This window comes from Chroogloeocystis siderophila 5.2 s.c.1 (assembly GCF_001904655.1).
GTDB lineage: Bacteria > Cyanobacteriota > Cyanobacteriia > Cyanobacteriales > Chroococcidiopsidaceae > Chroogloeocystis > Chroogloeocystis siderophila.
The window spans coordinates 288,357-346,027 of record NZ_MRCC01000001.1 but is presented as its reverse complement, the minus strand read 5'-3'; the positions used below and the strand labels follow the sequence as shown (position 1 = coordinate 346,027).

Genomic DNA, 57,671 nt, shown 5'->3' with positions numbered 1-57,671 from the left:
GCCGTCAACCGCGGAAGTAGACAAGATAACAAAGAAAGAGATTTACGAACGCACGTTTAGAACGCCAAATTATTTTGTGTACGATCCTTTTAATCCGAGTTCGCTACAAGGATGGCAATTAGATGGTAGCCATCGCTATCAGCCGTTAGAAGCAAATGAACGCGGATGGCTGTGGTGTGCAACTTTGGGTTTTTGGTTAGGTATTTGGGAGGGAACTATACAGAGAGAAACTGCACCTTGGTTGCGTTTTTTTGATAGTTCTGGCGATTTAGTTTTGTTACCCGAAGAAGCAGCACAGGTAAAAGTACAACAAGCTACTCAACAAGCCGAACAAGAACGTCAAAAAGCGGAACGCTTGGCAGCACAACTAAGAGCATTAGGAGTAGAACCTGAAGTGTGAGATCATGTCTAGTTAAAAGCTTATTATTAAGGTAACAGAGGCGATCGCTCCTAATTGACTTACCATGATGACTAGCGTGAGAACTCCCAACGTCAGCATTAATCCCGCTGGCATAAACTTGCGTGTTTTTACGAATCTAATTGTAAATACAACTACTAAGATAGCTGTAATAGCCAGTGCTAAAATAAAGCCCCAAGATTGTCCTTGTAAATAAAATACTCCCCCAGCAATGAGCAGTAAACCGCTAATGATTCCCGAAATTAAAGATGCCGTACTCCGAGCTTGCGTGTAACCGATAATACCGCCAATGATGGCAATGATTCCATAGGCGATCGCTGCAATAATAGCTATATTCATTGCTTATTCTAAATTTATCGTTAACTATCGGCAGACAATTTACCATGACTGAGGTAGATTGCTGAATTTATTTATGGATACGCACGTCAGTAACTCAATTCAAACCCTAAGATGTCAAGCAGCATCGTTGCTACTATACCAATCTGTGCTGCTTAACGAAGTTGGTCAAGCTTTTTTACACTTATTACAGACACTCAGTAACGGTGTAAATAAAATTAATTGTCTTCAAGCGTATGGCAATTACTTCAAAGCTTTAGCTGCAAGTAACCAAAGTTGGCAAGACTACCTCATAGAGCAAATTCTACGCGATGATAATCCCTTCTCACAACAAGTTCAGCAAACAGAAACCTTACCACCAGCCCTCTTAGCCGCAGCTAAGCAAGATTTACAAGTGTTGCAGAGTCTTTACCAATGCAGTAGCGATACTTTGAGTCAGTGGGTGCAAGTTGTTACAGGATTACAAACACCACTTGCAGTATGGGATAATCAAAGGCAAGAAACTTATGAAATTCCTTTCCACCAAACAGCAAATTGGGAAACTCTTGTATCAGACTTAGGTGTTTATTACTCTAGATTTGGTACAGGTTTATTTGCAAATCGTGCTTTACGTTGGCAAGCTGGAGAATTTGTTGGTATTTCACATCCAGATTCGATTCAACTTGCTCAACTTGTAGGTTATGAACTGCAAAAAGAAACTTTGCTCAAAAATACCGAGTTTCTCTTATCTGGATATTCTGCATTGCACGTACTACTTTATGGTAGTCGCGGGTCGGGAAAATCTTCGTTAGTTAAAGCATTGTTAAATCACTATCAAAATCGCAATTTGCGTTTGATTGAAGTTGCTAAGTCGGATTTAAAAGATTTACCGGAAATTGTTGAAAAATTGCGGAATCTACCGCAGAAGTTTATTATTTTTGTTGACGATCTTTCGTTTGAGGAAGATGATGACGCGTTTAAAGCTTTAAAAGTTGTTTTGGAAGGTAATTTAACTGCGCGATCGCAAAATGTTGTAGTTTATGCTACCTCGAATCGCCGTCATTTGATTCGAGAATTTTTTGATGATCGACCACGGGCTAGAGATCGTGAAGAGGTTCATGTGTGGGATACCATGCAAGAAAAGTTGTCGTTTAGCGATCGCTTCGGTTTGACTTTGACTTTTGAACCCGCAGATCAGAAAACATACTTGAGTATTATTCGTCATCTCGCGGCGCAAGCAGGAATTTCCTTATGTCAAGAAGATTTAGAATATCGTGCATTGCAATGGGCAACACGGCATAATGGACGATCAGGACGTACCGCACGACAGTTTATTGATTTTCTTAAAGCCGAATTAGCGGTGTTTGGTTCTTCTCAAGCCTAATCTATCTGTTAATCTGGATGCAGTTTCATAACCATTAAGATAAGCGATCGCGCTATGGTTAGTAATCGAATCATTTTAGGTGCAGTTGCCTTTGGTGTCAGCTTCGGAATCAGCTTCCTCTCCAATAGAAACGCAAATCGGGCGTTACTTACTAGTTTAATCACTCTTCCTGCTACTTATGCAGCAGCAATTGTTGTAGACAAACGTCAAAACAATCGTGAATTACTTGTTTTATCATCTCAACGCCAGAAAATTTATGACCTAGAAGCCCAAGAAATTAACTTGAATCGAATTCTCTCAAATGCAAACTTAAAAAAACAAGAATTAGAAAATAGCATTCATTATCTACAAACCGAGTGTAATCAACTACGCAGTCAAGTTGAAGCAAGGCATCACTACAAAGATGATTTACAACAAGAATTAAAGATTTTAAAAGAACAAAAAGAAGATTTAGAGAAAGAACTAAATACTCTACACGCTAATCTCTGCGAACTTGAACAACAAAAAGCAACTGTATTCACTGAAAAGAAAGCATTAGAGCAAAATTCGGATGCCTTACGTCTAGAGTTAGCACAACTACATAGAGATTTTACTGTAACAACACAACAAAAAGAAGCTCTAGAGCAGGAAATAGCTAATTTACATCAACAACAATCAGCTGTATCATCTCAATTAAAGAGTTTACACATCCAAGTTAACAGCTTAGAAACTCAACATAATCAAGAAAATCAAGCGATTCAGGAATTAAGGCTAGAACAAGATAAACTTCAAAAGCAGCTAATACAGCAGCAATCAGAAAAAGTAGCACTGGAAGTTGATCTGCAAAGTTTTAAAGAACAAAAACGGCAAGTAGAACTTAAAACATATATTTTGCAAAATCAAATAGAAAAATTAGAACAATACAAAAATGATATCCAGAATAAACTTACCTCTCTAAAAGGAGAAAAAGAACAACAACAAGCTGATTTACTCGCTTTACAAGAAGAACGAAATCAACTACAAAGCCAAATTCAAGAGTTTCACCAGCAGATAGAAGCTTTAATCGCAGAACCAATAAGCGATGACGATAAGCAGGAAGATGCAGAATTATTTCCTTTTTCAGAATTAATCGATAGCCTAGAAACACCAGAAGTAGAAGTGACGGCTTCCCATGAACTTCCAGAAGAATGGATGGAATTTATGGAACAGCTTCCTGGCTATCAAGTTCAAATTTTAAAAGCAATTTTAGAGCAAAATCATCCGAGCAAAGTTATTAAAGAAATTGCCGAATCTAAAGTAACAATGCCGGCAATTTTGATTGATAATATTAACGAGTGCGCTATTGACACAATTGGCGATCGCATTATCGATTTTGACTCTGGGCAATTAGAAATTGTTGAAGATTACCGTGAAAATGTGAAACAAGTCATTCAAATTTATAAAGGTATAATGAGTAGTTAACTACTTGACAGATTTAAATTCAATGTCCACAAAAATCAGTAAACGAATTGCGAGTGCTATTATTAATTCTTTGAGTGCTGGCGTCGTACCGAGAATCGGAATTGACAATGTAGCGGTTGGTAGAGAGAAAGAAATCAAAAGTCTTTTGCAGAATCTTGAGGATGTTGCACAAAAAGGTGCAGCATTTCGCTTTATTGTCGGAAACTACGGTTCAGGTAAAAGTTTTATGTTGCAATTGCTGCGCAACCAAGCAATGGAACAAGGATTTGTCGTAGCTGATGCTGACTTATCTGCTGAAAAACGACTAGCAGGAACAAATCAAGAAGGATTAGCAACCTACCGCGAATTGATGCGAAATATGGCAATCAAAAATCGTCCCGAAGGTGGTGCGTTAGTTTCCATATTAGAGGGTTGGATTAATAAAATTCAACAAGAAGTTGCAAAAGAAACCGGAACCCGCCCAAATGACGATCGCTTTGACGATTATGTAGAAACCCGCATTCAAGAAGTTGTTGCAAGTATAGAAGGATTAGTTCACGGATTCGATTTTGGTAACGTCATCAGCGCGTATTGGCGTGGATACCGATTAGGAAATGACGAGAAGAAAAGTGCAGCCTTACGGTGGCTGCGCGGTGAGTTTAATAGCAAAACGGAAGCAAAATCAGCATTAGCTGAAGTTCGCGTGATTATTGACGATGATACTTGGTACGACTATATTAAACTCATCGCTAAATTTACTGCGGATATTGGTTATCAAGGGCTTTTAGTTTTTCTCGACGAAGCTGTACATTTATATCAGATTGCCAATGCGATCGCCCGCGAGAAGAATTACGATAAACTGCTAGCAATCTTTAATGATACAATGCAGGGTAGAGTCGAAAACTTAGGAATTTTTGTAAGTGGTACTCCAAAGTTTTTAGAAGATCCCAATCGCGGGCTTTTTAAAAACCCAGCTTGGCAAAGACGCACTAAAGAAAGCCGTTTTGTTAAACAAGCTGGTATGCAAGATGTTTTCAGCCCAGTGATTCGATTGACTCCTTTAAATTCAGCAGAAATTTATGCTCTTTTACAACGAATAGCTGATGTTCATGCTGTTAATTTTGGTTATGAAGTTAAGTTGCAAAAGCAAGATTTTCAAAACTTTGTGCAAGCAGTAGAAAATCGCTTGGGTGCAGAAGCGTTATTAACACCAGGGGAAATTGTGCGCGACTTTATCGGTGTTCTCAATGTTATACACCAAAATCCAGCGATCGCCTTTTCTCAACTCATTCGCGGCGCAGATTTACGCTTAACTTCTAACAAAGATGATGCTGCGGAATTTAGTTTATGAGTAAAGACACATTTCATAAACTCGCGCCCTTTATCCAGCAATACATATACGAGCATAACTGGAACGAATTACGTTTAGTACAAGTCGCCGCCTGCGAAGTTATCTTTGATACTGATGCTCATCTATTAATTACCGCTGGTACGGCTGCGGGGAAAACCGAAGCAGCATTTTTACCTGTATTAACTCTACTGCACGAACAGCCACCGTCAACGATTGGGGCATTATACATAGGTCCTATTAAAGCATTAATTAATGATCAATTTCAACGGTTAAATGATTTAGTTAAAGAAGCTGATATTCCGATTTGGCATTGGCATGGTGACGTTTCGCAAAGTCGCAAAAATAAGCTATTGAAAAACCCAAAAGGAATTCTCCAAATTACCCCAGAATCTCTAGAAGGATTGTTACTGAGAAAACATCATGATTTAACTCGTCTTTTTGGTGACTTACGATTTGTCATTATTGATGAAATTCATGCTTTTATGGGTTCTGAACGCGGCTATCAAATTCTTTGTCAGTTAGCACGTTTAGAAAATGTTACTCATAATTATCCTCGGAGAATTGGTTTATCAGCAACGCTAGGCGATTACTCTTTGGCAGAAAAATGGCTCGCTTCTGGTACAAATCGAACCGTCATCACTCCTCAGATAGAATCAGAAAAGCGCCAAATTAAATTAGCTGTAGAACATTTTTATATCAACACCCAAGATAGTAGTAACTACCACAAATATATTTTCAATTTAAGTCACTGTAAATGTTTAATATTTGCAAACAATCGTTCGCAAACCGAATCAGTCATTGCTTCTTTACGCCAACTTGCACAAGCGGAAGGATTACCAGATATTTATCACGTACATCACGGGAGTATATCGGCTTCTTTAAGAGAAGCAGCTGAAAAGGCAATGCGCCATACACCTTTAGCAGTGACAGCCGCAACATTAACGTTGGAATTAGGGATAGATATTGGACAATTAGAACGAGTTATTCAGCTAGAAGCACCATTGAGTGTAGCAAGTTTTTTGCAACGTCTAGGGCGTACTGGAAGACGCGGCGAACCTGCGGATATGCGTTTTGTTTGTGCAGAAAATGAGTTATCGCTTGCAGCATCGTTACCTGCACAAATTCCTTGGCAACTTTTACAGTGTATTGCAATTATTCAACTTTATCTCGAAGAACGTTGGATTGAACCGATACAACCACTAGAATATCCGCTCAGCTTGCTGTATCACCAAACAATGAGCATTTTAGCAGCAATGGGAGAATCGTCTCCTGCGGTTTTAGCCCAGCAAGTTCTTAGTTTACCACCGTTTAGTGCTATCTCAAAAGACGACTACAGAATCCTACTACGCTATTTAATTGATATCGATCATATTCAGCATGAGTCGGGAAAATTGATTATTGGTTTAGCTGGCGAAAAAGTTATCTCAAAATTTCAGTTTTATGCCGTTTTTCCCGACAATGAAGAATACACTGTAAAAAACGATTCTACAGAAATTGGCAGCATTCTAACTCCACCACCTGTAGGAGATCAATTCAGTTTAGCTGGAAGAACGTGGGAAGTTTTAGACGTAGATTTTAAAAGAAAAACGATTGTTGTCAAACAAGTTGCTGGAAGCGCTAGCATCGCTTGGCGCGGTGGAAGCGGTAATATTCATACCAAAGTTATGCAACGAATGCGCAAAGTATTACTTGAAGATATAGAGTATAGTTATCTACAACAAAATGCACGCGATCGCCTGAAAAAAGCACGACAACTCGCTAGACGAATTAACTTAGATAATATTGTCCTAGAAAATGATGCTTGTTATCTTTTTCCTTGGATGGGTACAGTTGCGTATAGAACGTTAGAAAGAGTTTTAAACTACTGCTTGAGAGAAGATTTGGAAATTAAAAGCATTACAGGAACGAATCCCTACTATCTCAAACTTAAAGGTACAGAGATAACACAGCTTTATGATGTTATGACTTCGTTAGGCGATCGCAGCATCACTACCCAAGATTTAGTAGCAGCGGCTGAAGCCCCCAGAATTCAAAAATACGATGAATTCATTCCCCCAGGATTGTTACGTAAAGCTTTCACAACTGATTATCTCGATCTTGACGAACTTAAGCAATGTATAGCTATTTGGTAAGCTGCTTATTGAACACTGCGGTTATGAGGTGCGAGTGCAATTGTTCATCTTCCTCAGATTATTCTTTTTCCTAAAATGGCGTTTACTTATCATCGCACTGTTCGCTTTCAAGATACCGATGCAGCTGGTGTTGTTTACTTTGCTAACGTCTTGGCGATGTGTCATGAAGCTTACGAAGCATCGCTAGCAACATCAGGGTTCAATCTGAAGGCTTTTTTTAGCAATCCTGCGGTGGCGTTTCCGATTGTGCGTGCGAGTGTCGATTTTTTTCGCCCGCTATTTTGTGGCGATTTGTTATCGATTCGCTTGATTCCGCAAAAATTACAAGAGGATAGTTTCACAATTGCTTATGAGGTGATGGCGACGGAAAAGGTTGTCGCAAAAGCAATGACTCAACACGTTTGTATTGATGCGGAAAGTCGAAAAAGGCAAAGTTTATCGGTGGAAATGGAACAATGGTTGCAGCAGTGGGGGGACAGATAGCAGGGAAGATATATCTATTTTTGGAGTAAGGTTAAGGCGAGTTGTTGTAAAGATTGACGATTGATTTTACCTTGGGAGTTGCGGGGTAAGGTGGTGAGGGAAATCCAATGTTTGGGAATTTTGAATTTGCTGAGTTTGGCTTTGAGGGTTGTTTGTAAGGTTGTTGCGGATGTATTTGATTTGGGAACGTAAATCGCTGTTACAGCTTGTCCCCAATGAGGATCGGGAATGCCAATGACGCATATATCCGTTACCATTTGGGTATCGCGGATTGCTGTTTCAACTTCGACGGGATAAACGTTTTCGCCACCTGTAATGATTTTGTCGCTACTACGCCCAATGATGTTTAAATATCCTTGATTATCGAAATAACCTAGATCGTCTAGGGTAAGTTCTGGTTGGGTAAAGATATGCGGATAGTAGCCTAGCGCTAAAGATTCGGCTTGAATTTTAATGTTACCCTGTTGATTGCAAATGGTCACTTGCGCGTGAGGTAAAACTTTCCCACAGTTGGTTTTCCCTTGCAGAAATTCCTCAGGTTTAAGCGTTGCAATCTGCGCAGCGGTTTCTGTCATTCCGTAAGTTAGTGCTAAACGGATGTTTTGGGTTCGGGCTTGTGTTAACAATTCACTCCAAGCTGGCGCACCACCTAATAATACCGTTTGAAATTCTGCTAAGCGATCACTAAGTGACGATTGCAAAATTCGTTGTAGTTGTGTGGGTACTAAGGAAATAAAAAAACGTTGTAGGTTCGGATAAATTGCTTGTTCCATTTGCTGGAAGTTTTGAATAACGAGATCGCCCCCACTGATAAAAGAACGCATAAACTGCATGAAGCCGCTGACGTGATACAGTGGCAGTATGCAGTACGAATGAACTTGCTCAAGTTGAAAATATTTTCTAAAACCTGTTACTGATGCTGCAAGTGTTTCCCAATTGTGGATCGCAAATTTGATTTTGCCTGACGAACCACCAGTAGGAATCATGATCGAGTTGGGAATGGGTAATGGGTCATTGGTATTGGTGGTAACTGTGGCAGGCATTTCTAAATGACTTGCTAAGATAATGTCGGGTTGAACTAAATCAAAGACTTGTTGCCACTCATAGTTTCCCCAATCAGGATTACATAGAAAAATAGGATAGCCCGCAGTATAAGCAGCGATAAAACTCGCTAAAAATCTTACAGGTTCGCGTTCAGCAAGAAGAACTTTAGAATTTTGTTGAAGAAATTGAATTTGTGAAGAGATCTCCTCAATTAATTGCGGTAGGCGATCGCTGTTTTCACAAAGCAAATGATTTTTGGTGTAGTTCTTAAAATCTGCTAGTGAGTACTCCATAACCTTTCTAGCCATTGGCTATCTTCTGGTGCCAACAAATGATCGACTCCAAACCCTACCGTCCGATTTGGCGAAGATAATTCCCTTGCAAGTTTCAAAGCTGCTGACTTACCAATTTCTGTTTCAAACACAGAGGAAAAAACCGCGTCAATTTGATATTCACGACAAAACTGACGCAGACGTGAAGGAAACCCCGCGATCGCAGGCTTGATAATGAAAATCCCCCGCCAACCTTTGTGGTAGCATTCTTGTAATTGCTTCAATGTCGCGACAGACTCATCTAAGGCGATCGCGCAGCTATAACAGCGACTCAACTCTAACATCGCTGCAAATTCTTCTACTGCTAATGGTTGTTCGAGATACTCAACTTCTACCGTTCCTGCGGGATTTTCTGCAAAGCGATCGCACGTCTGCAACCACAACTGCGCCTGATCGTAACTTAATCCTCCATTTGCATCTAAGCGTAGTTTCGCCGACACGGGTAATTGCATCAGTTTTGCAAAGATTTTTAATTCCTCTGCGATCGCACCAACGCCAATTTTCCATTTAAAGGTACGATAACCTTTTTCCCACAATTTCTCCCAAGCGCCTAAAGCTGCTTCTCCAGCAGGTAACAACCCACTATAAGTTAGACTAGGTTTTCCATCTCCCACCTCTTCCAACACTGACTCAAACCCGAATTGACACGCGGGTAAAGTATCGGGAATCGAATCAATCATCTCCTGAGTTACTTTTGGCGGTAGCTGACAGCAAAAAGCCCAAGCTTGTTCGATTGTTTCCGAACCAAACCAACTTATAGGGGCAATTTCACCATAGTCTACCTTACCCGTCGCATCTGTAAAACGCAGAATAATTCCCTCACGCACTTTCCAGATACCGTGACTTGTGTGAAGTGGTGATTGAAATTGTCGTTGGTAGCGACGAAACTCAAGCTGGTAGGTTGCTATTTCCACATCAAATGTTAGAAATCATACTTTTTAAGGCTAAGTAATGGGAAATGGGGAATAGTTAATAAGTTGACCCAATTACCAATGACCAACCATTACTTAACTTGCTGCTAGCATAAACCCTAAACCAAGTAGCAAACCGCTCCAAAAATGCATTTCTACGGCTAAGAATTTGCAATTGCTCACTTTTTCGGGTTGATTGTGATATTGCCAAACGTGACGAAATAGCTTGAATGCAAACGGTAAGCTGAGCAAGCTGAGTAACGTCCAAACGGGAAATATGCCGAGAATGACGAATAAACCGACTATGACATAAATACTACCACCAACCCAAGGCAAAAGTTTTGCAGAGTGCTGCGTTCCCATACGCACAACTGGCGATCGCTTTCCTGCGGCTAAATCGTCTTTAACTTGATGAAAATGCGAACAAAATAAAATCAAACTCGTGACAATGCCCACAATGACACTAGCCGCTAAACTCATAAGTGACCATGATTGCGTTTGGCTATAATATGCTGCTGCGACTGCCAATGGACCAAAACAAACAAAACAAATAATCTCACCTAAACCTTGATACCCTAGGCGAAAAGGAGGTCCTTGGTACATATAACCCAACACACAGCACAGTAAAATTATACCAACGACCGTTAAATCTTGTTGCCACCAAGCAATTGCTAATATTCCGAGTAATCCTAACGCTAGAAATAAGTTCCCTAGCCAAAATATAAACGATTTATTACCTGTTAAATTAACGAGAGAATGAGCTTTATTTTTATCGATTCCAGTTTCTGAATCAAACACATCATTACTCAAATTTTCCCAAGCAAGAATGAATATTGCCGCAGCGATAAAAGTTGAGAATACTGCTGAGTGAAAATATTTAGTTTCAGCAAATGCGACCGCACTTCCTACCCATATTGGCATAATTGCCACGCTGTACATTGGTGGCTTAATTGCTGCCATCCATAACTTGGTATTTGGATATTCTATCAGTTTTGTAGTCATTATGTTAGTTTGATTAAACTGCTAAATCGCACAAAAGCTGTTATGTTAGTAAACTTTCTTTGTAATAGATAAAAGTCTCACCTTGTTAATAGAAAATTATAAAATTCTCTTTAAACATTGTCGATTATTCTGTAACATAAAATGAGATATCAAACTGTGGAAGCGATGATAAACCTTGCTAGAGAAGCAGTACACGGTAAAAGCCCTCCTTCGCCTGTCTAGTTTTTAGGTTAGACAACAAAGTGGTTAATCACAGCATGAGTTATGTTACTAGCAATACACCACGGTTAATCACAACTTAGGAAGAAAACTTTAAAAAAATTTACTTTTTCGCCATCCATGCCAGTTTTACCGTGTCACCCGCATACTTTTGTTTACCATAATGAGCTATACCAATTTCTTTCCTATTGCCAACAAAATGTAGCAAATGAATCGCAGATTGTGAGTGTTTCGCTCGAAATTGATAGCGTCGATCCATTAATCGTACTTCAGCAAATAGCCAAACCAAATCAACAGAGTTTTTACTTTGAGAACAAAAGCAAAAATCAAGCGATCGCAGCAATTGACGTAGTTACAAAGTTACAAACTTGCGGCGCAAATCGCTTCGCCCAAGCCCAACAATTTATCAATTCGTGTCTCGCGCAGACTATCACCATTGGCACAAGCAAAGATGCTATAAGTCCACACTTTTTCTGTAGCTTCAGCTTTTTTGATGAGATAACACAAAGCAATTATCCATTTTCAGCAGTTACAGTTTTTCTACCTCGCTGGCAAATTTCTTGCAACGGCGATCACTGCATATTAGTTGCTAATTTTTTGATAGATGCTAAGACAAACTTAGATAGATTATACCAAGATTTGTGTCAAATAGTGAGAACGATAAATTTCTTAAAATACACATCAACTGCAATCAATAACACTAACTCAATCATCTGCAATGAAGAAAAAAATATTAAGAATTTTAAAAAGACGATCACATCTTGCCTAGAGTTAATCGAATCCAATTATTTTCAGAAAATCGTCTTAGCGCATCCTCTAGATGTAACTTATGAAGAACCTATAGACTTATTGCGATCGCTTGACAATTTACGCAACATTCATCCAGGATGCTACATTTTTGCCATCAGTAACGGGAAAGGACAAAACTTTATTGGTGCCAGCCCAGAACGTTTAATCAGTATCCATAACCAACAGTTAAGCACCGATGCCCTAGCAGGATCGGCACCACGCGGTAAAACTCTAGCAGAGGATACTATGCTAGCCAATAGTTTGCTCACGAGCGAAAAAGAACAACACGAACATCGCGTCGTTAGTGATTTTATTACCCAGTGCTTGTATCAATTGGGAATTACACCACAAATTTTACCTCCACGACTGCGGCAACTTTCCAATATTCAGCACTTGTGGACGCCAATTCAAGCTCAACTACCGACTCACGTTCACCCGCTAGAAATCGTTGCGGCGTTACATCCTACTCCAGCGGTAGCAGGCGTCTCACGCGATAAGGCTTGCACGAAAATTCGAGATTATGAAACTTTTGAACGCGGTTTATACGCTGCACCTATAGGGTGGCTAGATGCGCAAGGAAACAGCGAGTTTATCGTCGGCATTCGTTCAGCAATGATTGATCGCGATCGCGCTAGACTTTATGCAGGTGCAGGTATCGTTGCCGGTTCTAATCCTGATCGCGAAGTGGCAGAGATTCAACTCAAACTCCAAGCATTGCTAAAAGCTTTAGTCTAAATCTTTGTGTGCAAACGATTTGGCATTGTCACCGCTGTAAGTTGCGACGATATGACCATGACCTACGAGCTTATACTTGTAAGTTACCAAACCTTCTAACCCCACAGGTCCGCGTGGTGGAAGTTTTTGCGTACTAATTCCAACTTCAGCACCAAAACCGTAACGGAAGCCATCCGCAAAGCGCGTAGAACAATTATGAAAGACACCAGCCGCGTTGACTTGCGAGAGGAAAGTCTCTGCTGCATCGGTATTCTCGGTAACGATCGCATCTGTATGTCCCGAACCATACTCATTAATATGCGCGATCGCGTCCGTTAAAGAATCAACAACTTTAATTGATAAAATTAAGTCGCTGTATTCCGTTGACCAATCACTTTCGGTTGCAGGCGTAATATTGTCTAGAATTTCACAAGTTCTAGCATCGCCGCGTAACTCAACATTATGCTGTTGCAAAGCTGGGGCGACAAGCGTTAAAAATGCGGGTGCGATCGCTTCATGGATTAACAGCGTTTCAATTGCATTACACGCCGCTGGATACTGCGTTTTCGAGTCTACAGTAATTGCCACTGCTTGACTTAAATCTGCTGCACGGTCAACATAAAGATGACAAATACCATCCGCATGACCTAATACTGGAATGCGCGTATTCTCCTGAACAAAGCGCACAAACGAATTAGAACCTCTAGGAATAATCAAATCAACGAATTGGTCGAGTTGCAATAATTCTAAAGTTGCTTCGCGGGTAGTCAATAACTGCACAGCATCAGGACTAATCGCGGTTTGAGATAATCCAAGATGAATCGCTTTAACAATCGCCTCACACGAGCGAATTGCTTCTTTCCCACCTTTAAGAATCACGCCATTACCTGATTTTATCGCCAACGCTGAAATTTGAATCGCTGCATCAGGACGAGCTTCAAAAATCACCCCCAACACACCCAAAGGACAAGTCACGCGCTTGAGAATCAAACCATCATCAAGCTGACGGTGAATTTGCACTTCCCCTACGGGATCGGCGAGTCTTCCAACATCCCGAACCCCCGCGATCGCACTTTGCAACTTTGCGCGGTCTAACTTCAGTCGATGATATAAAGGTTTAGGAATTCCATCTTGTGCCGCCGCAGCACAATCCGCCGCATTCGCCGCCAAAATTTCATCCGCAGCAGCTTCTAACGCTTGCGCGATCGCCTCAATCGCCTGATTCTTCGCTTCAGTAGATAAAACTGCTAATGTTTGCGCGCAGTCACGAGTTTTGCGGGCGAGCGCAGTTAACGAAAGGTTAATCTGAGTAGTCATAACATTACACTAATGACTGCTCTACGATCCTATCAATCACCGCTCCCATTTGGAATTTTAGATTCACCTCTCCACGCTAACGCTTGGCAATCGCGGTTCATTCAATGTCTTAATTTACACAATCTTCATCAAACTTCTCCGAATTGACAAGAAGTAACGTTGAAGTTCTGGGTATATATAAAGACAAGTACATACAGAGGCGAACTTATGTCTCTTCAATTTGAATTATTACAAACAGCTATAGAAGCCTATCAACAACAACGTTACCACGAAGCAGTAGAAATACTAGAAAACTATTGCAGTAGTATCGACCATAACAGTAAATACTATCTACAAGTACAATTTTGGTTAATCAAAGCGTATCAAAAAAATCAACGCTCGCGTGCGATCGCGCTGGCGAGACAACTTGCGACTCACCCTCATCCAGAAGCCCAAAAGTGGGCAAAACTTGCGCTTGAATCTTTAAATAAACAATCACAATCTCGTACATCACACACCAAACCAAAACGAGCCGCACAAGCAGGTATTAAACTTGCTATGGCAGGAGTTGCAAGTAATCTGGCGCTAGCATCCGGCGTAACGATAACTTTGCTTTTGGGAATGGTATTCGTCTTGTTTTTAGCACTGACATTCATCCTCAGTAGCGATAATCCTACCAGCGGATTGATGGTTGCGATCGCCGGCACACTTCTATTCAACACCGCAGCCTTTTTCCTCTCACCATTGCTCATGGACTTGATGCAGAATTGGCTGTATCGTACCCGCTGGGTATCTCTTGCAGAAATACAGCGCCATAGCCCAGAAACAGCAAGAATTATTCAACGCATCTGTGGACAACAAAAGCTACAGCAGCCCCGATTGGGAATTATCGACGATCAAAATCCTACCGCCTTCACCTACGGCTCGCTACCGAATACAGCGCGTTTGGTCGTCAGCCAAGGACTTTTCACCTACTTAGAAGATGAAGAAATTGCCACAGTCTACGCGCATGAACTCGGTCACATCGTCCACTGGGACTTTGCTGTGATGACGCTGGCGTCAACTCCAGTCCAAATCACTTACTTAATTTACACCTTTGCTCGTAAATTAGGAAGAAGCGGCGGTGAAAAAATAAAAAATGCCGCAGGTACAGCCGCAGCAGTCGCCTATGTGTTTTATCTAGTCGGCACTTATCTACTTCTTTACCTCTCACGCACGCGCGAATACTATGCGGATCATTTCGCGGCTGAAAGCACAGGGAATCCTAATGCACTATCTCGCGCTTTAGTCAAGATCGCCTACGGTATTTTAGAAGAAAGTAAACACGCTACTGAACCAAGTCGCTTAATTGAAGGTACTCGTGCTTTAGGTATCTACGACGCCAAAGCTGCGACAGCAACCGGAACCGCGTATCGAATTGCGCAACCACAACAATTAGGGCGTGTTTTCTTGTGGGATATGTTTAACCCTTGGGGCTGGTTTATGGAATTGAATTCCACCCACCCCTTGACTGGAAAACGCGTCCGCGCTTTAAGTACTTATGCCGAACAACTAGGATTAGAAACGGAGTTTGATTTCAGTCGCGTTATTGCTGAGGGTAAAAGTCTTGATAAGAAAAAGCTCTACGGTAACTTTGCGTTAGACATATTGCTCTATAGTGCAGAAGCGATCGGAATTCTTATTGGTTTTGTTGTTGGTTTACTACTATTTTCTGCCGAAATTGCGAGTGGAACAGTTATCATTGCAACAGTTTTAATTGGTTTTGGCATAGGAACTTTTATCAAAACTGCGGTAATGTTTCCCAATTTTCAATTTGCTGCGAGTTCTGATGTTCTGGAACTAATGTCTAATCCCTATGCAAGTCCCTTACGTGGTAAGCCAATCCAACTCAAAGGTGAATTAATCGGGCGTGGTGATGCTGGGTATCAGTTTGGCTCTGATTTGAAGCTACAAGACTGTACAGGGATGATCTATCTACGCTATGCTTCGCGCTTTGGTGCGTTTGGAAACTTGTTTTTTGGAATGAACCGCGTCAAAAACTTAATTGGTTCTCCGGTGAGTACTGTTGGTTGGTTTCGCCGTGGCGTTATGCCGTGGTTAGATTTAGCTCAGCTACGTACTGATGCAGGTACAGTTGTTAACAGCTATCACCGCTTTTGGTTATACGTTACAGGGGGCGGCGCAATTATTTTAGGTGTAGTGATACTACCAATGCTTGCTTAACTTGATTGCAAACTGCGATCACTTTATTTCTGTATTGTTTGTGCAGTTATTAGTAAAGAATACATCTTGTTACCACGCTCAAATACCAATAAATGAATCAAGTCAATAAGAGTGTAGTCCTTAAAGTTGCTTGCCAAATACACTAGAGCTTTAGTTTCCAAGTGATTAAAATATATTTTATTTGGTTAAGCAGCTTATATATCACACATCTAAAATTACATAAATTGAGATTCCTTAGTAATTTTCTATAAGATTAGTCCATTCTTGTTGTAGTTACTCATAGCAGCACGATTATAGTAAATGCTGCTACTTTTTATTTTTATAAATACTATATTTTCTTTGTGTAAATGGATTAATAATGAGTTAAGAATTCACCGCAACTTTGTGTAAAGGCTATGTACTTATTACTTTCTTAAGCGAAAAAAAGACATTCTGACAAACCCGTATTATAGTTGAATTAATGAAAGTGACGCGAGTGTGATATGAAAAAATCAACTAACAGATAGTTAGACATAAGGAAGCATAAAAATAGCTTTATTATCAAAAACCTAGGTAGCAGTAATTAAAATTTATTTTTTAGCCTCTAATCACTGTTAACAGTGATTAGGTAATTATTGCACAATATTTTTCTGATAACCATTTATCAGCTTTTCAATCTCATTGCTTCTTACCGATTTACTTATACACTTAGTGTCATTAGTAAAGACATAGAGATACAGGGTTACTTATTTGAGGTATTCCCTATGATAGAGCGTATATTACAAAATCGTTATAAAATTCAAAAACAGCTAGGAGAACATCTCGATCAAAAAACTTTGCTTGCCGTCGATCAACAAACTCGTGAATTAGTTGTTATTAAGCTATTAATTTTTAATAGTAACCTAAAGTGGGAAACACTGAAGCTATTTGAGCGTGAAGCTAAGGTTTTGAAGGAACTTTCACATCCAGCTATCCCGCGCTACGTTGACTATTTTGATATTGAGACCACTTTGGGAAAAGGCTTCGCCTTAGTACAAAGCTATATTGATGCTCCTTCGTTAATAGAACATACTAAAAGAGGGCGAAGATTTAGTGAAACCGAGTTGAAGCAGATTGCTAAAGCTGTTCTAGAAATTCTTATTTATTTGCATAACTGCTATCCTCCGATCATTCATCGCGATATCAAGCCAAGTAATGTTTTGCTAGCCAATCGTTCTGGCAATCATGTCAGTCAAGTTTATCTCGTAGACTTTGGTTCTGTGCAAGCTGCGGCAAATGAAGGCGGAACTAAAACTATTGTCGGTACTTATGGCTATATGCCACCTGAACAGTTTGGAGATCGAGCCGTACCCGCATCCGATCTTTATAGTTTAGGAGCAACATTAATTTATTTGGCTACAGGACAACATCCTACCGATTTACCCCAAAAAAATTTACGAATTTGCTTTGAAAAATACGCTAGCCTCTCACCCTCCTTCATAGATTGGTTACAATGGATGACTGAACCAACCCTTGAACAGCGCTTAGAATCAGCGCATCATGCCTTACAAGCTCTTCAATGTGAAACGCTAAGAAAGACGCAATTTCTAGCTGCGGTAAAACCTCCAGATTCTAAGGTTGTTTTAAGCAAAAAGCACGATATTTTAGAAATTTATATTCCACCAAAAGGATTTAGTCTGGAACTTTTGACTATCATTTTCTTTGCCATTCTTTGGATTAGTTTTTTAGTAAACTGGTATGCTATGGCACTTAGCAGCTGGAGTTCTGGAGGATGGTTTGCAGCTTTTTTTGCCCTAGGGCATTTAGCAGTAGGTATTTGGTTGATTATTAAGATTCTGTTTGCCTTTTTTGGACAGATTTGGCTGCGTATAGATCAAGAGAAGATTGCTTTAAAGTATCAACTTTTTGGGTTGACATACCATCATCCCCGTCCTGCTTTGCGGCAGCGCGTGATTAAGTTAGAAAGAACTCAGACTTCTTACAGGACAGATTCTGACGGAGGGCGGGTAGAAGTAAAACCACAAATTAATATTTGGGCTGGAACTAGAAAGTTTAAAATTGGAGGGGGTGGTTTACTCTCGGAAATTGAGTTAGACTGGCTAGCTGTTGAACTTAGTGATTGGTTGGGTTTACCAATAAGTGCGCGATAGCAATAAAGTTGAGGTTTCTATCAAACGGAGAATTGATTATATTTAAACTGATTGTTTTATGCACTGAATGAGTTAAAACTGTGTAAAAAAATAGTATAAAGAAGCTAGTTAAGAACTGCTTTTGTTGTTTTGTAGTGCGATCGCTTCCCTACCTCAATTTTTATAAATATCGCATATTGACTCTAATCGTTGTATCTCCCTCAACACTGAAACTAGCATTATTAAACTTTGGCGCACCAATTTTTACGGGTGGATTATTAGAAATTGCAAAACCTTCTCTGGGAATACCTAAGAAATTTGTATTCAGTTTTTGGTCATTATTCTCATCATGAAATACTGTCACTGCATACGTTCCAGATTGTAATCCGTGAAATTCTGCTACAACTGAAAATCCTTGCGCCTTCGTGCAACCACTTTGAATCACACCAGCATCACTTTGCGGGAAACCTTTATCTTTATCATAAAGTCTAAAGCAAACTTGACCTCTAGGACGGGCAATTCTATCTACAACTACAGTCAATTTGTGATTTGGTTGGGCTAAGGCTGTACTTGCAATCAAACTTGTAGCAGTCGCGATCGCCAAGCTGAAAACTTGCAATATTTTTACCATAAGATATAAAAACTAAACCGTATCCTCAGAAGGCTGGATGTTAGCTAATTTGGCTTTAGCTTGTTGCCATAAATTTTCTAATTCTTCCAGCGTATACTCCGACAAAGGACGCTCGGCAAAAGTTTCCATTTGGATGATACGTTGAACAAATCTTTGATTCGTTCCTTGCAACGCTGCATCAGGATCGAGTTGATACCATCGCGCCAAATTAATAATCACAAATAATAAGTCACCGAGTTCGGCTTGTTGTTCTTCTATTGATTTATGGGCGATCGCTTCTTGAAATTCGGCAAGTTCTTCGTGATATTTTGCCCATACTCCTGCGATATTTTCCCACTCAAATCCCGCCGCCGCAGCTTTTTGGGAAATTTTCATTCCTGCTAAAAGTGGTGGAAGCGATCGCGCGTAGCGACTGAGTTTATGACTCAATTTTTGCGTATCTGTCGGTGATGTGCCTTTTTCTGCTGCTTTGATTTGTTCCCAATTTTGCCGCACTTCATCGACGTTTTGAACACTAACATCTCCAAAAACATGAGGATGACGGCGAATCAGTTTTTGAGTAATTCCTTGCGCCACCTCTTTGAGGCTAAAATGACCAAATTCTGAGGCGATTTGTGCTTGCAATACAACTTGTAAGAGTAAATCTCCTAATTCTTCCGCGATCGCTTCTCGATCTTGAGTGCGAATCGCATCTACGACTTCGTAGGCTTCTTCAATGATATAGGGAATCAATGTTTCTGGTGTTTGGGCTAAATCCCACGGACAACCACCATCAGGGGATCGCAGTTTTGCTACGACATCAATAAGTTCTTGCATTGCTACCAAAGTTTCGTGCGTAGCTTGCGGTTGATTTGATCTTTGCGGGTGAGTCATCCGAAAACGTTATCGACGACGTTTGAGTTTTATTGGGCGCGTTGCTTTACGTTTCTTCATTTTGCCACGATTTTGTTGTAACCGCTTGTAGGCAGAACAACTCCAATCACTCAAAGAATGACTCATTGCACCTAATTCGAGTCCGAGAAACAAGTAAAACCATTCAGCCGCGTTTTGCACAAGCGATCGCCGACTTTGTGCAACCAGTTGTTGCCAACTTAATTCCACTGCCCAAATCAAATGCGCCACTCCCAGAACAAAAATTCCCAAAAATGCCAACCAAATACCTAAATACAGCACCCGCAGCGTTGTCCCAATGAGTAACCCGTGCGAAAAGATTGAGCGATGGCGAAAGGCTTTTTGGTAAGGTCGCCAAATCCACCGCAAGTAGCCCCAACGCTGGTACTGTCTAGAGTACAGATCCAAATCTGGACCAAACATTAAGCCGCTAAAAAGATAAGCTCCAGCTACAATGAGTGTCAAACTAGCGCTGTGAGCCTGAAAAAAAGTCAGACCCGCAATCAAGGGCAAGCCCCATAAAGTAATGCGATCATGCGTTCTACCAGAGGGCATTGAATTTAATGAATATCCTCAGCAAAATATTTTTCAAAAATACTAGCTTTTCTAGCGATGATTTGCTACTATAAATACTTGCGTACAAAACGGGCGGTTAGCTCAGTTGGTAGAGCGCCTGCCTTACAAGCAGGATGTCACTGGTTCGAGTCCAGTACCGCCCATAGAAACTTCAACCGTTTGATAATATCTAAACGACATCAATTAAGCAAATAGACTTAACTGGACTTTGTCTTAGTAAAGTTGCAGTAGTTGCATTTCCATTTTTGCCAATTCAGCTTTCAACTCTTTGTATCGTTGTTCTAAGCTTTTCATTGCTTGCTTATCTACGCCATTTGTTGTCTTTTCAAAAGAATGTAGGACAAAAACACTATCAAAGTATTTAACAATATATACACAACTAAAAGTAGAACTGCCGTCGTTGATTTTTAGTTCGATTACACCAGCCTCAATACTTTTTAAAAGTGTTATTGGTAGAAACGTTTTTTTATTTTTGTGCACTGCTCTTAAGCTAGTTCCAAAATCTTACTAAACATCTTTAGGAAAAGCTTTGTACTCTCTTTCTGCTGCATCATTAACAAAAGCAAATCTTTTCATATGCCATTACTTTATGCTGCTCGTAAAAGTATAGCCATAGCTTTACTGTTCGATGTATGGCGTATCGCTGCCGTTGATGGTTCCCGCTAAGACTGATTACAATGATAAAGACAAGCGCAGTTCTAGGTATTTTTTTCATATTTTTTGAATCGAGAGTTATCACTTCTACGTTGTAAAGTAACTCTGTTAAAGACCTTACTTTGCTTCAGCGCTATATAAAAGACAATCTCCCCATAGTCCAACCGAAAATATCAGGGTCAATTGCTCAAGAACCTTGTCAAACAAGTCTTAAAGGCTGGTGACGTAGATGTGTCTGTTATATATTTAAACAATTAAGTACAAAAATGCAGTCATTATTAATAAGTTCAACCTTTATATGTAAAAGCCCGTATTAAGTAAGTGTCGTAGTATTGAGTTACGCTCGATTACTGCATTAGAATGATAAAAATTTCGCATCTAGCCGTATCTGCGCGCTTGCCCTGGAGGAATCATGAGTCATCGCCCGATTATGCTTGGCATTGTTGGAGACAGTGCTGCTGGTAAAACTACTTTAACAAAGGGAATTGCTCAGGTACTTGGTCCAGAGAATGTTACGGTTATCTGTACAGACGACTATCATCGCTATGATCGCCGTCAACGCGCTGAGATTGGAATTACAGCGCTACATCCTGACTGCAACTATCTTGATATTATGCAGCAGCACCTATCATTACTGCGCACAGGACAACCAATTCTCAAACCAATTTATAGCCATAAAACAGGGACTTTTGAGCCACCACAATACATTAAGCCCAGTAAGTTTGTCATCGTAGAAGGACTTCTCGGCTATTCGACGCGTGGTGCGAGAGACTCATTTGATGTCAAAGTTTACCTCGCGCCTCCCGAATCACTACGCGCGCAGTGGAAGATTAAACGCGATACGCAAAAACGTGGATATACAGCAGAACAAGTCAAAGCAGAACTCGAAAAGCGCGAACCTGATTCTGAACAATTCATTCGTCCTCAGCGCCAGTGGGCAGATGTCGTTGTCAGTTTTTATCCTCCAAGCGATGGTTCCGACCAAGGTAACGGTCACTTAAATGTTCGCTTAGTCCTGCGTCCAACTATTCCACATCCAGATTTTACCCAAATTTTGGATATTATCAGCAGCCATCCGCATCCGGCAATTCGTTTAGATTTGGATCGCGATATGAATAAGCCAGTAGATGTCTTAGAAGTTGATGGTCATGCAACATCTGAACAAGTAGATGAACTAGAAAAGATTATCTGTAACGATATGCCGCCACATCTATCACACTTTTGCAGTCGTGAAAGTAACCCTGAACTCGGTAAAGTTGCTGGTACTACTGGAGAGACAATTCAAAGTTATCCGCTGGCAATGACGCAACTGCTAATTACTTATCATATGTTAAAAGCGACACAAGTATACCAGTCAATAACTATTTGAGCAACAAGGTTCATTGCAAGAGAGTTCTTTACTCTTCTATTCACCCTTATTTAATGAAGTATTTTTAATTTGAATGTAACTTTTTAGACAAAAAAGGGCATAACTAAAGGTAGTCTCACTGTAAGTACTGAGTATTGCCCAATTGTCATGACCTACTGTTTAAGGATTGCAGATTTACCCACGACTGAAAGACCTCGCGAACGATTGTTAACGCATGGTGCGAAAAATCTTGCCACCGCCGAATTAATTGCAATTCTACTAGGCACAGGTCAAGGACAGGGAAAACTTTCAGCGGTAGGTTTAGGGCAGTTTATCTTACAAGAACTAGGCAAAAATCAGCGCGATCCTTTAGCTGTTCTTCGAGAGATTACACCTCAAGAACTGATGCAAATTCACGGTATTAAAGCAGCTAAGGCAGCGACAATTATTGCCGCGGTTGAACTTGGTAAACGAGCGTTTCAATCGCGTCCGCTAGAGCGTACAGTCATTGATAGCCCATCTGCCGCCGCTGCATCGTTAAGCCAAGACTTAATGTGGCAGGCGCAAGAGCGATTTGCGGTGTTGCTTTTAGATGTTAAAAATCGCCTGATTGGCACGCAGGTGATTACAATTGGTACAGCAACCGAAACGTTAGCTTCTCCCCGCGAAATTTTTCGTGAAGTGATTCGCCAAGGTGCAACAAGAGTTATTGTTGCTCACAATCATCCTTCTGGTAATCTAGAGCCGAGTCCGCAAGATATCGAATTAACGCGACAACTTTTAGCGGGTGCGCAGTTTTTAGACGTTCCCTTACTCGACCATCTGATTTTAGGTGATGGCAATCATCAAAGTCTTCGCGAAATCACGACTTTATGGGATGAGTATCCGCAGGGAGATTAGCAACTGGAGCTCCTGCATGTTAGACCAACAGTTTACTCTTGTTACGCGTTTGTGAATGAACTCGTTTGTGTGTTACCTTAAGATTTTCCTGGGCGATTAACACAGTGGTAGTGTGCTTCCTTCACACGGAAGAAGTCACTGGTTCAAATCCAGTATCGCCCATGGTATACAAAGGCTTAATCATTAGAGTTGAGCGATCGCAAATAATCAACTGCGGCGGCAACTTTGGATGGATACTTTGTTGCAGGGATGGGACTGCGTGGCATCGAACGAGTCACGGAGATTCACCATACCACTGTCATGCATTGGATTCGAGAGGCTGGACATCAAATGAAAGATGCTCCAAAGTCTGAAGAAATCCCAGAGATAACCGCTCTAGATGAAGTGCAAACCTTTGTCGGCAGCAAGCGCAACGCCACTCTGGATTTGGACAGCCGTCAATTCCCTTGCAAGCTGGAATTTTGGCGTGGGTAATCGGCGACCGTAGTGCAGCAACCTTCAAGCGGTTGTGGCTCATTGTCAAATGCTGGCACTGTTTCTTTTACGTCACCGATGGGTGGAAGGTGTACCCGATGTTCATCGAACCTGGAGATCAGATTGTGAGCAAAATTTATATGACTCGTGTTGTGTTCACTCCGCTTATTACTGCACTATTTGAGGTATTGGACGGTTCCTCTGCCAGCTTAATTCATTATCCTTTCAGCAACGCCGTGGTGATAAAGGCGATGATACATTGATTGGTAGCGATGGCGGTAAAGGCGAGAAGGATAGACTCACAGGTGGTAGTGGTAGAGACTTATTTGTATCAGGAACTACGACAACAGTCTTTCTTTAATCCTGACAAGGATCTCATTCGACTTAGCGGCAAACGTTCAGACTACTTTTTAACAGCTTCAACAGGTGGAATCCCCGCAGGAACAGCAGTCTTCCGAAACAAAGGAGGCGAAGCTGATGAACTTGTACCAATTATCCAGGGTTCTACACAAGCATTAAGTTTAACTGGCACCTATCTCAGGTTTACGGATGACGACTTCAGTGTATCTGACCTTAATGGTAGTAATGGATTTGTGCTCAAGGGTATCGACTCTAACGACGGATCAGGCTTTTCCGTAAGTAGTGCATGGGATGTCAACGGCAATGGGTTTGACGATATTATTGTCGGCGCTCCTGGTTATGCTCCTGTTCAGAGTTCATCTTACTAAAAAAGGAAATGTAGGCGATCGCATCACTTCCACACTGTAAGGCTGGATTAGTGGTGGCACAACTCCATTAGATAATAATCTGTACAATCGTTACACTTCTGGTGCAGCAACGCTACTCGTAGATACAGATATTACGCAAACAATTAGCTAGCTAAACAAAAGCAGGTTTTTCAAAATATAAGTTCATCATAAGTCCACAAGATGGACTTTTTTTATTTATAGCAATGCTCAAGATGATTATGACATTATAAAGTCTTAAAACTATTGTTCTAACCCACCTTGTAACGCTGACCCCTGACCTCTACTATTATTTTATTTATGGTAGACGAGATACAATGCGATCGCTCTTTCTCTCACTCACACGCTTTTCAAGAATACCTAGAAGGCTTGTACCTTAAATACAAACACCTCCGCGAGGGTGCAGTCGCAAGCTATATCCCCGAACTTGCGAAAGTAGACCCTGATTTATTTAGCATTTGCGTGATCGCCGTCGATGGTCAAGTTTATCAAGTTGGAGACTACAATCAGTTATTTACGATTCAATCGATCTCCAAAGTTTTTGTCTACGGAATGGCGTTAGAAGAACACGGACGCGATTACGTTTTAACCAAGGTCGGTGTAGAACCCACCGGAGAAGCGTTTAATTCGATTATTCTCGACGAACGCTCAAAACGTCCTTACAACCCAATGGTTAATGCTGGTGCGATCGCGACAACAAGTCTGATTAAGGGTTCAGGACCAACTGAACGCCTCAACCGAATGCTTGATATGTTTCAGCGCTACATCGGTCGTGAAATCTTTGTGGATATCTCAGTTTTCATGTCAGAACGTACCACTGGACACCGCAACCGAGGGATGGCACATTTAATGCTTAATTTTGGCATGATTGACGAACGCATCGAGGAAGCCCTCGATCTTTATTTTCAGCAGTGTTCGATTATGGTCAATTGTCATGACTTAGCAGTTATGGCAGCAACGCTTGCAAATAATGGTATAAATCCGATAACTGGGGAACGCGCCGTCGATGCACGCTATGTCAGAGATATCCTGAGCGTGATGTATACCTGTGGGATGTACAATTTTGCGGGTGAATGGGTGTATAAAGTTGGTCTACCTGCAAAAAGTGGCGTTAGTGGAGGAATTATTGTTATTGTGCCCAACCAAATAGGCATCGGTGTATTTTCACCATTACTAGATACTAACGGTAATAGTATTCGTGGCATCAAAGTTTGCGAAGATATCTCGCAAGAATATGGCTTGCATTTGTTTGATTCTTTGCGGGGGTGTACGAAGTTTCTCGAAATCCTTGCGCAAGACAATAATAGCGCTTTGCATCATTCTAGTTGACTCAATACGAGCAGAAATAAAGAACATAATTCTTTGATATTCAAAGCTAACTTTTTATGACGTAAATGTTGACAAATTGCCGCAAATTCTTCTTACGCAGAAATTATAAGAGTATTGGTGATCGTACCCTCAGTTTTGTCTTGGTAAATGTGACAATGACCTGTAGAGTAAAAAATTGATGTATTGTGGTATAGGAAAGTGGCGATCGCACTGAGAAGCTATGAAAATCAGCAAAAATTATGAATTTGATAACTAAATAGTTTTGCAAATATCAGAACTCAACACGCTAATCTCAACAAAATTTTATCCTTAACCCCTATATTATTAAGGTCATGCCCCCGAAGATTATTGTTGTATCGAATGGAAAAGGTGGAGTAGGAAAAACGACGACGGCAATGGGATTATCCGCGATCTTTTCTGAGCGATACGAAGTTTTAACAGTAGATGCAGATAGCCAAGGGAGTTGTTCTTGGTGGGCGACACGCGGTAAGATGCCCTTTGATGTTGCACAAGAAACAGATCCCAAACTATTGGGGCGATTGCGAAAAGTTGAGGGGTACGATTTCGTTATAGTAGATACAGCGCCAGCCCTACGTTCAGACGCGTTGAAAGCGGTAATTGCGATCGCGGATTATATGGTTTTACCAACACCTTGCGCGCCAATGGATTTATCAGCCTTGATTGAAGTCGTCAAAGCAACCGTCAAACCCGCAGGAATTCCCCATCGCGTATTGTTAACCAAAGTTGATGTTAGAAGTACAGGAGAAGCTTTAGAAGCACAAAATACACTTATAAAATTAGGTATTCCTGTTTGTAAAACATTTATCCGAATTTACAAAGCTCACGAAAGAGCCGCACTCGAAGGATTACCAATCACTCAACTAAAAGGGAAAAACGCTCGCGAAGCAGCAGCAGATTACCGCCGAGTAGCAGCAGAAATACAACGCGATTGGAGGCAATAATGGTTAGAAAACGCATTGCAGATTTATTGAACGAAGAGGGAGAAAAGTTAACACCTGAGCAAAGTTCATCTGAGGCAGATGCTACAAATAATGAGGAGTCAAGCAACGAGGAAAATACAGAAGTGGTAAAATCAACAAGAACGACGGCAAGAGCGCGTAGTACAAATCGGACTCGACAAAGTCAAACAACATCAGATTCAGAAGGCATTGTGACTGAATTACGCGCAGCTTTAAAGCAAGCACAAGAGAAAGAAAAATCGCTAGAACATCGGATTGCAGAACTGCTCGTCGAGCTAGAAGATGAAAAAGCCTTAGTCAAGCAACTTCGTCAAGATGTCGCAGATTTTGACGTTGTAAATGCTGAACTCGAACAAGCGAAATCAACGATCTTACAACTTGCAGAAGCTAATTCAAAATTAATTGAGCAAGTGAATTCTTTGAAAAAAGAACCTGCACCGCTACAGAAAAAAGAACCCGAATCACAGCCACAGCCTAAATATAAATCAGCACGGCAAACAGTCGTATTTCCGCAACAGGAGCAAGTTGATTCTGAAGGGCAGTCGGTTGACTTCGCGCGCAATACTTGGTTACTGTAGCTTAACTAGAGCTACTAGCTACTAGCTGTTAGCTCTTAGCTAAATGCCAATTACTTTTGTGTTGAACTAAGTTAAATCTTTACGTCCATCTACACTGAGAGGACCAGAACCAAAGTAAACTACCATTAATAAGCCGCCGATCAGTCCTAAATTTTTGAGGAACTGATTGATCTGCATATCCTCAGCAAAATTAGTGTGAAAAATCAGCGTTGTGGGAACGAGAAAGACAATCAGCGCGATCGCACCCCAACGCGCCTTGTAACCTAAAATGACCGATAAAGCGCCCAGCAATTCTAAAACAATCGAACCTACTAACAAAAATCCGGTTAGCCCTTCAGGAATTCCCGCACTAGCCATAAATCCTTGCGTACCAGCAAAGCCAAAAATTTTATTGATGCCAGAGCGTAAAAAGATAACTGAGAGAAAAACGCGAGCAGCTAAAGGAATAAAGTCCATAAAAATTTACCTAAAGTAGTACCAGAATAGTTTAATGCTCTTGATTGTGCCAGTCTTTAGGAGAATTTGACATATCGTCTTCACGTACTAGCCGACTACTTCGAGGAAAAATCAGCCGAATCGCGCGATCGCCAAAGAAATAATCGCGCAGCCAATCTAAAAAGACAATCAAGCGATTGCGCCCACCAGGCAAATAATACAAATGAACAGCCAACCACAATAACCATGCTGGAAAGCCGGTAAAAGTAAAGTTACCAGTTTGGGCAACACCCGCATTGCGTTTGATAATCGCCGCCCTACCTTTATCTACATAACGAAACGGTTTTGGTTCCTTACCTTTAATTTGACGCAAAATGTTTTGTGCGGCTAGGGTACCTTGTTGTAAAGCAACAGGGGCGACTAATGGGAGGGGTTCGCCGTCTTGTTCAACATAAGCTGAATCGCCGACAACATAGACTTGTGAATGATTTGGTAATTGTAATGTTGGTAAAACCGCAACTTGTCCTTTAGCCGCTGGAAAGAGTTCAGCTGTTGGTGCGGGTGGCGAGGCTTGTACGCCAGCAGTCCAAACGATCGTCTTGGAGAAAATGACGGCACCATTTTCCAGATAAACGGCATTTGGCGTCACTTTACTGACTCTTGCTTGAAGATAAACTTTCACGCCAATACGCTGTAGCTGTTTATAGGTGTAGTCTGATAAGCGTAGTGGCAGATCCGCAAGTAGGCGATCGCTCGATTGCAGCAAAATTACCTGTACTTGCTCCATTTCTAGTGTAGGAAAATCCTTTACTAATCGACCCTGAATCAGTTCTACTAAGGCTCCCGCTAATTCTACGCCGGTTGGTCCACCGCCCACAATCACAAACGTCAAAAGTAATCGACGCTGTGCGGGATCGAGTTCGCGTACCGCTTGTTCAAAACAAGACAGAATATGGTTGCGTATGTACACGGCTTCTTGCAGCGTTTTCATGGGTAAAGCATACTTGTCAGCCCCTGGTATTCCTAAAAACTGCGATTCACTACCAGTAGAGAGAATCAAAAAATCATATGGAATTGTTAAACCATCAGTAATGACAACCTGATTAGCAAAGTCGATGTGTGTGACTTCTGCCATCAAAAAATTAGCAAAAGCTAATCGTCGGAGAAGACTACGCACAGGATAAGCAATTTGTTCAGGTTGAAGTTCAGCAACGGCTACCTGATACAACAGAGGAATAAATGTATGGTAATTGTTGCGGTCAATGAGTAAGACATTGATGTCAGCACGCGCTAGCGATTGGGTTGCTCTCAACCCACCAAAACCAGAACCAACCACAACAACACGAGGGCGTCTTGGCACTATGAATAGCTCTCGTCTACACAATCTACTGGTTGTATAGTGCCACATCTATAAACCAAAGACCATAGATTATGAGGTTCTGACCTCTGAAGCAGCTTCGCAAGTACTTAGGATATTCTCGATAGAAGGATCGCGATCTCGTCTGTCAGGTACTAACGTGGCTATATTTCAAAGGCGAGTAGTGTAGCGCAACTGTTAGGCTGATGCACTATTTCTATGGTTAGCCCGATTTCCAATCAATTCAAAAAATTGCGAGATCTGTGCAGTTGATCGAATGTGATAAACACTCTTTATGCTTTGAGCCTGCTGGATATATTCGCGATATTTTGGGTTCAAATACTTGTGACACAGCCAAAGCACGCGGTAACTACTCAGCGAACTTTTCAATATTGGACTGTTTTGCGGCCAGCCTTCTGGTGGGTTAAAGTAACCTAGAAGCATTCGTTTAGTCACCCACCAAAAATGCACATATAGCGGTAGATCGACAAAAACTAGACTATCAGCTTCATTTAGTCGTAGCCAGAGGGTTTCTGTGCAACCAAACCCGTCAATAATCCATCGATCAGTCGCCAAAATTTGCGCATGGATGTGCTGATATTCTTCCTGCGGAACCTCAGTGTTTCCTGATGGATATTGAATCTTGTCTAAGACGTAAAGTGGTAAACCAGTCATTTGTGATAGTCTTTTGCTGAGAGTTGATTTACCGCCTCCAGCGTTGCCAAATACTGCTACTTTTTTCATGGCGACTCTACGTTTGCGTTTGGTATGACCAAAGCACCTTTTAGACTAGATTAAGCTATGTAACCTAGCACTTGCATAGAACAAACAGTCAATCTACGCCAGTGTGTTAGCTGTGAAGCATAAGCTGTTGAGACAAAGAGAGGAGACTATGAATACTCTTTGGCTAATCCTAAGCCCATGACTTCGCGGTAGTGTGCTTCGATTTCACCTACGGTTTTTGATTGACGGTTGAAATCCCACTGACTGCGTTCAAATAAATTGTGTCGCAATTCATCGACATCAACTGTTGCAACTTCACCATTATCGACGATTTGCCTGCCATTTACCCAAACACTGTTGACAGCTTGTGTAGGACGACCGAGGATGAGTAAACCAATCGGATCGGTGCGCGGTAGCAGTGATAAGCTAGTAAGGTCATATAGTACCAAATCTGCTTTTTTACCTTTGGTTAAAGAACCTAACTCCTCAGCCATATTCAAGCCTTTTGCACCACCAAATGCCGCCATTTCGACCGATTGACGCGGAGTAATCCAGTGGCGGTAGTCGAAATCAGTGATGTTGTGTAGCATTGAGCCGATTTTAATCGCTTCAAGCAGATCTTGCGAGTCGTTACTTGCCGAACCATCGCATCCAAAACTAACATTCACTCCGGCTTGGCAATATTTTAAAATTGGGGCAATTCCACTGCCCAAACGCAAGTTACTCAAAGGATTGTGAACAACGGTAGATTGCGTTTCTGCCAAAATGGCGATATCTGCATCACTCAACCAGACGCAATGCGCCAAAGAGGTGCGATCGCTCAAATAACCAATTCGTTTAAGATGTTCAACAGCACTACAACCATACTTTTCTTGTGCTAGCTGCTTTTGTGCTTTCGTCTCCAATAAATGCGCGTGACGACAAAGATTGTAGCGATCGCTTAATTCAATACATCCAGCAAACAGCGCATCCGAACACAGTTGAATTCCCGTTGGTGCTACTAAAATATGTACACCTGCTTCAGGAGAGTGAAACTGTGCTACGACTTCTTGCATCAGTTCTAACGTTGCTTGAGTCGAGCGAAAATAAGGTGTCGCTTCGCGCTGCACTTCACCCGTAGGAATTCCACTCGCCAACGCCTGATCTTGAATTAATGGACCAATAAATGCTCGAATGCCAATTTCTTGATAAGCTTTAACCGCAGCGGCGACAGTTTCAATTTCTTTTCCTGGAATTAATACTAAATGATCGACAACACTCGTCCCACCCGATAGCAAGGTTTCCACAGCGGTTCCCAGCGCACTTAAGTATACTTGTTCGGGATCGAGAGGTGCAAAATCATAAAGTTCTGCAATCCATAATTCTAATGGTACTGGCGGAATTAGCCCGCGTTGCCACATTTCGGAAGAGTGCGTGTGAGCATTTACGAAACCAGGAAGTAATAATTTGTTGTTTCCATCAACAACTTTACCAAGCATTTCCAAACCAGGAGCAATTTTTGTAATGCGATCTTTCTCGATTTGCACATCTACAGTTTCATAACCACCATCAACCGGAATGAAAACATTTTGAATCGTAAAACTCACAGATTTAACCTTAATTAAATAGTTATATATTGCTTAGCACTGAACTAATTTTAAAGTATTTCGTTAAATCAATCCTTCTCCAACTTTCCTCTAAAATACTCTCTTCCTTTGTGTCCTTGGTGGTTCAATCAAAATAACCTCCTTTCCACCCACACAACCGTAAAATAGAATACTTAAATTCAACTGTAATTCACCTAAGACAATATAAAAAAACGAAATTTAAAATTATGAATCGACCCTTACGAACCCTAGGAATTCCACCAAATGCGTGGGCGGTAGATGAAGCGATCGCCGATATTACCCGTCCACCATTAGCTCCCAAAATTATTACACTTAAAACCGAAACCAAAACCTTACACCTCGACTTAGCCAAAACCGCAATTTTAGTCATTGATATGCAAAATGACTTTTGCCATCCTGATGGTTGGCTAGCACACATTGGTGTTGATGTCACCCTCGCCCGCAAGCCCATTGAGCCGATTAACAAACTGTTACCAAAATTACGCGATCGCAATGTCCCTGTCATTTGGCTAAATTGGGGAAATCGTCCTGACTTACTCAATATCAGTGCAAATGTGCGTCACGTCTACGATCCTACAGGCGATGGTATCGGGCTTGGCGATCCGTTACCAAGTAATAACGCTAGAGTATTAATGGCAGGAAGTTGGGCAGCGGCTGTCGTAGACGAACTCAAACAATTACCACAAGATATCTGTGTTGATAAGTATCGCATGAGTGGGTTTTGGGACACACCGCTGGATAGTATTCTGCGTAACTTGGGTAGAACTACATTGTTATTTGCAGGAGTCAACGCCGATCAATGTGTTTTAGTCACCTTGCAAGATGCAAATTTTTTAGGATATGACTGTGTATTAGTAAAAGACTGTACTGCGACAACTTCCCCAGAATACTGCTGGCAAGCAACAATTTATAACATAAAGCAGTGTTTTGGCTTTGTGACCGATTCTCAAGCTATCCTTCATGCGCTAGCAACTAGCAATTAGCATATGGACACAACTCGCTGCATGATCCCCGTTGCCAAATCGCCGCAAGACTATCAAGCTTTTAAGATTAGTCCTGGTGATACGAATCGCTTAGCAATTGTCTTTGATACTGCTTCTGCCAATATTTCGTTAACCATTTGTGTAGAAATTTTTGATATTGGTGGCAAAACACCACCAAATCGCCATCAAATGGCAGTCGAAATGTTTTTTATTCTATCCGGTGAAGGACGCGCTATTTGTGATGGCAAAACGGTAGCAATTAGATCTGGAGACAGTGTGTTAGTACCTCCCACAGGCACACATATGATTGAAAATACAGGCTCGACGCGGTTGTACGCATTGTGTATTATGGTGCCGAATGAAGATTTTGCGGAATTAATTCGCAGTGGTACACCAGTAGAACTCGATGCGGAGGATTTAGCTGTTTTGCGTCGCTTACCTGCACCAGTATTATGCTAACGGTGCGTCCGAAAGAAAGTGCATCAATGCTGACTCGTGACGGAGTACGGTTAGATGCGGATATTTACCGCCCTGATGCGAAAGGGGAATTTCCGGTATTGTTGATGCGCCAGCCGTATGGCAGAGCGATCGCATCTACGGTAGTGTACGCGCACCCGATCTGGTATGCTGCTCATGGCTACATTGTGGTGATTCAAGATGTACGCGGACGTGGGACATCACAAGGCGAATTCAAGTTATTCGTCAACGAAATCAACGACGGTGAAGACGCCGTAAACTGGGCAGCGAACTTACCTGGAAGCAATGGTAAGGTGGGAATGTATGGCTTTTCCTACCAGGGCATGACGCAGCTATACGCCGCCGCTGCAAAACCGCCAGCGTTAAAAACAATTTGTCCAGCAATGATTGCTTATGATTTGTATACCGACTGGGTATATGAAGGTGGCGCGTTTTGTTTGCAAACAAATTTGGGTTGGGCAATTCAATTAGCAGCAGAAACCGCGCGACTACAAGGCGATGCGGCGGCGCATCATACGCTTTATGCCGCAGCACAGAATATCCCACTATACGATCCTGTTCCTAGTTTAAACGAATGCTTGCGCAAACTTGCACCGAATGCTTTTTATCACGAGTGGCTCGAACATTCGCAAGCTGATAGTTACTGGGAAGATATTTCACCCAAGAAGTATCTGCAAAATGTCGATTTACCAATGTTTCACATCGGCGGCTGGTTTGATACGTATCTACGCGGTACACTTCATCTATACAAAGATTTTGCTGCGCGTAGCGCCTATCGTCAACAGTTACTCGTAGGACCTTGGGCGCATTTACCTTGGAGTCGCAAAGTCGGCGATGTTGATTTTGGCATTGAGGCTTTGAATCCTGTTGATCGCCTGCAAGTCAAGTGGTTCGATCAGTTCCTCAAAGGAATTGATCGCGGTTGGTCGCAAGAATCGCCTGTATGTTTATTTGAAATGGGTAGTAACCAGTGGCGCAAATTTAATGGCTGGTACGAAAAAAACCATAAATCGTATTACTTGTCAAGTAGTGGGTTAGCAAGTATCCGCGAAGATGAAGGTAAACTAACCACGACGTATGCAGAATCGTATCCACCTGATGTTTTAGTTCACGACCCATGGCGACCTGTTCCATCACTAGGAGGTCACGCCGCATTACCCGCAGGTTCATTTGAGCGATCGCATATTGACCGTCGTTCTGATGTTTTAACTTATACAACAGCACCGCTAGAAACCGATTTACATTTTGCAGGAGATGTTGCGGTCGAGGTTTTTTGTAGTGCAGATACTCCATATCATGACTTGTGCGCGGTACTTTCTGAAGTCCACAGTGATGGTAAAGTATATAACTTAACGCAAGGTTATTTGCACGTAAATGAAAGGCGATCGCCTTTGCGAGTCGTTTTGCAACCAACGTGTGTCAAAATCGCCAAAGGTAACGCCCTCCGTCTTAGTTTAAGTGCTGCGTGTTTTCCAGCGTATCCGATTAATCCTGGTACAGGTTCACCAATGGGTAGTACGCGGTTGATGGATTCGCAAATTGTAACTTTAACTGTACATTGTGGAGGCGATCGCCCTTCGCAAGTCTTATTACCCGTCGTTGCACCATCCTAAATTTGAGTTGCAAATAGTGACCAATTATCAATTACCAATGACCATTCATGAACATTATTTTACACATCACGCAACGCGCTCAATGGGAAGCCGCACAAAAATTTCAAATCTATCGCGGTGATACACTAGAATCTGAAGGATTTATTCACTGTTCTACTCCACAGCAAGTTATCAATGTAGCAAATACATTCTTTGAGAATCAGCAGGGATTAGTACTACTGTGCATCGATTCTGATAAAGTTCACGCCGAAATTCGCTATGAAGGAATCCAAGAAGATGAATTATTTCCTCATATTTATGGTGCATTAAATCTTGATGCTGTGTTCCAGGTAATTGATTTTAAACCCCATGAAGATGGAAGTTTCGCCTTTCCTTTAGAAATTATTAATTTTATGTCTTAATTAAGAAGCACTCTTTACCTTTGACTTTTGGTGATTGACAAAATATGAAAATACAAAGAAAGTTGCTGTATACAATTAGTAATCTTTGATATTGATAATACGCTTACTGATACAAACAAAGTTGATAATGATTGCTTTTTGCGTGCCTTTGCTGAAGAATTTAGCATATTTCATATACATCAAAACTGGCAAGAATATACACACAGTAGAAATTTGGGAATTGCTCAACAGATTTTTTAAAAAGAATTAGGACGACTTCGCTCTCAAGAGGAACTACTTAGACTCAAAAAACATTTTATCGATCTACTGCATCAAGCAGCACAAAATCCCAATCTATTTAGTGCGATTCCAGGAGTAACAACTGTAATCAGTCAGTTACAACCTAACTATCATACCGCTATTGCAACAGAAGGCTGATCTGAATCTGCATTATTTAACTTGCATAAAGCTGGCATAGATGTTACCAACATTCCTATAGCTTCGGCAGATGATAGTTTTTCAAGAAAAGAGATTATAGAAACTGTTAATTTAAAAGCAAAAAAGTGGTACAAGTTAGAAAAGTCTCAAAAAACTGTGTTTATTGGCGATGGAATTTGGGATGTAAAAGTAGCATCTTAACTAAAACTGCCTTTTATTGGGTGTTGGTAATACCTTAGTAACTCAAGGTGTTCAACATATAATTGATGATGTTAACTATAAAAAACTTCAACAAATATAGACAGAAGTACAACCTATTAAGGTTAGACCAGGTAACTAAATACTTTCAGCTTTGACAACTTTGATAGTGTCTATATATAAATTGATAAATAGTGTAGACTTGTTTGAGCATTATTAGAAAATCATAAATAAATATTACAAACGAGCGATCGCTTGCACAAAAGATAGCTGTAATTCTGAATTAATACTGATAGAAGCAAAATTAGATCTATTGGATTAAAGAAAATAAAAGATAAAGCTGAAGCGCGGTGAAGCGAAAAATGCTTTCACGCCGAATAATGAAAGGGGAAGACAATGGCAACTATCTACGGGACTCCAGGGAACGATACTTTAACAGGAACAGCGCTTGCTGACTCATTGTTTGGTTTAGGTGGTAACGATATTTTACGTGGGTTAGCAGGTAGAGATCGCCTTGATGGCGGAAGTGGTAACGATACGCTCAACGGTGGAACTGGTATTGATACGTTAATTGGAGGCACTGGCAACGATCGCTACATTGTTGACAACACAGGTGACGTAGTTACAGAGGCTGCGAATGCAGGAATCGATACTGTTGTGTCTTCAGTTAGCTATGTGTTGGGTAGTAACTTAGAAAATCTCACGCTAACAGGTAGCAGTGCAATTAATGGCACAGGAAACAACTTAAACAACTCCATCACGGGTAATAATGCTCATAATTCTTTGCGTGGAGGAGCAGGAAATGACACCTTAATGGGAGGAACAGATAATAACAGTGGTAATGATACTCTTTATGGTGGCGATGGCAATGATGTTTTGTTCTCAAAGAATTTTCTGAGTGGCGGTTTCCGTATTGGGGCAGATGTACTTTATGGAGGCAATGGCAACGATACTTTACATGGAGGCAATGGAGCAAAAAATACTTTAGATGGGGGCAGCGGCAATGATACGTATATTGTGTTTTCCACTGCTGATATTATAGTTGAAGCTGCTAACGCAGGTACAGATACCGTTGTGTCTTCTGTCAGCTATACACTAGGTAGTAATTTAGAAAACCTGACGCTTACGGGTAACAAAAATATTAATGGCACAGGCAACTCGCTGAACAATTACATCGCTGGCAATTTTGGTAGCGACATCCTCTATGGTGGAGATGGTAATGATACCTTAGTTGCTGGTATTGGTAATTCTTATGACGACATCTTTGGCACTGGCATTTTCTATAGCTATTCGGGCAACAATTACCTCGACGGTGGAGATGGTAACGACAGCTTGCAAGGAGGAGTTGGTAATGATACCTTATTTGGCAGAAACGGCAACGATAACTTAGACGCAGGTCTTTTTACAAATGTCGGGTGGGGATATATTCAGGACAAATCAGGTAACGATTACCTCGATGGCGGGGCTGGCAACGATACGCTAAAAGGAGGAGTTGGTAGTGACACCCTGCTTGGTGGTGCTGGATCTGACTTGCTGATTTCAGTGGTTGGTAGAGGAGCAAATCCTTACGTCAGCGTAGATTTTTCTGGTAACGACTACCTCGATGGCGGGGTTGGTAACGACACTTTACAGGGAGGAGCCGGTAGCGATACTCTGATTGGCGGTGATGGATTTGACTCTCTGGTTGCTGGTACGGGGAAGCGATCGGAGTATTCCAACTACGGTGAATGGGTGACAAGTTTATTTTCTGGTAACAATTACCTCGATGGCGGGGCTGGCAACGATACGCTAGTTGGAGCGCTCAATAACGATACTCTGATGGGTGGAAGTGGTGATGACCGTTTAACAGGCAAAGAAGGCAACGACGTGCTTACTGGTGGCACAGGTGCTGATACTTTTGTATTTTTGTCTCCGTTAGAAGGACTAGATACAATTACAGATTTCTCTGTGGGGCAGGGAGATAAAATAGAAATCTCGGCTGCGGGATTTGGAATTGCCGTAGGTGATACAAGCAAGTTCTCTTTCAGCAGTAACACATTGTTCTTTGATACAACTGCTTTGGCAAGCCTGCAGTCAAATTCAGGGTTTAACCCTAGCACTGATATTAAGGTTGTCTAGACATCAGATTTCACGTTGGGGCAATCTGATTAGGTTGCCCTAAGTTATTTTAAAAATCAACAATCTAAGGTTTTTCTATCTGGAGAGGTTATGTGAGTATCTACAGTCGTCTTGAAGCGGAAAAGGTTATATCACAGTCCTAAATCATGCATGAGAGCTTCTCTTTATTCTTCATCTTTGCGTTTTCTGCGGTTCTTTAAAAAAAAATCACACATTCAAAAAAATTGCTATATTAAGCTAGAAACTTCTCAAGAAACTGTTATAAAAGTAGCGAATATCAATTTTTCCTTCATTAGTACTTTCATAAATCAAGTGGTTTAGCATATCATCAATAATTTTAATAACTATTGATATAAGTAAATTATTAAGTATTTTTTGTAAATAGTCAGTAAGATTTATTAACGAAGTGTCTTCTCAATTTAAGCTATAACATGAGTTGATATTGGCTTGAAGTCAATAAGTGATGTTTTTAGCTATTCAAGAATAATCACTTACTTTGTATCTGCAAATACAACAACATTAGCGTAACAAGGTTAAAAACTTTTCCATTAGTTGCGTTAGTAACACCTTAAACAGTGTAAACTTGCTGCAAACGCCTTAACTTATACAAACAGCAAACGCATAGACTGCGTTTGTGGGGAAGGGTGCTATGTTTCAACTTATTGATGTTTTTTTCGCCTTTATTACGATCGCACTGCTAGTCTTAGTCGGGAGATTTGTGCGACAGCGAGTCAAATTGCTGCGAGATCTCTATTTACCCAGTTCGATTGTTGCAGGAGTCATTGCCTTACTATTGGGTCCACAGGCACTAGGTGCGATTGTTTCTGCTGTTGCAGGCTCAGAAGCACCCTTTGCCCAAGGTTTGTTTCCAGAAACAATTCGTAACGTGTGGTCGCAATCACCGAGTGTTTTTATTAACGTCGTTTTCGCAACACTTTTTATCGGAGAATCAATTCCGAGTCCGCGCGATATTTGGCGCAAAGCTTCACCGCAAGTCGCCTTTGGACAAACGCTTGCTTGGGGACAATACGTAGTCGGACTGTTACTAGCGATATTGATATTAACTCCGATATTCGGCATGAGTCCGATCGCCGCATCGTTAATCGAAGTTGCGTTTGAAGGTGGACACGGAACCGCCGCTGGAATGGCCGAAACTTTCAACAACTTAGGGTTTACAGCTGGACCTGATTTAGCATTAGGTTTAGCTACGGTCGGTATTGTTTCCGGTATTATTGCAGGGACAATGCTTGCAGACTGGGCGCGGAAAACCGGACGAATTCAAGTCGTCCGCAGCGAAGATCCCGAAGCAGGAAGCTTTGATTCGCACGATCGCCCAACAGAAACACAAACAATTCGCGTCGCCCGCGCCCGACTCATGCGCGATTTACTGATCGATCCATTATCGTTAAACTTAAGCTTTGTGGGACTCGCGATCACGATCGGTTGGTTAATTTTACAAGCGCTGATCTACTTAGAATCAATCACCTGGGGACGCGCCGGAGTCGAATTATTTTCTTATGTCCCTTTATTTCCGATCGCACTCATTGGTGGGTTGATTGTTCAGCTACTTGTAGAACGCACAGGACGCAGTTATCTCATTAGTCGTCCGTTAATTGAGCGGATTGGTGGAGTTGCGTTAGATGTCACCATTGTCACCGCACTTGCTTCGATTTCGCTAGCTGTCTTGGGTAGCAATCTCGGTCCATTTTTGATTTTATCGGTTGCTGGTATCGCATGGAACGTCTTAGCATTTATCTACCTAGGACCGCGTATGTTGCCGACATTCTGGTTTGAACGCGGTATTGGAGATTTAGGACAATCGATGGGTGTCACCGCAACCGGCTTAGTTTTAATGCGGATGGTTGATCCCGATAACCGTTCCGGTGCTTTTGAAAGTTTTGCTTACAAGCAGCTATTATTTGAACCCATCGTCGGAGGAGGTTTATTTACTGCGGCTGCACCACTATTAATCGCGCAGTTTGGTTCTGTTCCGGTACTACTGCTGACAATTGGGATCTTAGCGTTTTGGCTTGTTTTTGGTATGTATAACTTCAAGCGAATTGCTAAAAGTAGTCAAGTTGTTTGAAGTGTGATCGGGTAATAGGTAAAAGGTGAAACAAAAAAATCATCCTCAATTTCAACCAATTACCAATTACTAACTAGAAACAATAATCTTAACCGATTACCAATTACCAAAATCAATAAGGTAGGGGTTCATGACACAAACAACTCCTCCAGAACAATCTAGCCCTCCGAAAAAAACTGGTTGGTTAGGTAAGTCTCTGGCTTACATCGAAGCAATTGGCAATAAACTTCCCGATCCGCTGACGCTGTTTTTTATCTTTTGTCTCGCTGTGATTGCGATTAGTGCGATCGCCTCTGCATTCAACATAAGTGTTGTTAATCCTGGAAATGGTGAAACGATTGCCGCCGTATCGCTATTAACACCCGATGGTATCCGCAGAATTGTTACCGAAGCCGTCACCAACTTTACGGAATTTCCACCGCTGGGAACCGTGATTGTCGCAATGCTGGGTGTGGGAGTAGCAGAAGCAACAGGGTTACTTGCGGCTTTACTGCGTCAGTTGGTAATTGTTGCACCTGCGGGGTTAATTTCGCCCACGGTTGTGTTTGCGGGAGTGATGTCTAATATTGCATCCGATGCGGGTTATGTTGTGCTAGTTCCGTTGGGTGCGATCGTCTTTTTAGCGTTTAAGCGTCATCCTCTCGCTGGTATGGCGGCGGCGTTTGCAGGTGTTTCGGGTGGTTTTAGCGCTAACTTACTCCTCAGTCCCTTAGATCCTCTCCTTGCTGGATTATCGCAAAGTGCCGCGCAACTGATTAATCCTAACTATGAAGTTAATGCGACTGCGAATTACTATTTTCTTGCAGTTTCGACGTTTCTTGTCACGCTCGTTGGTTGGTTTATCACCGATAAAATTGTCGAACCGCGTCTTGGTAGCTATCAGGGCGAAGCAGCAGCGCTAGAAGAACTCAGTGCTAGAGAACGTAAAGGACTGCGGTGGGCAGGTTATGCTTTATTAGCTTTTATTGTTTTTGTTTTAGCGTTATTACTACCACCACGCGGGATTTTACGCAATCCAGAAACTTTTACGATTGTTCCCTCACCGTTTATCGATGGAATTGTATTTTTGATTGCGATCGCGTTTCTCATTCCAGCAATAGCATACGGTAAAGCTGCGGGTACGATTCGCAATGATAAAGACGTTGCTCAATCGATGGGTAGTGCGATGAGTACTTTGGGTTACTATATCGCATTGGCGTTCGTTGCGGCTCAATTTATTGCTTATTTCAATTGGAGTAATTTAGGAGTCATCACCGCTGTCAGTGGTGCCAATTTCTTACGGGCTACCGGAATTACTGGTCCACCAATCCTGTTATTGTTTATTTTATTAACCGTTGTTCTCGATTTATTTGTCGGTTCTGCATCAGCAAAGTGGGCTGTTATGGCACCTGTATTTGTGCCGATGTTGATGTTAATCGGTTACTCACCCGAATTAACACAAGCAATTTATCGAATTGGTGATTCTACAACAAATATTATCACACCATTAATGCCTTATTTTCCTGTTGTTGTTGCTTTTGGGCAAAAATACGATAAGAATATGGGTATTGGTACATTAATTTCGTTAATGCTACCTTATTCATTGATTTTCTTGATTTGTTGGACAGTATTGTTCTTCGTTTGGTTATTCTTAGGTCTTCCTTTAGGTCCTGGCGCACCAATGCGAATTTGAAGTTAATTACTTTTAGGAAGCGGCATAAAAACTTTTTGTAAGTTGTACTTTTCGTGTTCATAAGTTTCATCTGCAAGCTTTGTATAAAGCCATTCAAGATGCGCGCAAAGTCCTTCTAAATCAGGAAATAGTTCTGCTGAATTAACTCCTAAACGATCTAATTGAAACCGAAAAAGTGCAAATGTGCTTTAATTCTTTCTTTAATAAGCCTTGGTTGAAGCAAGAAATTCCTATCGATTTGAAATGGATCTTGAGGTTTCAAAGTAGATATATAATCTTCAGCCTCTGGATGAAAAAGCCAAATCACACCATTTTGATTTTCAGCGGCTGGCTTGCAGACTGGCAACAAAAGCGCAGCTAGCGGAATCACACTCCAATCGAGTAGTCGAGTTGCTAATCCGTGATGTTGCATGATTGCTAACCATTCCCAATCATTATCTGGTTTTTCCTTGAGTAAGGGAACGCTTAGCAGTTTAAAGTTATTCAGCATCGCTTGTTCTGCTTCAAGAACGGGTATTGTAGTTGATATGCGGGCGATTTTAGGTAATAGGTGTAAATTTCTTTGTCCGCGATAAAGCGCGCGTTTACCACGATTAATGTCGCCTTAGAAAATTGCAACAAACCGCAGAGACGCAGAGAACACAGAGGTAAGAGATTGAAAGAGATCAAGCGTTATTTTTAAGGTTCTTGATCGCTATATTTCCAACGAATCATTACGCTAAGGGTAAGGGCGGTTACTGCTAGCATTAATCCTCCTGCAAGCCTGTAGGTTGTACTTAAGCTTAGCCAAGTGCTTAATGGTTGACTGACTAAAGGTGATGTAAACTGACCTAGGAAGAAACTCGTTGTCAATCCGCCTAAAATTCGTCCGCGCAGCGCGACTGGAGTTGATAAGGTTAAGCATACATTTATGTTGGGCATCAATAGCCCGATTCCTAATCTGCGATCGCTAAGCTGACTAAAACAAGTTCGTAGCTACGGGAAAAACTAATAAATAGATAGCCAATACCCATTAGCCCAAACGCGATCGCAAGGAACAGCGCTGGAACCGTTAGTACTAGCCGCACTAAATAGTCAGCATTAGCAACATCAGCAAAGTGCTGTCGCATCGCCGGAAGCGAGGGTTCGATCGTCGTCGCGCCAGCCATAACAGTTAACGTACTCACCACAAGCAGGGTTGCTTTGACTAAAAAGGTATCGGGACTGCGAAGTCGGATCGCGTTATTCATAATTGAGTTGTTAATAATCTGTACAAGCTGAATGCTTTGATTGCTCAAATTCGCTTCTAGCAGATTTCAAGTCCTTCTCAATATCTGCGTGGATGACTCTTAATAAATTATTTTCTCTCTCAATAGCTACTTTGGTTGAACTATAAATGATACTATTTCCCCACGCTCATCATTTGTAAACTAGATTGCGCCGTATGGAAAAATTTGATGTGGCAGAATATGTTGATCGCACCGCTGCGATTCTCGACTTAGATATTAATCCAGAATATCGGGAAAACGTCATCGCAAATTTTGAGAAAATACACGCGATCGCGCAACTCGTTAATGAATTTCCCATCCCAGATGTTGAAGCTTTACCAACGTTTGAACCATGAATGATGCTGTCTCGATCGCTGCTGCTGTGCGTGAAGGTAAAATAAGCGCTGTCGAAGTAACACAAGCTGCACTCCAACGCATTGCACAACGCCAAGAACTTAACTGTTTTACAGCTATTACCGATGAATCTGCATTGCACGATGCAAAGCGAATTGATGATGCGATCGCCCAAGGAAATCACCCTGGTTCGCTTGCAGGAGTTCCCTTTGCAGTCAAAAATTTATATGATGTTGCTGGAATTACAACGCTTGCAGGTGCAAAAATTAACGCAGAAAATCCACCAGCAACGCACGATGCTACACTAGTCACTAAATTAAAACAAGCAGGTGCGATACTCGTTGGTACGTTGAATATGGATGAGTACGCCTATGGTTTTGTTACTGAAAATGCACATTACGGCGCAACGCACAATCCTCATGATTTCAATCGCGTTGCTGGTGGTTCGTCTGGTGGTTCCGCAGCAGCGGTAGCGGCGAATTTAGTACCCTTAAGCCTTGGTACAGATACAAATGGCTCAATTCGCGTCCCTGCGGCTTTTTGTGGCATATTCGGCTTAAAACCAACGTATGGTAGGTTATCTCGCGCGGGAGTTGCATTATTTTCTAGTAGTTTAGACCATGTTGGACCATTTGCACGTTCAGTGCGCGATATTGCAACCGTATTTGATTTATTGCAAGGATACGACGATCGCGATCCTGTTTGTACGCAAAAATCACCTGAATTGTGTTTACCGCAACTCGATCGTGGAATTGAGAATTTACGAATTGCTGTTGCAGGCGATTACTTTACCAAAGGCGCTGAACCCGAAGCAATCACGGTGGTTGAACAAGTTGCACAAGCGTTGGATGTTACTGAGTATATCACTTTACCTGAAGCCCATCGCGCCCGTGCCGCAGCATTTATTATTACCTCGTGTGAGGGTGCAAATTTGCATATGGAGAAGTTGCGGTCGCGTCCTCAAGATTTTGATTTTGCAACGCGCGATCGCTTTTTGGCGGGGGCGTTGATTCCAAGTCATTGGTACATTCAAGCGCAACGTTTTCGGAGGTGGTTTCGCGATCGCGTCAAAGAAGTTTTCCAAAACATTGATATCATTCTCGCCCCAACAACACCCTGTTTTGCACCTTTAATCGGTCAAAAAACAATGATGCTAGCTGGTGAAGAAATTTTAATTCGTCCGCATCTAGGACTTTTCACGCAACCACTATCCTTTATCGGCTTACCCGTTTTATCCGTTCCGATTCACCGCCCTGGTTCCTTACCTTTAGGCGTACAATTAATAGCTGCACCTTATAATGAAGCAATCATTTTACGTGTTGCGGCTGTATTAGAAGCAAAAGGAATCGTTTCTACTCATACTTCTTGAAAAGCAGGAGGATAAACAACTGTCCCTTGATATTTCTCCTGATAACTTGTCAGTAATTTCACCATAAAAGCGTCTGCCGGTACTGGAAAAGGTGACTTGATGCCATAATTAAGCGACGGCTGAAAACCAAAGCGCGCGTAAAACTGAGGGTGACCTAAAACAACAACTAATGCTTCTCCCATAGTCTCCGCAGTTTCTAAACCAACTTGCACAAGTGCGCTACCAATTCCTTGTCTCTGAAATTTAGGAACGACGGCTAAAGGTGCTAAACCTAATACGCGTAAATTTTCTTTTCCTACAAGTTCAATACAACTAAATAAAATGTGACCAACTACAGTATTATCAACTTCTGCAACGAGTGACAATTGCGGAATATAACAATCCGAATCACGAATTTTATCAACTAATTGCGCCTCATTTTCACGTTCAAAAGCTTGAGTGTGAACATCATAAATCGCCGAAGTATCTAGCGCATTTTCACAACGAATCATTTAATCATTAACTCCATAAATACCCAATTTACATGATATTCTTCAGGATTTTCGCTTTCAGGATATGGTTGAATGCGCTGAAAACCTACTGATTGATAAAGTACTTGTGCTGCTTTGGCAAAAGGTGCGCAATCCAAACATAACTTTGAGTATCCTATCTGCTGTGCTTCGCTCACAATAGCTTGTAATAAAGCCTTACCAATTCTTTTTCTGCAATACTCTGGACGAATATACATTCTTTTGATTTCGCCTACCTCCTTGCCAATTTTCCGCAATCCAGCGCAACCAGCAGCAACACCATTATATTCTGTGAGTATGAGTCGTCCTAGTGGTGAAGCAAACTGCGGTAAATTCATGATATTCTGTTTTAAGAATTCATCTACATTAAAAGTGATATTAAAATCGCGTTGAAGTAGCGAATGAAATTCAATTAAATTCTCTTTCAATAGTTCGTAGATTACCTTTCTATGAGCATCAGTTTATACTTGAATCTTTTTAAGAGCAATCAGTTTATTTAAAATTAACAAAAATCAAATATACCCTTACATATTTAATTATAAAATCCCCCGCAAACGAGGGATTCAAGGGCAAGAAAAGTAATTCAGTACAGCTTTTTTAAGCTATCATTTATTAGTCTTTTTAAGAAAATTACACCAAACAGTCATTTAGCTGTTGTTGAAGTTGAGCAATATCTAAATCACGCCCAATCAATACTAATTGGTTTTTTGGCGAACTCAGCCATTGTTCTGCATTCATATCATAGCGCGAACCACTGAGTTGAAATATATGTCGTAAATCGCTATCACTAAACCACAAAATACCTTTAGCACGAAAAACATTTTGCGGCATTTGTTGCGTAAGGAAATGTTCAAATTTATGCACACTAAACGGGCGATCGCTTTCAAAGGACAATGATACAAAGCCATCGTTTTCGAGATGATGCGAGTGATGATCGTGGTGGTGATGATGATGGTGATGATCGCTGTGTGTCTTCTGAGTAAATGTGTTAACTGGCGTCATTCCTATACCAAGAATTAATGGTAACGGAACTTGACCGTATTGAGTTGGAATAATTCTTGCTCCTGCTTTAATATTACGGATGTAAGCTTGTACTTCCTCTAATTTTTGCGAAGACACAAGGTCAAGTTTATTGAGTAAAATCATAATATCTCCATAGTAGATTTGTTTCAGCGCAGCTTCACTATTAAAGTGATCCGACGTAAATGCCTCAGCATCGACTAATGTTAGTATCGAATCGAGATGAGTCAGATCGCGTAATTCCGTACCGACAAATGTGAGAATAATTGGTAAAGGATCGGCAATACCTGTAGTTTCAATCACTAAGTAATCAATGCGGCTGTCGCGTTCTAAAACTCGATAAACAGCATCAACGAGTCCATCATTGATTGTGCAACAAATACAACCATTGCTGAGTTCTACCATATCTTCATCAAGTGAGACCAACAGTTGGCTGTCAATGTTGATATCGCCAAACTCATTGACTAAAACAGCTACCTTTAAATCCTTTTTGTTCGTCAGAATTTGATTGAGTAACGTAGTTTTACCACTTCCTAAAAAACCAGTAATAATTGTTACTGGCATTCCCCGCTTAGGAATATTCAACGCAGATTCAGTCGTTTGTGTCATTAAACCTGTCATAGGTTCTCTCCTTCAACTCGGTTTTAATAATGATTATCATTTTAACTTGCCAAAGTAGCTTGGGAAGAATATAACCTGCGGGCTAGTATCCTTGACGCGGTACTTAATGCTAAAAATGAGAACTGTTGTGTGTATTGGAAATATATGATCGTTAACCCTACCCGTGATGGATGGGAAATTATCTATCACCGCGCCCATGCGCTGCTTGCAGCCCAAATTGCTGGACAATGGCGAAGAAAAGAAGTTTCTATTCGGTCATATGAGACGATCGCCGCAATTTCGCACCACGATGACTTAGAAAAAGAATGGGAGGAAAGGTGTCTCACGCCAGCAGGCGCGCCAATGGACTTTACGCTCGATCCCGAAACATCTTATGATGAGTTACGCAAGCATTTAGAAGGAGCATTGTATCGCGGGCGCTGGGTAGCATTGCTAAATTCAATGCATATGAGTCGCTTGCAAGAAGGAAAACGTTCCGAATCCGCCGAAGCTGCTAGTTTTTTAGACGAACAGTTAAAGAATCAACAGCAGTGGTGTAAAGAATTAGGAATCTCAAAGCAAGACGCGGATGATGCGTATGCATTTATGCAGTGGTGTGATCGCGCTTCATTAATTCTGTGTCAAAAGGAACTCCCCGCCGATAATCGCGCCCTAGAAATTAGTAAAGCACATGACGGGCAACGCTACGACATCATGCAAGTTGATGAAGGCTTCGTGACAGTCACACCGTGGTGTTTTGAAGATCAGCGCTTTACAGTCAATGTGGAAGCATCCGATCTCAATCAAGTTAAATTTGATGATAATGCTAGTCTAGTTAAAGCGTTAAAAGCCGCACCGCGTCGAATCATCGAATGGACATTTGTCAAGTCATAAGAATTTAAAATTTGTTCTATCTTTGTAGAGCAAATTGATATCTAGACATATGCTTTACTGATATATTCACACGTCTGGTATCACTTTAACTGCATTTTTGTATCAGACAACAGGCAAGAGAACTTAAGCAGAGAATAAATAAATCTCCTCTTGCCACTTTTTTTTAGAAACTTGCGCCTCTTATTCTTAAAACCCTAAAAGTACGATACGATACTGCTCATTTAAGCCAAAGAACAGATAATCTACAACAATCCCATATTATTATGAAAATCTCTCCCAAATTCTTTCCTCTGCGCTCTCCGAAACTCTGTGGTTCGTTAATAACAAAAACAACTTTCCTGTAAATTTCTACTCATTAAAAAACGCTGAAATGCAAATCCCAATTATTGATTTTCAGCCATTTATAGAAGGCAATTTAGAAACACGACAAGCTGTAGCACAGCAAATTTATCAAGCTTGTCACGAAATTGGATTCATGTATCTCAAAAATCCAGGAATATCTTCGCAGCAAATCGAAGCTATATTTACGCGATCGCAGTTCTTTTTCAATCTTCCTTTAGAAGTCAAGCAGCAATTAGCTTGGAGTGATGAAATAAGCAATCGCGGTTATGTTGGAATTGAAAGAGAACGTTTAGAACCTGATAAACCAGGAGATCTTAAAGAAGCATTTAATGTTGGAAAAGAAGTTAGTAGTTATAATGCTACTCCAAATATAGTAATTAACAAATGGCTTCCTGAACAAGAAGATTTTCAAAGCGAGGTTCTGGCATTTTGGTATACTTGTTGTCAAGTTGCAGATCAAGTTTTACAAGCATTTGCGATCGCCTTACAAGTACCAGAAGACTTTTTTACCACAAAGCATGATCAGCAAAATCATACATTGCGACTTTTGCATTATCCACCAATAACACAACAACCAAAACCAGGACAAGTCAGCGCTGGGGCGCATTCTGACTATGGCAGTATTACACTCTTATTTCAAGATCGCGTAGGAGGATTAGAAGTCCAAGCAAGAAGTGGTGAATGGATTTTAGCACCTGCAATTCCTGATACCGTTGTTGTCAATACAGGAGATTTAATGCAGCGGTGGACAAATCATGTTTTCTGTTCTACCAAGCATCGAGTTATGATTCCAACAGATGAACGGATAATGCGATCGCGCTATTCGATTGCCTTTTTCTGTCATCCCAACCACGATGCAGAGATTGTGTGTCTTCCCAGTTGTCGTAGAGAAAATTCAGCAATTTATCCACCCATATCTGCTGGAGAACATTTATTGAGTCGCCTACAAGCAACTTATTAATCAACAGATGTGATCGCTGCAATTTTTGGCAGTTTTAACAACAGCAACAATAACAATCCCTGCACTACCATAATATTAGTAACAAGAAAGAAAATCGCCTCTTCAATTGGCAATCCAAACAACTCAATTCCAGTAGTATACATCTCAGAAATTTGCCAAATACCATCACCAATTGCAATGCGATCAATTATCCATAAATATAATGTCGGCACAACAGTCGCAATTAATAAAATGCGTTGCATTGCTTGAAGTGTTGCTGCACCTATTACCCATTGCAGCGTTATTACAGGCGCAGCCCAAGCGAGAATGAGTCCTAAATACACCGTCGAGGGCGATCGCAGCATCAAAAACCCAACAACACTTAACGATACCCCAATTACCAGTAACAGCACTCGCAAAAATGGGTAAGCCTGCTGCTGATTTGATTTAGGTTGACGCGCTAGTAGCCAGTAAAGCCAAAGCCCTGTAAGAATACATTGCAAGATAAAAAATAAATATTCTTCAATTGGTACATAGCCGATTGTACCTAAAACGCGATCGCTGCCATAGTTCCACACTTTCCGCCAAACTAAATAGTTGTCCCAAGGCGTTGTATAAATAAAGGCAACAATTGCAATTAATGGTAGCCCTAAAGTCGCCCTACGCCCGCCCACACCTGCAAGTGGTTGCGGTTGTCTCCATGCGAGAAACAAAATCGGGGGAAGCACAAACAACAAATGAAAGACAAAATAGCTCATAACTCCGGCGTGATTGTATAAAATGCAAGCAACACTTGCTAATCAAATAGTATGTACCATTGATTGAGTTAAGCTGTCACTACCTCTGGTATTATCGATACGTGTAGATTCGCCATAGTCAGATAATTAGTAAATAAAAGCTGACATATATCTATATTTTCTTACGTTTAAAAGAGCAAAAATTCGATAAAATATATGGTCTAGGATAATTAGTTTGATAGCGATCGCTTTTTGAGAAGTTACCGCCTTTTTTGGCAACAATGAAACACACTTTATCTGTTTTAGTAGAAGATGAAGCGGGAGTTTTGACCCGCATTGCTGGTTTATTTGCACGCCGTGGCTTTAATATCGAAAGCCTTGCAGTAGGACCTGCGGAACAAAACGGCATTTCGCGAATCACAATGGTTGTCCCAGGTGATGATCGAGTAATTGAGCAACTGACCAAACAACTCTACAAGCTCGTCAACGTCCTCAAAGTACAGGATATTACGGAAACTCCCTGTGTCGAGCGCGAATTGATGCTGCTAAAAGTCAACGCCACAAGTTCGACACGTTCAGAAATCGTCGAATTAGCCCAGATTTTCCGCGCCCGTGTTGTCGATGTTGCTGAAGACTCACTCACGTTAGAAGTCGTGGGCGATCCTGGTAAAATGGTTGCGATCGTCCAGGTGTTGCAAAAGTTTGGTCTACGCGAGGTCGCTCGCACTGGCAAAATTGCCTTAACGAGAGAATCTGGCGTGAATACAGAATTACTCAAATCATTAGAAGCCGCAAAAGTTTAGCAGAGTATTACTCTCTAAGTGGCTAGTGACACAGTTGGGCTGTGCTACATCCAGTGATGAGGCAATAAATCGCTTAGCACTCTGTAGCTTGTGTCATCAACTATCACTCGTGTCTTTAGATTCTCTTTACTTACCTGCATCATTAACTCTCTGCACCTTCCGCATGGCATCAGGATTCTTTTTGAACTCACTGCCACAATGTAATCAATCACAGTTTCACGGGCTTTAAGCATTTCGGCGATCGCTGCATGTTCAGCACAAAACCCAGTACCACACGCTAAATCCAAACATATACCTGTATAAATAGTGCCTGCGTTTGTCATTAATGCGCAACTTACAGATCCTGCTGTTAACCCCTGCTCGGCAAGCTGAAATTCTCCAAGTACGGTTTTTGCTTTCTTGATTAGTTCTTGGTGCATCATTGATCGCTGAAATCTTAGAGCACTTCTCTATTGATAATCTTAAGGTTTCCTAATTTTGGACACCAGCAGTTCCAATCCATCGTCCATATTTGGAGGTAATACAACCCACCATTCTGACTGAGAAGTTGCGAGTAGCCTTTACTACATCGTTAAGATTCCCATCAGTTTGCTCCATTAGGGTTATACTGCTGCAATCTCTATAATCATCAGACAACCTGAAGCGTCCTGGGTTCTGGGATTGCTTCACCTTCTACAAGACACGCTTCCAAGTACATTTCAATAACTTCTTCACCATTGCGAATTGCTTCTTCACGAGTTTTTCCATGTGTGCAAGGCATCACAACCAGATCGGCAAACTCTGGAATTGTAACCAGGAAAAGTTGATCTTCATCAGATCATTGAATAATCACGCTATATCGATTCATTGCTCCTCGCCTCTCAACTCCTCTAGTTCAGCAAGTAATTTTTCTAATTGTTTCTCCATCCTTGCCAGGGATTGTCAGAGTTTTTCTGAGTAGAGGATGTCGCCAACGTTCATAGCTGCCTTTGCCCCGCTTGGGTAAGTAAACAAATCCTGCGCGTGTAATCTGAGCTTTTCACTCTCGAATTTTCCTAGGCATGGATATTGTCTTGGTTCTCTACCCTATTTCACTTCCCTTCTCTAGCCAACAGCTTGATTTCCCTGTTTCAACACGAGCTTACCTTGCCTACTCCTTACAGTCACTCACTGCCAGTCACCAAGACAATTTTACCCATTGTCGATCCAGCTTCGAGGACTTGATGTGCTGTTGCTGCTTTTTCTAGCGGAAAGATCTTATTGAGGTGAATTTTGAGCTTTCCTTCATCAAACCATTGCCGACATTGATTGAGAATATCGGCTTGATGTTGTTGGGCGCTAACTAGCCCCTGTAGCATAGGAGTGAGCATTAATTCATAGCTAACTCGCAGATTGCGATTTCGGGCGACTTTCCAATTTGTACTCGCATCTGGCTCTAGGATTGTGACGATATCGCCGTATACACGCACTGCGGCAAAAGTCTTGGCAAAAGTCTCGCCACCAACCGTATCAAAAGCTAAATCTACGCCTTCTCCACTCCAATCAAGCACAGCCTGCACAAAATCTTTTTCTTTGTAAAGAATTGCACGATCAGCACCTAGCTGATGCACAAAGGCGGCTTTTTCGTGCGAACTTACGGTTGTGCAAACCGTCGCACCGTGCAATTTAGCTAATTGAATTGCCACATGACCGACACCACCAGCCCCAGCGTGAATCAGGACTTTTTGCCCTAGCTGAAGTCGTCCGCGATCGCATAAAGCTTCCCAAGCAGTAATTAACACTAAAGGTGCAGCCGCCGCCGCGACAAAAGATAGCGAAGTCGGTTTAGGGGCGACAAAGCGTTCATCGACGACAACGTATTGCGCGTAGTTACCCTGCTTACCACCAAGCCCGCCTTGACAAAAATACACTTCATCCCCAACACGAAATCGCTGAACACCAGAACCCACCGCTTCAACAACTCCTGCACCATCACAGCCTAGAATTGCTGGCATTTGATCGGGATAAAATGTACCGCGCCGTCGTAATTTTGTATCGATGGGGTTAACCCCCGCAGCTTGGAGGCGCACGAGGATTTCTGTGTCGTTTTCTATGCTAGGGGTCGGAACTTCCTGTAGTTGTAATACATCTGGATTACCAGGTGCAGTCATTAAAACAGCTTTCATCATCGCTAGTTTTGTAAACAACACACGCGATCGTAGCGGATTTAGTATCTTGTCTCCACGGCGCTTAAGCGTTTCACCTTTGTCCAATCTTTTTCTGAAGACTTCGAGTATAAAGCCGTGCGCGGGATGACTCGTAATACTTCTTCTATAGTAGTTAATCCACTGGTGACTTTGGCGATCGCCGCTGTCCGGAAAGACGCAAAGTTTGTTTCTTGGAGATAATGACGTAGCTGAGTAATTGTACCCTCATAAATAATTTCGCGCACAACATCATCAATATCGAGTAACTCAACAATCGCTTCGCGTCCTAAGTAACCCGAATGAAAACACGCACTACATCCTTTACCTTTGCGCCATTGTGATGCATTCGCTTGGCTCAAGTCAATTCCCAAAACACGTAAATCAGTTTCGGTTGGGGTATAAGGTTCATCACAGTGGGGACAGACACGCCGGACTAACCGCTGCGCCACAATTCCTAATAAAGCATCACTGAGTAGCGCGGGATCGGGTCCAATATCTTTTAAACGCGGAATCACCCCAATCGCATCATTCGTGTGCAGTGTTGTAAATACCAAGTGTCCTGTTAATGCCGCCCGAACTGCGGTTTCTGCGGTTTCGTGGTCGCGAATTTCCCCTACCATAATAATATCAGGATCTTGCCGCAAAATCGCCCGCAAACCAGCTGCAAATGTCATTCCTGCGGCTTCATTAACTTGAGTTTGAGTAATTCGAGGTAAAACGTACTCTACCGGATCTTCTACTGTCACCACATTGACGTTTTCTTTTGCAACACTTTGCAGACTTGTATACAGCGTACTAGTTTTACCCGAACCTGTAGGACCTGTAAGAATAATCATGCCCTGAGGTTGTTGTAACCAGTTTTTGTAGAGCGATAACGTTTCTGGAGAAAAGCCTAAATTATCAATGTTAGAAAATGGGTTTTCACGCGGTAGTAAACGAATCACCGCCTTTTCGCCGTTGACACAAGGAAGCGTACTCACGCGCATGTCCATTCCTATATCAGCAGCCGTTGCTGTCGAATATTTCTCCTCAATGCGTCCATCTTGCGGGCGGCGACTTTCAGAAATATCCATATTGGACATTACTTTTAACGCAACAATCACGCGACGGCTCTGTTCTGGTGGCAGCATGGTAATATCACGCAATACGCCATCAATGCGGTAGCGCACGCGCAATCCTTCCGCCGTTGGTTCGAGGTGAATGTCACTCGCACGGTTGCGTAACGCCCCCGAAAGCAATGTTTTAATGCGTTCGATTTGATCCGCCGCCCGCGATAGCGAGATTTGCGTCGTTTCAGAAATATTTTCCTGTTCGTGTTCGCCTGTCAGTGGATTAACTAACGGTGAAGCATTAATGCGATTATTATTGATATTTTGGCTATGAAACCAAGTGCGATAGCTTTTATCAGAAATCGGAATAATTTTAATTTCGCTGCCTGTACGTTTTGTGATGAGCGCGATCGCGTCAGGAGTGATACTAATAGGACTACCTAGATAATAACAACCGCGCCACAGCAATAACGGAATCGTTGGCGGTAGTGAACTTTTATCAGGAAAGTGACGTAAGAATCTGTAGCTAACATCATTATCTAGCAGTTCATAATTAACATTTCCTTGCTCGTCTACTAATAGTTTTAAAGCCTCAGTGCACGTGATTTCTTGATTTTTTAATCTTTGCCAAGTTGAGGTAATATTTGATGAAATTTGCATTTTTTATATATTTAAATACTGCCAAAAAAGCTTAAATAAAGGAGAGCAAGATTCTAACTTTCCACAATAAATTTAAAACCACCTTAAACTTAGCGTTGTTTATTCTACGACTCCAAGCGAAATTACACTGATAGCTTAGAACGAGTTCAATATTATTAAATAAATATTTTCAGTGAATTTACAGAGATTTTTCACGATAAGAATCTCAGAAAAAATCGCAATTTTACGCTTGACCAAATTCAATAAAAAAGACTTAGGGTTACTAACCCCAAGTCTGCTACTCAAATAAATTGTGCATTTACATTGTGAGCGATTGTGGATTTGTCTCAATCAACTTCGCTAAATCTTGTAAAAAGGCAGCTGCGTGCGCACCGTAGATAATGCGATGGTCACACGTAATATTGACTTGCATTTGCTGCCGCACACCGAACATTCCATCGATCGCGACAACTTGCGATCGCGCAGCACCTACCGCAAGAATCGCTCCTTGACCTGGTGGTAGAATCGCATCAAACCGATCGACACCAAACATCCCCAAATTGGATAACGTAAAAGTACCACTGTTGTATTCTTCAGGTTGTAGTTGCTTCAGACGAGCGCGGTCAACTAGCGATTTCCAATTACGTGATAGTGAATAAATATCAGTTTGGTCGGCATTTTGCAATACTGGGGTGATTAACCCACCATCATCCATCGCTACAGCAACAGCAATGTTAATCGCACTACGATATTGAATACCTTGTTCCGAATAGCTGGCGTTTACCAGCGGATGTTTCTGCAACGTGACAGCAACAGCTTTCACCAACAGCGCAGTCATCGTCACGCCCTTCGATTTGATCTGCTTGTAAAGCTTATCTAATTCATTGGTCGTAATCGTGTAGCCAACGTGGAAGGTAGGCACTTGCAAACTTGCTACCATATTGCGCACTACGGCATTTTGCAGCGTATTCAAAGGTACGACTTGACCTGGTGCACCAGTAGCGACGGGGGCTGGTGCGGGTACAGGAGCGCTTTTAACCGCTGGTGTGGGTGGTGGTGCAACAGGAGCCTTGATTTGCGGTTGTGCGGCTGGTGTCGGTTGGGTTTTACCTGCTGCTGCTTCGATATCTTGTGCCACAATCCGACCGTGAGGACCACTACCTTGCAGATTACTCAAGTCAACTTTAAGTTCTTTGGCGAGTTTCCGCGCCCGTGGCGAAACCATCACGCGTCCGGCACGATGTGCTGCACCATTTTGGGAACCTTCAGCAGCGTCCTCAGCGGTTGTAGCCGTTGTTGCGACATCCGCTATTTGTCCTGGTGAGGTTGTCGTATCGGCTTCAGATTGCGTAGCACCGCCAGATTGAGCTTGTTGCTTGGCCGTTTCAATTTCAGCTTCGGTTTCAGCTAAAAGCGCGATCGCCGAACCGACAGGAGCACTCTCACCTGCTTCAACTAAAATTGTGGCTACATAACCTTCATAAAAGGACTCGACATCCATATCAGCTTTGTCGGATTCAACAACTACAACCGTTTCGCCTTTTTCTACTTTGTCACCAGGCGATTTGACCCAAGAGACTATTTTTCCCTCGGTCATAGTCGAGCTAAGCGCAGGCATAAATATTTCGTGAATCATGGAGCGAAATCCTGAAACGAGATATAGAAATAAGAATTAGTTTAATTGAGTTGCTAGCAAGCCGTAGTATCGTAGAGGAGCTTCTTGTGCACAGGAGTGTGGAAAGTGTGGGAAGTGTGGGAGGTAGAATCGCCAAACCCCTCACCCCTCGCCCCTCACCCCTCCTCAAATATCGCCGCGAATTTCTTGCACAACTCCATCACGTAATAATATTTCTACTTGTAATTTGCCGATCAAATTGTCTCCAATTGTGGTACTGAAAATCCCCTCAATCTGAAATTGGTTGACTTCCTGCTCAAGTTCGAGCAACTGCACTTGTTGCAAATTTTGCAAACTTTGATTTTTTTGTTCTAAAAGTTCGCTTTTTTGCTGATTCACCTGCAACTGAATATTTTCGATCTGTTGCAACGTTTGCGGACCTGGAGGCTGTAAACTCTGCTTTTGAATTTCAGCGATCGCCCGCTGTCCTTGCATTTCTAACTGTTGCAACTGCGTATCCACAGCATTGATTTGGGCTTGCAGTTGTTGCTGTACTTCTTCTTTCCAGCGGGGAGTGACAACAGCTTTAACGTTGACGGCGCGTTTTAGGAGTAATTGTGGTTTGGATGCATCCATAAGAGTTCTGCGATCGCTATTAATATATTTAAAGTAAAATCAGGCAAACATCTTGTTAATGATATCGCGATAACGCTCCGCCACAACCGGACGTTTGATTTTCAAAGTTTGCGTCATCATGCCATTTTCCATCGAAAACGGTTCTAAAACGAGTTCAAATGGACCAATTCGGTCATCTGGGCGATATCCTGGACGGTTTTTGACTTCGCGATTTAACTCTTGGCGGAATAAGTTCTGAATCGTTTTGCTGTTGAGATCGGTGGGTGAATCAACTTTTAATTCGATATTTTGGCTAGTTGCCCATTGTTCTAAGGCTTCGAGATTAGGAACAATCAACGCACCGAGCGATTTTTGGTCTTGTCCAACGAGCATGATTTGATCGATATAAGGCGATCGCAAACACGCGTCTTCAATCGGTTGCGGTTCGATATTTTCGCCGTTCGTCAACACAATCGTATCTTTCGCGCGACCAGTAATCACTAAATCATTTTCTGGTGTCAACCAACCGAGATCGCCCGTATCAAACCAACCTTCGGCATCAATTGCTTTTGCTGTGGCTTCGGGATTTTGATAATACCCTTGCATGATTTGCGGTCCACGTACCATCACTAACCCGCGTTCTCCTTGTGGTAAGGGTTGGCGTGTTTCAGGATCAACAATTCGTACTTGCGTTCCTGGGAGTGGTTGTCCCGCCGATCCGCGCAAATTACGCCACGGACGACGCGCATTCGTCACAGGAGATGTTTCGGTAAGTCCATATCCTACTAACACTTCCACACCCACAATCTCGAAAAAGTTCTCTAAGTGCATCGCTAAAGAACCACCACCGCTAATCACTTGCTTGAGTTGTCCGCCTGTTGCTTCGCGCACTTTTCGATAGACAATTTTTTCGCCTAAAGCATGAATTGGAGCCAACGCCGTTGCTTGTACCGAAGCGCTAAGACGTTCTGATAAACTTGGATTTAAGGAATTTAAGCTCAACCCGTGGACAATTCTGCGCGCTTCAATAAACCGCTGACTGTTGCTGAGAAAAAAGTCAATTAACTGCTGCTTATTCGCCGGTTGTTCGCGAAACTGTTTTTTGACTCCTTCATAAATCGATTCCCACAGTCGGGGGACACCAACCATGTAATTTGGTTTAAATTCGCGAATGTCTTTTTTGACTTGGCGGATGTTTGTATAAATCTGCGTACAGCCTTGCGAAAGTAAAAAGTATTCGCACGTACGCTCGTAAACGTGCCAAGTTGGTAAGATGCTTAAAACGCGATCACCTTCTTTTGGCTGTACAATACAGCCGAGCATTTCCACTTGGTGCAACAAATTACCATGCGTCAGCATCACGCCTTTGGGTTTACCCGTTGTGCCAGAAGTGTACATCAGCGTTGCCAGTGTTTCGCGGTTTTGTTGAACTGGCTGTA

The 57,671-nt window shown here is 41.8% G+C and carries 55 protein-coding genes, 2 tRNA genes and 3 pseudogenes (2 of these 60 cut by a window edge); 32 read left to right on the top strand and 28 right to left on the bottom strand.

What is annotated here, in order from left to right:
• A protein-coding gene (locus NIES1031_RS01640) for a Uma2 family endonuclease (protein ID WP_073547788.1) crosses the window boundary here: on the top strand, positions 1-400 show its 3' portion. Its footprint begins 353 nt before the window's first position; 400 of the gene's 753 nt are visible here — the last part of the coding sequence; the start codon falls outside the window, past its left edge; its stop codon occupies positions 398-400.
• 12 nt (positions 401-412) lie between these two features.
• Here NIES1031_RS01640 and NIES1031_RS01635 read toward each other — a convergent pair whose 3' ends face one another.
• Positions 413-757: a TMEM14 family protein gene (locus tag NIES1031_RS01635; protein WP_073547787.1), complete on the bottom strand. Its 345-nt coding sequence runs from the start codon at positions 755-757 to the stop codon at positions 413-415.
• Between the two features lie 73 nt (positions 758-830).
• On the opposite strand from NIES1031_RS01635, the gene NIES1031_RS01630 reads away from it, so the two are divergent.
• From NIES1031_RS01630 to NIES1031_RS01610, 5 genes are all read left to right on the top strand, one after another.
• Positions 831-2,117 carry an ATP-binding protein gene (locus tag NIES1031_RS01630; protein ID WP_073547786.1) on the top strand — a complete coding sequence of 429 codons (1,287 nt, stop codon included), beginning with the start codon at positions 831-833 and terminating at the stop codon, positions 2,115-2,117.
• 54 nt (positions 2,118-2,171) lie between these two features.
• Complete coding sequence (locus tag NIES1031_RS01625; RefSeq protein ID WP_073547785.1) at positions 2,172-3,557, top strand: tellurite resistance TerB C-terminal domain-containing protein; 1,386 nt, start codon at positions 2,172-2,174, stop codon at positions 3,555-3,557.
• Between the two features lie 22 nt (positions 3,558-3,579).
• Positions 3,580-4,887: an ATP-binding protein gene (locus NIES1031_RS01620; RefSeq protein ID WP_073547784.1), complete on the top strand. Its 1,308-nt coding sequence runs from the start codon at positions 3,580-3,582 to the stop codon at positions 4,885-4,887.
• The gene (locus NIES1031_RS01615) at positions 4,884-7,019 is read left to right on the top strand and encodes a DEAD/DEAH box helicase (RefSeq protein ID WP_073547783.1); all 2,136 of its coding nucleotides are present in this window, start codon (positions 4,884-4,886) and stop codon (positions 7,017-7,019) included. Before NIES1031_RS01620 ends, NIES1031_RS01615 begins: the two co-directional genes overlap by 4 nt.
• A 75-nt stretch (positions 7,020-7,094) precedes the next feature.
• On the top strand, positions 7,095-7,502 hold the full coding sequence (locus tag NIES1031_RS01610; RefSeq protein ID WP_073547782.1) for an acyl-CoA thioesterase: 408 nt from the start codon (positions 7,095-7,097) through the stop codon (positions 7,500-7,502).
• Positions 7,503-7,516: 14 nt separating this feature from the next.
• On the opposite strand, the gene NIES1031_RS01605 is transcribed toward NIES1031_RS01610, so the two are convergent.
• The 3 genes from NIES1031_RS01605 to menA all read right to left on the bottom strand — a co-directional run bounded on the left by NIES1031_RS01605 (position 7,517) and on the right by menA (position 10,791).
• Positions 7,517-8,854 carry a 2-succinylbenzoate--CoA ligase gene (locus tag NIES1031_RS01605; RefSeq protein WP_143167679.1) on the bottom strand — a complete coding sequence of 446 codons (1,338 nt, stop codon included), beginning with the start codon at positions 8,852-8,854 and terminating at the stop codon, positions 7,517-7,519.
• Complete coding sequence (locus NIES1031_RS01600) at positions 8,824-9,792, bottom strand: o-succinylbenzoate synthase (RefSeq protein ID WP_073547780.1); 969 nt, start codon at positions 9,790-9,792, stop codon at positions 8,824-8,826. Before NIES1031_RS01600 ends, NIES1031_RS01605 begins: the two co-directional genes overlap by 31 nt.
• A 93-nt stretch (positions 9,793-9,885) precedes the next feature.
• Entirely contained in the window at positions 9,886-10,791 is a 906-nt protein-coding gene (menA, locus tag NIES1031_RS01595) for a 2-carboxy-1,4-naphthoquinone phytyltransferase (protein ID WP_073547779.1), read from the bottom strand.
• Positions 10,792-11,232: 441 nt separating this feature from the next.
• Here menA and NIES1031_RS01590 point away from each other — a divergent pair, with 441 nt between their 5' ends.
• Positions 11,233-12,534, top strand: a complete 1,302-nt coding sequence (locus NIES1031_RS01590) for an isochorismate synthase (protein ID WP_236738676.1) — start codon at positions 11,233-11,235, stop codon at positions 12,532-12,534.
• Here NIES1031_RS01590 and NIES1031_RS01585 read toward each other — a convergent pair.
• The gene (locus NIES1031_RS01585; protein WP_143167678.1) at positions 12,526-13,830 is read right to left on the bottom strand and encodes a glutamate-5-semialdehyde dehydrogenase; all 1,305 of its coding nucleotides are present in this window, start codon (positions 13,828-13,830) and stop codon (positions 12,526-12,528) included. The genes NIES1031_RS01590 and NIES1031_RS01585 overlap by 9 nt on opposite strands.
• Before the next feature lie 207 nt (positions 13,831-14,037).
• Between NIES1031_RS01585 and NIES1031_RS01580 the strand changes: the two genes are divergently transcribed.
• Positions 14,038-16,032: a M48 family metalloprotease gene (locus NIES1031_RS01580; RefSeq protein WP_073547777.1), complete on the top strand. Its 1,995-nt coding sequence runs from the start codon at positions 14,038-14,040 to the stop codon at positions 16,030-16,032.
• 743 nt (positions 16,033-16,775) lie between these two features.
• Positions 16,776-18,161 carry a serine/threonine protein kinase gene (locus NIES1031_RS01575; protein ID WP_073547776.1) on the top strand — a complete coding sequence of 462 codons (1,386 nt, stop codon included), beginning with the start codon at positions 16,776-16,778 and terminating at the stop codon, positions 18,159-18,161.
• Between the two features lie 160 nt (positions 18,162-18,321).
• On the opposite strand, the gene NIES1031_RS01570 is transcribed toward NIES1031_RS01575, so the two are convergent.
• Genes NIES1031_RS01570 through NIES1031_RS01560 form a run of 3 tightly spaced genes read right to left on the bottom strand, consistent with a single transcriptional unit; the run spans position 18,322 to position 20,217 of the window.
• Positions 18,322-18,771, bottom strand: a complete 450-nt coding sequence (locus NIES1031_RS01570; protein ID WP_073547775.1) for a DUF2141 domain-containing protein — start codon at positions 18,769-18,771, stop codon at positions 18,322-18,324.
• A gap of 12 nt (positions 18,772-18,783) precedes the next feature.
• Entirely contained in the window at positions 18,784-19,644 is an 861-nt protein-coding gene (mazG, locus tag NIES1031_RS01565; RefSeq protein WP_073547774.1) for a nucleoside triphosphate pyrophosphohydrolase, read from the bottom strand.
• Between the two features lie 9 nt (positions 19,645-19,653).
• Positions 19,654-20,217, bottom strand: coding sequence for a metal-binding protein (locus NIES1031_RS01560; protein WP_073547773.1), 564 nt, complete (start codon positions 20,215-20,217; stop codon positions 19,654-19,656).
• Positions 20,218-20,308: 91 nt separating this feature from the next.
• Here NIES1031_RS01560 and NIES1031_RS01555 point away from each other — a divergent pair.
• A tRNA-Val gene (locus tag NIES1031_RS01555) sits at positions 20,309-20,381 on the top strand.
• A 70-nt stretch (positions 20,382-20,451) separates the two neighbouring features.
• On the opposite strand, the pseudogene NIES1031_RS01550 reads toward NIES1031_RS01555, so the two are convergent.
• Positions 20,452-20,727, bottom strand: a pseudogene (locus tag NIES1031_RS01550) (type II toxin-antitoxin system RelE/ParE family toxin); the annotation flags it as partial.
• A 577-nt stretch (positions 20,728-21,304) separates the two neighbouring features.
• Here NIES1031_RS01550 and NIES1031_RS01545 point away from each other — a divergent pair.
• The 9 genes and pseudogenes from NIES1031_RS01545 to NIES1031_RS01505 all read left to right on the top strand — a co-directional run bounded on the left by NIES1031_RS01545 (position 21,305) and on the right by NIES1031_RS01505 (position 27,247).
• Entirely contained in the window at positions 21,305-22,261 is a 957-nt protein-coding gene (locus tag NIES1031_RS01545) for a phosphoribulokinase (protein WP_073547772.1), read from the top strand.
• A gap of 147 nt (positions 22,262-22,408) precedes the next feature.
• Complete coding sequence (gene radC, locus NIES1031_RS01540; RefSeq protein ID WP_073547771.1) at positions 22,409-23,140, top strand: RadC family protein; 732 nt, start codon at positions 22,409-22,411, stop codon at positions 23,138-23,140.
• 90 nt (positions 23,141-23,230) lie between these two features.
• A tRNA-Val gene (locus NIES1031_RS01535) sits at positions 23,231-23,302 on the top strand.
• A 168-nt stretch (positions 23,303-23,470) separates the two neighbouring features.
• Positions 23,471-23,614, top strand: a complete 144-nt coding sequence (locus NIES1031_RS26580) for a hypothetical protein (RefSeq protein ID WP_178378021.1) — start codon at positions 23,471-23,473, stop codon at positions 23,612-23,614.
• Positions 23,596-23,827 (top strand): annotated as a pseudogene (locus NIES1031_RS26575) (IS1 family transposase); the annotation flags it as partial. The gene NIES1031_RS26580 and the pseudogene NIES1031_RS26575, both read left to right, overlap by 19 nt.
• Positions 23,828-23,925: 98 nt before the next feature.
• Positions 23,926-24,342: an integrin alpha gene (locus tag NIES1031_RS01520; protein WP_236738675.1), complete on the top strand. Its 417-nt coding sequence runs from the start codon at positions 23,926-23,928 to the stop codon at positions 24,340-24,342.
• A gap of 318 nt (positions 24,343-24,660) precedes the next feature.
• Positions 24,661-25,689, top strand: a complete 1,029-nt coding sequence (glsA, locus tag NIES1031_RS01515; RefSeq protein WP_073547767.1) for a glutaminase A — start codon at positions 24,661-24,663, stop codon at positions 25,687-25,689.
• A 332-nt stretch (positions 25,690-26,021) separates the two neighbouring features.
• A complete protein-coding gene (locus NIES1031_RS01510; protein WP_015189644.1) occupies positions 26,022-26,651 on the top strand; it encodes a ParA family protein in 630 nt (209 codons plus the stop codon).
• Complete coding sequence (locus NIES1031_RS01505; protein ID WP_073547766.1) at positions 26,651-27,247, top strand: hypothetical protein; 597 nt, start codon at positions 26,651-26,653, stop codon at positions 27,245-27,247. The genes NIES1031_RS01510 and NIES1031_RS01505 overlap by 1 nt, the downstream gene beginning before the upstream one ends.
• A 66-nt stretch (positions 27,248-27,313) precedes the next feature.
• Here NIES1031_RS01505 and NIES1031_RS01500 read toward each other — a convergent pair whose 3' ends face one another.
• The 4 genes from NIES1031_RS01500 to NIES1031_RS01485 all read right to left on the bottom strand — a co-directional run bounded on the left by NIES1031_RS01500 (position 27,314) and on the right by NIES1031_RS01485 (position 31,348).
• Positions 27,314-27,703, bottom strand: coding sequence for a DoxX family protein (locus NIES1031_RS01500; RefSeq protein WP_073547765.1), 390 nt, complete (start codon positions 27,701-27,703; stop codon positions 27,314-27,316).
• Between the two features lie 31 nt (positions 27,704-27,734).
• Positions 27,735-29,042: an NAD(P)/FAD-dependent oxidoreductase gene (locus NIES1031_RS01495; RefSeq protein ID WP_073547764.1), complete on the bottom strand. Its 1,308-nt coding sequence runs from the start codon at positions 29,040-29,042 to the stop codon at positions 27,735-27,737.
• Positions 29,043-29,237: 195 nt separating this feature from the next.
• Positions 29,238-29,783, bottom strand: a complete 546-nt coding sequence (locus NIES1031_RS01490; protein WP_073547763.1) for a P-loop NTPase family protein — start codon at positions 29,781-29,783, stop codon at positions 29,238-29,240.
• Between the two features lie 146 nt (positions 29,784-29,929).
• Positions 29,930-31,348 carry an amidohydrolase gene (locus NIES1031_RS01485; RefSeq protein ID WP_073547762.1) on the bottom strand — a complete coding sequence of 473 codons (1,419 nt, stop codon included), beginning with the start codon at positions 31,346-31,348 and terminating at the stop codon, positions 29,930-29,932.
• 227 nt (positions 31,349-31,575) lie between these two features.
• Here NIES1031_RS01485 and NIES1031_RS01480 point away from each other — a divergent pair, with 227 nt between their 5' ends.
• The 8 genes from NIES1031_RS01480 (at position 31,576) to NIES1031_RS01445 (ending at position 41,334) form a co-directional block, all read left to right on the top strand.
• A complete protein-coding gene (locus NIES1031_RS01480; protein ID WP_073547761.1) occupies positions 31,576-32,352 on the top strand; it encodes a cysteine hydrolase family protein in 777 nt (258 codons plus the stop codon).
• 3 nt (positions 32,353-32,355) lie between these two features.
• Positions 32,356-32,811: a cupin domain-containing protein gene (locus tag NIES1031_RS01475; protein ID WP_178378020.1), complete on the top strand. Its 456-nt coding sequence runs from the start codon at positions 32,356-32,358 to the stop codon at positions 32,809-32,811.
• Positions 32,805-34,442, top strand: a complete 1,638-nt coding sequence (locus NIES1031_RS01470; RefSeq protein ID WP_178378019.1) for a CocE/NonD family hydrolase — start codon at positions 32,805-32,807, stop codon at positions 34,440-34,442. The genes NIES1031_RS01475 and NIES1031_RS01470 overlap by 7 nt, the downstream gene beginning before the upstream one ends.
• 47 nt (positions 34,443-34,489) lie before the next feature.
• On the top strand, positions 34,490-34,843 hold the full coding sequence (locus NIES1031_RS01465) for a DUF952 domain-containing protein (RefSeq protein WP_073547759.1): 354 nt from the start codon (positions 34,490-34,492) through the stop codon (positions 34,841-34,843).
• A 438-nt stretch (positions 34,844-35,281) separates the two neighbouring features.
• Complete coding sequence (locus tag NIES1031_RS01460) at positions 35,282-35,461, top strand: hypothetical protein (protein ID WP_073547758.1); 180 nt, start codon at positions 35,282-35,284, stop codon at positions 35,459-35,461.
• Between the two features lie 393 nt (positions 35,462-35,854).
• Positions 35,855-37,576, top strand: coding sequence for a calcium-binding protein (locus tag NIES1031_RS01455; protein ID WP_073547757.1), 1,722 nt, complete (start codon positions 35,855-35,857; stop codon positions 37,574-37,576).
• A gap of 649 nt (positions 37,577-38,225) precedes the next feature.
• Positions 38,226-39,662, top strand: a complete 1,437-nt coding sequence (locus NIES1031_RS01450; protein WP_073547756.1) for a sodium/glutamate symporter — start codon at positions 38,226-38,228, stop codon at positions 39,660-39,662.
• 130 nt (positions 39,663-39,792) lie between these two features.
• Positions 39,793-41,334, top strand: a complete 1,542-nt coding sequence (locus NIES1031_RS01445) for an AbgT family transporter (protein ID WP_073547755.1) — start codon at positions 39,793-39,795, stop codon at positions 41,332-41,334.
• 157 nt (positions 41,335-41,491) lie between these two features.
• On the opposite strand, the gene NIES1031_RS23125 is transcribed toward NIES1031_RS01445, so the two are convergent.
• The 3 genes from NIES1031_RS23125 to NIES1031_RS24635 form a co-directional block, all read right to left on the bottom strand.
• Positions 41,492-41,863, bottom strand: a complete 372-nt coding sequence (locus NIES1031_RS23125) for an FRG domain-containing protein (protein WP_236738687.1) — start codon at positions 41,861-41,863, stop codon at positions 41,492-41,494.
• Positions 41,864-42,012: 149 nt separating this feature from the next.
• Positions 42,013-42,255 (bottom strand): hypothetical protein, encoded by a 243-nt coding sequence (locus tag NIES1031_RS24640; RefSeq protein ID WP_073547753.1) that lies wholly within the window; start codon positions 42,253-42,255, stop codon positions 42,013-42,015.
• A gap of 14 nt (positions 42,256-42,269) precedes the next feature.
• Positions 42,270-42,563 carry a hypothetical protein gene (locus NIES1031_RS24635; RefSeq protein ID WP_073547752.1) on the bottom strand — a complete coding sequence of 98 codons (294 nt, stop codon included), beginning with the start codon at positions 42,561-42,563 and terminating at the stop codon, positions 42,270-42,272.
• A 194-nt stretch (positions 42,564-42,757) separates the two neighbouring features.
• Here NIES1031_RS24635 and NIES1031_RS01425 point away from each other — a divergent pair, with 194 nt between their 5' ends.
• Positions 42,758-42,937, top strand: coding sequence for a DUF4089 domain-containing protein (locus tag NIES1031_RS01425; protein WP_073547751.1), 180 nt, complete (start codon positions 42,758-42,760; stop codon positions 42,935-42,937).
• Positions 42,934-44,304, top strand: coding sequence for an AtzE family amidohydrolase (locus tag NIES1031_RS01420; protein WP_073547750.1), 1,371 nt, complete (start codon positions 42,934-42,936; stop codon positions 44,302-44,304). The genes NIES1031_RS01425 and NIES1031_RS01420 overlap by 4 nt, the downstream gene beginning before the upstream one ends.
• Here the strand turns inward: NIES1031_RS01420 and NIES1031_RS01415 are convergent.
• The 3 genes from NIES1031_RS01415 to NIES1031_RS01405 form a co-directional block, all read right to left on the bottom strand.
• A complete protein-coding gene (locus NIES1031_RS01415; RefSeq protein ID WP_073547749.1) occupies positions 44,292-44,795 on the bottom strand; it encodes a GNAT family N-acetyltransferase in 504 nt (167 codons plus the stop codon). The genes NIES1031_RS01420 and NIES1031_RS01415 overlap by 13 nt on opposite strands.
• Entirely contained in the window at positions 44,792-45,241 is a 450-nt protein-coding gene (locus tag NIES1031_RS01410) for a GNAT family N-acetyltransferase (RefSeq protein ID WP_218596617.1), read from the bottom strand. Before NIES1031_RS01410 ends, NIES1031_RS01415 begins: the two co-directional genes overlap by 4 nt.
• A gap of 202 nt (positions 45,242-45,443) precedes the next feature.
• Positions 45,444-46,454 (bottom strand): CobW family GTP-binding protein, encoded by a 1,011-nt coding sequence (locus NIES1031_RS01405; protein ID WP_073547748.1) that lies wholly within the window; start codon positions 46,452-46,454, stop codon positions 45,444-45,446.
• Positions 46,455-46,583: 129 nt separating this feature from the next.
• On the opposite strand from NIES1031_RS01405, the gene NIES1031_RS01400 reads away from it, so the two are divergent.
• Together NIES1031_RS01400 and NIES1031_RS01395 are read left to right on the top strand one after the other, a co-directional pair.
• On the top strand, positions 46,584-47,327 hold the full coding sequence (locus NIES1031_RS01400) for a DUF3891 family protein (RefSeq protein WP_236738674.1): 744 nt from the start codon (positions 46,584-46,586) through the stop codon (positions 47,325-47,327).
• A gap of 370 nt (positions 47,328-47,697) precedes the next feature.
• Positions 47,698-48,630 carry an isopenicillin N synthase family dioxygenase gene (locus NIES1031_RS01395; protein ID WP_073547746.1) on the top strand — a complete coding sequence of 311 codons (933 nt, stop codon included), beginning with the start codon at positions 47,698-47,700 and terminating at the stop codon, positions 48,628-48,630.
• Here the strand turns inward: NIES1031_RS01395 and NIES1031_RS01390 are convergent.
• On the bottom strand, positions 48,627-49,367 hold the full coding sequence (locus NIES1031_RS01390) for a lycopene cyclase domain-containing protein (RefSeq protein ID WP_073547745.1): 741 nt from the start codon (positions 49,365-49,367) through the stop codon (positions 48,627-48,629). The genes NIES1031_RS01395 and NIES1031_RS01390 overlap by 4 nt on opposite strands.
• Positions 49,368-49,627: 260 nt before the next feature.
• On the opposite strand from NIES1031_RS01390, the gene ilvN reads away from it, so the two are divergent.
• The gene (gene ilvN / locus NIES1031_RS01385; protein WP_073547744.1) at positions 49,628-50,149 is read left to right on the top strand and encodes an acetolactate synthase small subunit; all 522 of its coding nucleotides are present in this window, start codon (positions 49,628-49,630) and stop codon (positions 50,147-50,149) included.
• A 44-nt stretch (positions 50,150-50,193) separates the two neighbouring features.
• Here the strand turns inward: ilvN and NIES1031_RS01380 are convergent, their stop codons facing one another.
• The 8 genes and pseudogenes from NIES1031_RS01380 to NIES1031_RS01345 all read right to left on the bottom strand — a co-directional run.
• Positions 50,194-50,571 (bottom strand): cytidine deaminase family protein, encoded by a 378-nt coding sequence (locus NIES1031_RS01380; protein WP_073547743.1) that lies wholly within the window; start codon positions 50,569-50,571, stop codon positions 50,194-50,196.
• Between the two features lie 206 nt (positions 50,572-50,777).
• Positions 50,778-50,951, bottom strand: a pseudogene (locus NIES1031_RS01375) (type II toxin-antitoxin system HicB family antitoxin); the annotation flags it as partial.
• Between the two features lie 72 nt (positions 50,952-51,023).
• Positions 51,024-51,158, bottom strand: coding sequence for a type II toxin-antitoxin system HicA family toxin (locus NIES1031_RS26570; RefSeq protein ID WP_236738685.1), 135 nt, complete (start codon positions 51,156-51,158; stop codon positions 51,024-51,026).
• A 133-nt stretch (positions 51,159-51,291) separates the two neighbouring features.
• Positions 51,292-52,293 carry a zinc-dependent alcohol dehydrogenase family protein gene (locus tag NIES1031_RS01365; RefSeq protein ID WP_073547832.1) on the bottom strand — a complete coding sequence of 334 codons (1,002 nt, stop codon included), beginning with the start codon at positions 52,291-52,293 and terminating at the stop codon, positions 51,292-51,294.
• A 41-nt stretch (positions 52,294-52,334) separates the two neighbouring features.
• Positions 52,335-54,023 (bottom strand): GspE/PulE family protein, encoded by a 1,689-nt coding sequence (locus NIES1031_RS01360; protein WP_073547742.1) that lies wholly within the window; start codon positions 54,021-54,023, stop codon positions 52,335-52,337.
• Positions 54,024-54,321: 298 nt separating this feature from the next.
• Complete coding sequence (locus NIES1031_RS01355) at positions 54,322-55,638, bottom strand: dihydrolipoamide acetyltransferase family protein (protein ID WP_073547741.1); 1,317 nt, start codon at positions 55,636-55,638, stop codon at positions 54,322-54,324.
• Positions 55,639-55,803: 165 nt separating this feature from the next.
• Positions 55,804-56,253 carry a YlqD family protein gene (locus NIES1031_RS01350; protein WP_015189614.1) on the bottom strand — a complete coding sequence of 150 codons (450 nt, stop codon included), beginning with the start codon at positions 56,251-56,253 and terminating at the stop codon, positions 55,804-55,806.
• 39 nt (positions 56,254-56,292) lie between these two features.
• Positions 56,293-57,671: the 3' portion of an AMP-dependent synthetase/ligase gene (locus tag NIES1031_RS01345; RefSeq protein WP_218596632.1), read on the bottom strand. 562 nt of this gene lie beyond the right edge of the window; 1,379 of the gene's 1,941 nt are visible here — the last part of the coding sequence; the start codon falls outside the window, past its right edge — the gene reads right to left on this strand; its stop codon occupies positions 56,293-56,295.

What these genes read in the sequence shown, in the direction of transcription:
- NIES1031_RS01630 (WP_073547786.1), top strand. Translation starts at nt 831, where the DNA reads ATGGATACGCACGTCAGTAACTCAATTCAAACCCTAAGATGTCAAGCA.
- NIES1031_RS01560 (WP_073547773.1), bottom strand. Translation starts at nt 20,217, where the DNA reads ATGCCCTCTGGTAGAACGCATGATCGCATTACTTTATGGGGCTTGCCC.
- NIES1031_RS01510 (WP_015189644.1), top strand. Translation starts at nt 26,022, where the DNA reads ATGCCCCCGAAGATTATTGTTGTATCGAATGGAAAAGGTGGAGTAGGA.
- NIES1031_RS01360 (WP_073547742.1), bottom strand. Translation starts at nt 54,023, where the DNA reads ATGCAAATTTCATCAAATATTACCTCAACTTGGCAAAGATTAAAAAAT.
- NIES1031_RS01475 (WP_178378020.1), top strand. Translation starts at nt 32,356, where the DNA reads ATGGACACAACTCGCTGCATGATCCCCGTTGCCAAATCGCCGCAAGAC.
- NIES1031_RS01490 (WP_073547763.1), bottom strand. Translation starts at nt 29,783, where the DNA reads ATGAAAAAAGTAGCAGTATTTGGCAACGCTGGAGGCGGTAAATCAACT.
- NIES1031_RS01605 (WP_143167679.1), bottom strand. Translation starts at nt 8,854, where the DNA reads ATGGCTAGAAAGGTTATGGAGTACTCACTAGCAGATTTTAAGAACTAC.
- NIES1031_RS01580 (WP_073547777.1), top strand. Translation starts at nt 14,038, where the DNA reads ATGTCTCTTCAATTTGAATTATTACAAACAGCTATAGAAGCCTATCAA.
- NIES1031_RS01415 (WP_073547749.1), bottom strand. Translation starts at nt 44,795, where the DNA reads ATGATTCGTTGTGAAAATGCGCTAGATACTTCGGCGATTTATGATGTT.
- NIES1031_RS01625 (WP_073547785.1), top strand. Translation starts at nt 2,172, where the DNA reads ATGGTTAGTAATCGAATCATTTTAGGTGCAGTTGCCTTTGGTGTCAGC.
- NIES1031_RS24635 (WP_073547752.1), bottom strand. Translation starts at nt 42,563, where the DNA reads ATGAATAACGCGATCCGACTTCGCAGTCCCGATACCTTTTTAGTCAAA.
- NIES1031_RS01570 (WP_073547775.1), bottom strand. Translation starts at nt 18,771, where the DNA reads ATGGTAAAAATATTGCAAGTTTTCAGCTTGGCGATCGCGACTGCTACA.
- NIES1031_RS01350 (WP_015189614.1), bottom strand. Translation starts at nt 56,253, where the DNA reads ATGGATGCATCCAAACCACAATTACTCCTAAAACGCGCCGTCAACGTT.
- NIES1031_RS01455 (WP_073547757.1), top strand. Translation starts at nt 35,855, where the DNA reads ATGGCAACTATCTACGGGACTCCAGGGAACGATACTTTAACAGGAACA.
- NIES1031_RS01390 (WP_073547745.1), bottom strand. Translation starts at nt 49,367, where the DNA reads ATGAGCTATTTTGTCTTTCATTTGTTGTTTGTGCTTCCCCCGATTTTG.
- NIES1031_RS01575 (WP_073547776.1), top strand. Translation starts at nt 16,776, where the DNA reads ATGATAGAGCGTATATTACAAAATCGTTATAAAATTCAAAAACAGCTA.
- NIES1031_RS01355 (WP_073547741.1), bottom strand. Translation starts at nt 55,638, where the DNA reads ATGATTCACGAAATATTTATGCCTGCGCTTAGCTCGACTATGACCGAG.
- ilvN (WP_073547744.1), top strand. Translation starts at nt 49,628, where the DNA reads ATGAAACACACTTTATCTGTTTTAGTAGAAGATGAAGCGGGAGTTTTG.
- NIES1031_RS24640 (WP_073547753.1), bottom strand. Translation starts at nt 42,255, where the DNA reads ATGCCCAACATAAATGTATGCTTAACCTTATCAACTCCAGTCGCGCTG.
- NIES1031_RS01585 (WP_143167678.1), bottom strand. Translation starts at nt 13,830, where the DNA reads ATGACTACTCAGATTAACCTTTCGTTAACTGCGCTCGCCCGCAAAACT.
- NIES1031_RS01420 (WP_073547750.1), top strand. Translation starts at nt 42,934, where the DNA reads ATGAATGATGCTGTCTCGATCGCTGCTGCTGTGCGTGAAGGTAAAATA.
- NIES1031_RS01405 (WP_073547748.1), bottom strand. Translation starts at nt 46,454, where the DNA reads ATGACAGGTTTAATGACACAAACGACTGAATCTGCGTTGAATATTCCT.
- NIES1031_RS01545 (WP_073547772.1), top strand. Translation starts at nt 21,305, where the DNA reads ATGAGTCATCGCCCGATTATGCTTGGCATTGTTGGAGACAGTGCTGCT.
- NIES1031_RS01445 (WP_073547755.1), top strand. Translation starts at nt 39,793, where the DNA reads ATGACACAAACAACTCCTCCAGAACAATCTAGCCCTCCGAAAAAAACT.
- NIES1031_RS01450 (WP_073547756.1), top strand. Translation starts at nt 38,226, where the DNA reads ATGTTTCAACTTATTGATGTTTTTTTCGCCTTTATTACGATCGCACTG.
- mazG (WP_073547774.1), bottom strand. Translation starts at nt 19,644, where the DNA reads ATGACTCACCCGCAAAGATCAAATCAACCGCAAGCTACGCACGAAACT.
- NIES1031_RS01395 (WP_073547746.1), top strand. Translation starts at nt 47,698, where the DNA reads ATGCAAATCCCAATTATTGATTTTCAGCCATTTATAGAAGGCAATTTA.
- menA (WP_073547779.1), bottom strand. Translation starts at nt 10,791, where the DNA reads ATGACTACAAAACTGATAGAATATCCAAATACCAAGTTATGGATGGCA.
- NIES1031_RS01470 (WP_178378019.1), top strand. Translation starts at nt 32,805, where the DNA reads ATGCTAACGGTGCGTCCGAAAGAAAGTGCATCAATGCTGACTCGTGAC.
- NIES1031_RS01610 (WP_073547782.1), top strand. Translation starts at nt 7,095, where the DNA reads ATGGCGTTTACTTATCATCGCACTGTTCGCTTTCAAGATACCGATGCA.
- NIES1031_RS01465 (WP_073547759.1), top strand. Translation starts at nt 34,490, where the DNA reads ATGAACATTATTTTACACATCACGCAACGCGCTCAATGGGAAGCCGCA.
- NIES1031_RS01615 (WP_073547783.1), top strand. Translation starts at nt 4,884, where the DNA reads ATGAGTAAAGACACATTTCATAAACTCGCGCCCTTTATCCAGCAATAC.
- NIES1031_RS01365 (WP_073547832.1), bottom strand. Translation starts at nt 52,293, where the DNA reads ATGAAAGCTGTTTTAATGACTGCACCTGGTAATCCAGATGTATTACAA.
- NIES1031_RS26580 (WP_178378021.1), top strand. Translation starts at nt 23,471, where the DNA reads ATGAAAGATGCTCCAAAGTCTGAAGAAATCCCAGAGATAACCGCTCTA.
- glsA (WP_073547767.1), top strand. Translation starts at nt 24,661, where the DNA reads ATGGTAGACGAGATACAATGCGATCGCTCTTTCTCTCACTCACACGCT.
- NIES1031_RS01380 (WP_073547743.1), bottom strand. Translation starts at nt 50,571, where the DNA reads ATGATGCACCAAGAACTAATCAAGAAAGCAAAAACCGTACTTGGAGAA.
- radC (WP_073547771.1), top strand. Translation starts at nt 22,409, where the DNA reads ATGACCTACTGTTTAAGGATTGCAGATTTACCCACGACTGAAAGACCT.
- NIES1031_RS01425 (WP_073547751.1), top strand. Translation starts at nt 42,758, where the DNA reads ATGGAAAAATTTGATGTGGCAGAATATGTTGATCGCACCGCTGCGATT.
- NIES1031_RS01480 (WP_073547761.1), top strand. Translation starts at nt 31,576, where the DNA reads ATGAATCGACCCTTACGAACCCTAGGAATTCCACCAAATGCGTGGGCG.
- NIES1031_RS01620 (WP_073547784.1), top strand. Translation starts at nt 3,580, where the DNA reads ATGTCCACAAAAATCAGTAAACGAATTGCGAGTGCTATTATTAATTCT.
- NIES1031_RS01635 (WP_073547787.1), bottom strand. Translation starts at nt 757, where the DNA reads ATGAATATAGCTATTATTGCAGCGATCGCCTATGGAATCATTGCCATC.
- NIES1031_RS01505 (WP_073547766.1), top strand. Translation starts at nt 26,651, where the DNA reads ATGGTTAGAAAACGCATTGCAGATTTATTGAACGAAGAGGGAGAAAAG.
- NIES1031_RS01500 (WP_073547765.1), bottom strand. Translation starts at nt 27,703, where the DNA reads ATGGACTTTATTCCTTTAGCTGCTCGCGTTTTTCTCTCAGTTATCTTT.